Here is a 55,043-nt window from a genome sequence, read left to right as displayed (position 1 = left end):
CCTTGCTAACGCGCCAGCCTGGATCAATGCTTCCCTGAATGTGGAAATCGCCGTTTCGCCCACGACGGGGCCGACATATCTGAACAACACCGTCCCGTCAGAGCCGACAATGAATGTTTCAGGTACGCCCGAAAGGCCCCATTCAATCCCCACTCTGCCGCTCAGATCAGACCCGATCCTTTCGTAGGGATTGCCAAGCTCAGCAAGCCATTTAGTCGCATCCTCCGGCTTGTCCTTGTAATTGATCCCGAACAACGTCAGCCCGTCCTTTTCGACCATCTGGGTCAGAACCCCGTGTTCGGCCCGGCAGGGCACGCACCACGAGGCAAACACGTTCACGATGACCGGTCGCGGGTTCCCGACCAGATCGGCGCGGGAAAGCCCTGGCGTCTCCAACCCGTCGACAGCGGCCAGATCGAATTCGGGTGCCGGCTGCGAGATCAGAACCGAAGGAATGTTGTTCGGGTCCCGGTCCGGGTTCAAGCCCCACAGAAAAAACCCCCCGAAAATGGCCGCGATTGCCAGCGGAATGAATGCCAGTATACGTCCCATGCCTACTCCGCAGGAAGTGCTGCGGGCGCTGTCGCCTTGCGACGGGGTGCCCCGACGCGCAACCGCCGGTCAGACAGCGAAAGACCCCCACCAAGCACAAGCATCGCCGATCCGATCCAGATAAAGTTGACCAGAGGTTCATACAGGATGCGCAGGGTCCAAGCCCCTTGCGTGCTCTCGTCCTCGGCGGCCGGATTTGCGATGGACGCATAGAGATCACCGGCCATTGTCGATCTGATGGCGCTCTCTGTGGTGGTGGTTTGCGCGACCGGATAGGTACGCCGCTCCGGGAAGAGATCGGTGACATAGTTCCCCTCCCGGGCCACACGAAGCGTGCCACGATCCGCGAAGTAATTTGGCCCACGCACACGTTCGGCCCCCTCAAAGGTGACATCGAACCCACCAATGCTGACCTCTGTACCGGGCCGGACAAAGATGATTTCCTCGGATTTCCAGACCGTCGAGCCGATAAATCCGAACATCGCCATCGCGAGCCCCGCATGAGCCAGTGTCATCCCATGAGAGGATCTGGGCAGGTTGCGTGCACGGCGCACCGATTCCGGGAACGGTGCCTCAAACAGCTTTATGCGCATCGCCCATTCCCGCAGGGTTGAGAAAAACAGCCAGAATGCAAGCATCAGCGACAGATACCCCAACACCGGACCGCCCTCGGCGAGATACCAGGTCACCAATGTCGCGAGCACGGCCAGAACGACCACGAAACGCAACCGCTGCAGAACGCCCGCCAGATCGGCACGTTTCCAGGACAGGTAAGGCCCCAGCCCCATCGCAAAGACGAGCGGCAGCATCACGGGAATAAAGGACGCATTGAAGAAGGGCGGCCCCACCGACAGTTTTTCACCGCCCGTCGCGGCTTCGTAGAAGAGCGGGTACAAGGTGCCGAACAGCACAATGCCGGTGGCCGTGGCCAGCAGCAGGTTGTTCACCAATAGCCCCGCTTCCCGGCTGATCGGCTTAAACAGGCCGCCGGGCTCCATTGTCGGCGCGCGCCAGGCAAACAGAGCAAGGGAACCGCCGATCGAAACGGCCAGCAATCCAAGGATATAAAGTCCCCTTTCCGGGTCGACCGCGAATGCATGCACAGAGGTCAGCAGGCCCGATCGGACAATGAACGTGCCCAAGAGCGATAGGGAAAAAGTCAGGATCGCCAGAAGGATTGTCCAGCTTTTGAACGCATCCCGTTTCTCCGTCACGATTGCGGAATGCAGCAGTGCCGTGCCCATCAGCCATGGCATGAAACTGACGTTCTCAACGGGATCCCAGAACCACCAGCCGCCCCAGCCAAGCTCATAATAGGCCCACCAGGATCCCAGCGCGATGCCTGCGGTCAGGCTCATCCAGGCAGCCAGCGTCCACGGACGTACCCACCGTGCCCAGGCCGCGTCCACCCGCCCTTCGATCAGGGCGGCAACCGCGAACGAAAAGACAATCGAGAACCCGACATACCCGAAGTAGAGAAGCGGCGGGTGCATGGCGAGACCGACATCCTGCAATAATGGGTTGAGGTCCTGACCGTCGTCTGCCGGAGGGAAAACGCGGTCGAAGGGATTGGACGTCAGCAGCATGAAAGTCAGGAAACCGACACTGATCCAGGCCTGCACCGACAGCGTTCTTGCCTTCAGCGACAGAGGAATGTTCGATCCGAAGAGGGCGACCGCCGCACCAAACACCGTCAGGATAAGGGTCCACAGCAACAGGGATCCTTCGTGACTGCCCCAGGTGCCTGCCACCTTGAACAGCATCGGTTTGAGTGAATTGGAATTCTCCACCACGTTCTTGACCGTGAAGTCGCTTGTGACGAAGGCTTGCATCAGCGCCAGAAACGCGATGCCGACAAAGAAAACCTGACCGAACGAGGACCATCTGGCAGACTGCATCCACAGGATGTTTCCGCGCCCCGCACCGAGGATGGGCAGCACACTTTGAACAAGCGCCATGGCCAAGGCCAGTGCCAGCGCGAAATGACCGATTTCAGGTGTCAAAGGATCATCAGCCTCTTCAATGAATTCACTGGATCGACGTCTGTCTAGCAAATCGTCCGGCGAACTGTGAGTGGTTGCTTTGTCACCGTTTGTAACAGGATGCTGTGACAAATGATTACAAAACGGCCCGCGCTTGGCCTTTAATCAAAGCGCTATAACGCCAATGTATCTAGGGTAAGTCTGAAAGGAATGAGAAATGAAAAAACAAGAAATTATTGCGCTTGGCGTGGTGATCGCGGTTGGCATGGCGCAAACAGCATTTGCGGAATCCGACGGGGCTGCCGACAGCAAGCCTGACAGCGGGAATATGTCCGGCATGGCGATGGGCGATGGCGACAATCAGATGGGCATGATGGGCGGGGACATGATGCCGATGATGCGAAAAATGATGAAGATGCATGCCGCTATGATGGGTGGCCAGGGCAACATGATGGGAATGATGGATCGGGACATGATGTCGACAATGATGTCCGGTGGACAGCCTCATGAAATGGCCGCGCAGATGTCCGAAAAAATGCGGGAGTTCGATGCGAATTCCGATGGAGCGTTGACACTTGACGAGTTCGAAGCCTTGCATATGGACGCAATGCGCGCGCGCATGGTAGATCGCTTTCAGCATCTCGATGCGGACGGTAACGGCCAGATCTCTCAGGACGAGATGGAAGATGCCGGTACACGGATGAGCAAAATGAACGGTACTTCCACCGGAACGGACATGGAAGGTCATCATGACAGCGAATAAGGGTCAAGCCTGCGGCACTCAGCTTGATGGGGGCAAATTATGGCCTTCTTTCTGACGCGCCGCGGCGCAAGCCTTGCGATGTTGGCCAGTTCCGTTGCACCTTTCTCGGCTGTCGCCCAGACCGCCGAGGTCTGGTCGGCGGACATGGCAGCAGATGCGCTGCAACAGGACCTGATCCGGATGATCGACGTTCGGTCGCGACCGGAATGGACCGACACCGGCGTTGCCGACGGTACCTGGCCCATCAGCCTGCATGAGGGCCGTTTCGCCGAGCGGCTTTTTGCCGCCCGGGAACGGGCCGAAGGGCGGCCTGTCGCGCTCATCTGTGCGACAGGCGGGCGGTCTGGCCGCGTCATGCGAAGTCTTCGGCAGGCTGGCTACAGCGGCTTTCTTGACGTATCCGAAGGCATGCTCGGTTCTGCCGCCGGACCGGGCTGGATCGCGGGCGGTTATCCGGTCGTCAGTGTCGATATGGCTCTGGCGGCGCTGCCAGAGGAATTGAGTTGAAGTGAAACTGTTGAACCGTCGAGAACTGTTGGGCCATGCCGCAGGCTTTGGGGCTGCATTTGCCCTGCCATCGGCTGCATTCGCGGCATCGGACAAGAGGCTCGCGTATCCTCCCCTTCTCGATGCGACGACATCCCGGCTTTTTCAGCTGGAAGCCCGCACGGGCGAGACCCGTTTTGACGACGGTGCCGCCAGCGAAACGTTCGGCTACAACCAGGGATACCTTGGCCCGACGATCCGGGTGCAGGCCGGGGTCGAGACACGGGCAGAGGTGCACAACACGCTTGGCGAGCCGATGTCGGCGCATTGGCACGGGTTGGTTGTTGCCGGTGAGTTCGATGGCGGACCACATCAGGCCATCGCACCGGGAGACACCTGGAAGCCGGTGCTGGACCTTGACCAGCCCCCGGCAACGGCCTGGTATCACAGCCACATTCACGGCGCGACGGCACGGCAGGTCATGCTGGGGCTGGCGGGTGTTCTGCAGGTGACGGATGACGCGGATGACGCCCGTGGATTGCCATCCGCCTACGGGGTCGATGATCTGACCCTTGTATTGCAGGACCGTCAGTTCAACTGGCGCGGACGCCTGAAATACGATCCCGGCATGCACCAGTCCATGAACGGGTTTCAGGGCGACACAATGGTTGTGAACGGTCAAATCGGCGCGTCGGCAGCGGTTCCGAAGGGGATCGTGCGGTGCCGTGTCGTCAACGGCTCGAATGCGCGGGTTTACCGCCTGTCCATGTCTGACAGCCGGTCGCTTCATCTCATCGCGACAGATGCCGGATTTCTGGATCGACCGATTGCGCTGAACCGCCTGACCCTTGCACCAGGAGAGCGCGCAGAAGTGCTTGTGGATTTCACAAGCGGGCGGGACAGTGTTTTGAAGTCCGACGATATCATTAATTCGGCCATGGGCGGAATGATGGGCGGCGGCGGTTCCGGCAGTCCATTCACCGTGCTGCCTTTCGCTGTCGACACAACCCTTCCGGTTCGCATCGACGCCCTGCCCGGCTCTCTGGACGGGCAGTTGCCTGATCTTGCGGTCAAGGACGCGCCAGTCCGACGTCTGTCACTGGATATGTCGATGGGCATGGGGATGATGTTCTCGCGGTCCGGTAACCGATTTTCGATCAACGGCGCGTCATACGATTCGGGAACGCTCAATTTTTCCACCAAACTCAACAGCATCGAGCGTTGGATTGTGCGTGGGGCCATGATGATGCACCCGTTCCATGTTCACGGCGTCCGGTTTCAGGTCCTGTCGGAAAACGGTACGGCACCGCGTGCAGAGAACAGGGGTTGGAAGGATACGGTACTGGTGGATGGTGAAGTGGAGCTTGCGATGAAATTCGAAAAACCTGCCTCAGCGGCTGCGCCCTACATGTATCACTGCCACATTCTGGAACACGAAGACGGCGGCATGATGGGGCAATTCAGTGTTGCTTAGCGCAGAAATCCCTTTACCCTCCGCTGACAGGAACCTTTAGGGGAATCCTATTCCTCGATAGAGGTTTGAGATGAAAACCGAATTGCACATCAAGCGGCTGACCCTCGCCGGCGGGCTGTTGATCGTCATCTCTGCGCCTATGCATTTCATCTTGCCCGAGCAAAGGCCAATTGTCTTCGCAGCTCTCTTTCTTTTGGTGCTCCATGCCGCTTAGCAAACCGCGCCTGCATCGGGTTGGGCTATGGTTGGTGGTTGCGCTTGGCGTACTTTTGATAGCCATATGGGCAATGGGATATGGCCCGGCGATAGCCCGCGAGACTATCGAGGTCTGGATAGAGCGGGCCGGCGCTTTGGGACCGTTGCTCATCATCGTGCTCATGATGGTTTCGATCGTGGCAAGCCCCATTCCAAGTGCACCGGTCGCACTGGTGGCAGGCGCGGCGTATGGTCATGTTGCCGGAGCTGTCTATGTCGCCATCGGGTCGGAACTGGGTGCACTCGTGGCATTCATCATCGCCCGCTATATCGGGCGCGACCACGTTGAGCGCTGGCTTGGGGATAAGGCCGGTTTCGGGTTATTGGGCTCTCAAAATCTGTTGATGTTGACGGTGTTCGCGTCTCGCCTCTTGCCCTTCATCTCGTTTGACGCAATGAGCTACGCTGCCGGTCTCAGCCGCCTGCGCCTTTGGCGGTTCCTGATCGCAACTCTGGCAGGCATTCTTCCAGCCAGTTTCCTGCTCGCGCATTTCGGAGCAGAGGCCATGTCGGGAGATTTCGGCACTGCTGAGTGGATCATCATCGGTCTTGGATTGATGACTGCCGCACCGTTGCTGGTCGCAGCGCTCTGGCGAACAAATCGGTCAACCAACGCTTCCTAAGTCTGAGTATGTCAGCAAAAATGAAAACCGTGATTGCCTACTTTACCATTGACCTTCCCCCACAGGAAGCTGCGACCGTGAATCGCTATGGATACACAAACACCACAACTCCGCCGGGATTTCCTGTACTACGCCACCGCCGGAACGGGCGCGGTTGCCGTAGGGGCTGCGGTCTGGCCATTGCTCAATCAGATGAACCCATCCGCCGATGTCCGCGCGCTGTCCCAGATCCGCGTCGATATCTCCGGTGTGGAACCCGGAACGCAATTGACTGTCAGTTTTCTCGGCAAGCCGGTGTTCATCCGGCACAGGACCGACGCGGAAATCGCGCAGGCCCGTTCGGAAGATGTGCTTTCCCTTCCTGATACCGTCGCCAGAAATCCCAACATATCCGGAGATGACCTGGCCACCGATGCAAACAGGGCAGTGGCGGGAAATGAGAATTTCTTGGTCATGATAGGCGTTTGCACGCATCTGGGATGTGTACCACTTGGTGACGGAGCCGGCGATTTTGGTGGTTGGTTCTGTCCCTGTCATGGCTCCCATTATGATACAGCAGGACGCATTCGAAAGGGTCCGGCACCGGAGAACCTGCATATTCCCACGATGTCCGTTTCGGAAGACATGATACTGACCCTGGGCTGACAGGAGCTTCGCGCATCGCGAAGGCCCATAAAATTCATACGCAGCGTTGTCGGAAGAGTCTTGACCCTCCAGTAACTGGAAGGGTTATGTGTTCAATTGTCTTGAAAACGGGAATTAGAAGATGGCCACGGACCAAGAACATCATCACGACATGACGCGCACCTCGACCGCATCAGACCCAGATACAGCGACCGACCCGGTGTGCGGCATGACCGTCGAGATAGACGAAGACACGCGCAGTGCCGAGTATGATGGAGAGGTCTTTCATTTCTGCTCGGAAAACTGCGAAACCAAGTTTGGCAAAGACCCATTTTACTATGCGTCGGGAAACGCCCAAAAGACACCAGCACATGGCGAGGCCGGTACGCAATGGACCTGCCCGATGCATCCGCAAATCCTGAAGGATGAGCCCGGGTCCTGTCCGATCTGCGGCATGGCGCTTGAACCGATGCTTCCATCGGACGAGCCGTCAGAAGAGTTGTCCGATTTCACAACACGCATGTGGATCAGCGCGGCAGCCGCCGTTCCGCTGGTTATCCTGACGATGGGTGAACTGGTCGGCCTACCTGTGCGGGAATGGATCGGACATCAGACGGCTGTCTACATCGAATTCGTCCTCGCAACCCCGATCATTCTCTGGGCGGCTCTTCCCTTCTTCAAAAGGGGGTGGGAATCGATCAGGAATATATCGCCGAACATGTGGACCCTGATCGCGCTTGGCGTCGGGGCTGCCTATATCTATTCGCTTGCCGCAACATTCCTGCCCGGCATTTTCCCCGAAGCGTATCGAAACGGCCAAAGCGTCGGGACATATTACGAAGCTGCGGTTGTGATCGTTGCGCTGATCTTTGTCGGTCAGGTGCTCGAGTTGCGCGCCCGCGAACGGACGGGTGATGCCATCCGTGCATTGCTCGATCTCGCACCAAAAACGGCGCGGCGGATCCTGCCGGACGGGACGGAATATGACGCACCTCTCGAACACATTGTTGAGGGTGACAGGTTGCGGGTACGCCCCGGCGACAGCATACCCGTCGATGCCGAGGTCCTCGAAGGGCATTCATCTATCGACGAAAGTATGATCACCGGAGAGCCGTTGCCGGTCGAGAAAACACAAGGCGACCGGGTCACAGGCGGCACGATCAACAAGAACGGCACATTGGCGATCCGGGCCACACAGGTCGGTGCGGACACGGTCCTGTCCCAGATCGTGGACATGGTGGCAGGTGCAAAGCGGTCGCGCGCGCCGATTCAGGGTCTGGCGGACCGGGTATCGTCCGTCTTTGTTCCGACGGTTGTCGTCATTGCGATCATATCCTTCGTTGTCTGGCTGTTCTTAGGGCCCGATCCCGCGCTCGCCTTCGCTGTTACTGCAGCCGTATCCGTTCTTATCATTGCTTGCCCCTGTGCCTTGGGCCTTGCGACGCCCATTTCGATCACAACGGCGGCGGGCCGCGGGGCACAGGCTGGCGTTCTGATCAAAGACGCCGAAGCACTGGAACGCATGGCGCGTGTCGATACCGTCATCGTTGACAAGACCGGAACACTCACCGAAGGGCGCCCCAAGCTGACAGACGTGGTGCCCACGGGGGACAAGGCTGAAAATGACCTGCTGACAATGGCTGCGGCCCTCGAACGGGGCTCCGAACATCCGCTGGCCGAAGCAATAGTCGAGGGTGCGCTGGCACGGGGGCTGACGCTTCCGAACGCAACGGAATTCGAAGCCGTGACTGGCAAGGGCGTGAAAGGCATGGTCGATGGCCAGGTCGTGGCACTTGGGAATCCCGCCATGATGGCAGAGATCAACGTTGACGCTTCGATTGCGGAATTTGCTGCGGACGACCTTCGTGAATCTGGAAAGACAGCAATGCTTGTGGCGATAGATGGCACTTTTGCCGGCATTGTCGCTGTTGCCGATCCCATCAAGGAGTCCACGGCAGACGCCATCGATGACCTTCATCGCCTCGGTCTCAGGGTCATAATGGCAACCGGTGACAATCAGAAAACCGCCGAAGCCGTCGCCGCAAAGCTGGGTATTGATGAAGTCCACGCAGGCGTCTTGCCCGAAGACAAGAAGGCATTGGTGGACTCCCTCAGACAAGAAGGGGCCCGGATCGCCATGGCAGGAGACGGCGTGAACGATGCCCCTGCCCTGGCGGCGGCTGATGTGGGCATGGCGATGGGCACCGGTGCCGACGTTGCCGTGGAAAGCGCAGGCATCACCCTTCTGGGTGGTGATCTTGTCGGCATCGTGCGTGCGCGCCGATTGGCAAAGGCAACGGTGCGAAACATCAAGCAGAACCTGTTTTTTGCCTTCGCCTACAATACCGCAGGTGTGCCCATCGCGGCTGGTATTCTCTACCCGTTTTTCGGCCTTCTTCTGTCGCCGATGATCGCCGCCGCCGCGATGAGCCTGTCTTCGGTCTCCGTCATTAGCAATGCACTGCGGCTGCGACGGGTACGGCTTTAGTCGCAAACTAAGGAGATAGATGATGGCAGGCGGACATCAGGGGCATATGCCGTCCGGCGGCAAGGGGCTGGCGATATCAGCCTAGTTGACCGGCATCTATTTTGTGATTGAACTGGCGATTGGCCTATGGACAGGGTCAATCGCGGTCATCTCCGACGCGTTCCATACCTTTTCGGCCGTGGGCGGTGTGCTGGTCGCCATTGTCGCGGCGCGTATGGCGTTGCGTCCGGCGGATGAAGAGCGGAGCTTTGGCTGGGCGCGCGCCGAAATCATCGGCGCCCTTGTGAATGGCGGCTTCTTGCTGGCCATGGCGGTTGTTGTCATCGCGATGGCTGCCATGCGCATGTCTGCGCCAATTGATCTTCCAACGGGTCCGATGCTGATTGCGGCTGCCGGGGGGCTCTTTACGGAGTTCATTTCGCTTGCGCTGATCTGGAAGCAAAGCAAGGAAGATCTGAACACGAAGGGAGCGTTCTGGCATATCATCCAGACCTTTGTTGGCAGTCTGTTGATCATCGTGACCGCCCTCGCAATCGAATTCACCGGGTTTCTGCTGATCGACCCGCTGCTTGGCATGGCGTTCGGGTTTGTCCTGCTATGGGCGAGCTGGGGATTGCTGAAAGAAGCGGCGCATCTTTTGATGGAAGGCACGCCTCCCGAAGTGAGTCTGCCTGAAATCAAACGTACCCTTGAAGAACTGCACGAGGTTTCCGATGTTCACCATATTCATGCCTGGGCGCTGACAAGTGGCAAGCATGTCTTCTCCGCGCATCTGCGTGTCACAGATCAAGAAGAGGTCCTGCAAACCGCCTACGACATGCTGCGTAAGGACTTCGGGTTCTTTTTCGCAACCCTGCAGATCGAAACACGGTGCTTCGACGAAAGCGGCGCTGAGGCAATCGACCTTTCAGCGGCGAGCAGTAAGACAGGGCATAACGGCGATCTTTGAAAACAGGTCATCGTCGCGGGCAGCAATTCTCATTGTTATCGGGCAAGCGAAATACCCGCCAAGCTTTGCTACCGCACCTTTTGTTATCTCGAACCGGGCATGGTCCGGCTGATCCATTCAGGGGCGCAAATGATACGTTCCCCGGGTCGGATTTGCGATCCGGCCATCATTCACAAGCTTTCGCAAGGCCCGATAGGTGGCCTCGTGCGAAAGGTGCAGCGCGCTGGCAAAATCGACAACGGAGCTTTCAAGCAGGCCCGCCACCATACCGGCATAGACCCGTTCTTCTGCGCGGCGGATGCCTACGATCTCAAGCGCCTGACGTTGCGCTTGTATCTGCTGTGCCGCTTGCCGCGCATAGGCGCGTGCAAAATCCGGATCTGCAAAGGCAGACAAGACCGCCGCTTTGTCGATCTGTACAAACGCCCCAGCCTCCGCCACGACCGCATCGCAGTGGTATCTATCCGAAAACACCGATGCTTCGGCAAGGCTCATCCCGGGCTCGGCACGGTAGATGATAAATCGTTCGCCATCCGGGCCGACACGCTCAAGATGAACGCGCCCGCACTTAACAACATAAAGGCCGCAGGTCCGCGCGCCCTGACGAAAGACCGTATCCCCTGCGGCCCTCGTCAGCGGACGCAAGGCGGAGGGCGGTATGAGATTATAGGGTTCAGGCATCATATGATCCAAATCATATTTCAGGGTCCGATCAGGTACTAGGCTGAATCCGAATACACTCAGGAAAGGCTGGTCCATGCGACTGATACCCGTTCTCTTCGCTGTCTTGCTTGCGACACCCGTTACGCCGCAACAAATGCATTCATCCATGGGTCACGCGTCCGACGCCCCAGGAAACCGGCCAGTCCGCCTTCGCCGCATTGGCCGAAATAGTTGTGCTGCTCCAGGCCGATCCCGAAACCGATTGGGGCGCCGTCAATATCGACAAACTGAGGGACCATCTGGTCGATATGGACCTTTTGACACGAAAGGCAGAGGTCACCCGCATTCTGCGGCCCGACGGGGCACGGTTCGAAGTGCGTGGCAGCCCGCGTGTCCTGTCGGCCATCAACACAATGGTTCCCGCCCATGCACCGTTCCTTGCCGGTGAAACAGGCTGGAGTGTTGCGTCAGAAGAAATGGAGGATGGTGTCGCACTGATCGTGGGTGGCGATGGTGAACAAATACAGGGCCTTGGTTTCTTTGGTCTGATGACAATCGGTGTACATCATCAAGAGCACCATCTGATGATTGCGAAAGGACGCAAGCCGCATCATTGAGCACGCGCCCAAGGCTCATATGCGGACCCAGGCCGCAATGGTCACTTCGCCAACACTACGCTCGGATATTCACAAAGAATCTGATGTCGACACCAGATCCGCAGAATTAACCGTCACACGCCTGCGGGACCATACGATCAGGGCCGCGCCAAGGATAATCATCGGCAACGACAGCAGTTGGCCCATTGTCAGCCCATAGCCCGCCCAATGAACCGCATGTCCAATCGGGTTGTCCTGCGTGACGAACTGCATATCAGGCTGCCGGAAGAACTCGACAAGGAACCTTGCGCTTCCGTATCCCGCCAGGAACAGGCCAGTAAGGCTTCCGGGAAAGCGCAGCCAACCGCGTTTCCAGGCCAGAAAGATCAGGACCGAGCCAAGCAGGATACCCTCCAGAAGAGCCTCATAAAGCTGGGACGGATGGCGGCCACACAGGCCCACGACGCCCGCACAGGACTGGGCCGCCTCGCCGGGGAATGCCACCGCCCAGGGCACATCGGTCGGACGGCCCCAAAGCTCGTTATTGGTGAAGTTGGCCAGCCGACCGAGGAAAAGACCCGGTGGTGTTGCAACAGCGAGCAGATCCGCCGTTGATAGAACGGGTGCGCCGTTGCGATAGCAAAAAAGCAAGGTGGCCACGACCACGCCGAAAAAGCCGCCATGAAATGACATACCACCCTGCCAGACCATGAAGATTTCGACGGGGTTCTGAAAATAGTACTGAGGTTGATAGAAAAGCACGAACCCCAGCCTGCCCCCCACGATCACGCCCAGAATGATCCATGTCAGCAGGTCTTCCAGTTGCTTGGGTTGCAGCGGCGGCGCCCCGGCCCCCCAGACTGACGAAGAGCGGACCAATGCGACACAGATGCGCCAGCCGATAAGGAGGCCAACAATATAGGCCAGCGCATACCAACGCAGGGCAAAGCGGAACGATCCGATATCAACGGCAAAAATCTCTGTTCCGATGTCAGGAAATTGGATAATCGAAGTCAGCATTCTTTGTTACCTTTGCCTGTTTCACACAAGGCCACATTTTGTTTCCCGCAACGGACGTTGGCGCGTTCAACCCTGTTGTCCCCAGCCCAAAGCGCTGTGGTGAATGTGCCATCCTTGCGTGCGGGAGTCGGTTCCGTTGAACCAGAGATGACGCACATCGGCACCCGCGTCCATGTGTTCAGGCGCTTGTATCCCATGAGTTTTGTACTTGTTTGTAACGGTTGGAAGCTCCGCCGCCTACTGGATCCGTCCGTCGCGGGAAATCAGCCGATCAAGGTCGCGCTCCATGATCTGAATTCGCTCCCGCGTCCTGCAACGACCATTGCGCAACCACATCTATGATCACGGATATGTTCATTGAAGTTGCGCGCGCCCGGCACAATTCAACGGATCATGACGGCACATAATGGTGATAACCGGGATCAAAGCAGGACCAGCGGCATCGCAAAAGGAGTTCAGATGTTTATACGGTCCCTCGCAGCGACACTTTTCATCGCTTTTGTTGCATTAGCTGCAAACGCCCCGCCCCTCTATGCGCAAGGAAAGACAATTCCATTCGATGGAAGCTGGAAAGAACAGGGCCTCTTGCGGCTCTTTTCGAACGAGTACGGCCTGCAAGGTCGGCGGCTGGACGTGATTTCCGATGGCACGGTTTCGGTTCTCTGGCGTCCGGTCAGCGCAGCCCTTGGCACCGCAAAGGCAGCAATGTGGGAATGGTCCGTCACGCAGGGTGTTAAGGGAACCGACCTCACACGGCGCGGCGGCGATGATCGCAATCTTGCTTTGTACTTCATATTCGTCGATCCGCAGACCGCAAGCACGCTTGGCCGAACAACGGCGCGCAAATTGCTGCGTGATCCCAATACGCGGGCGCTGGTTTATGTCTGGGGTGGCAATCATGCGAAAGGCGCATTGCTGAACAGCCCCTACTCGACGGGTCTCAAATCGAAAATTCTGCAAACGGCACAAACCGGCAACTTCACCGAGAATGTGAACCTGGATCGCGATTTCGTGCGTGCGTTCGGGGACATGCCAAAGGTTCTGGTCGGTCTTGCGGTGACAGCCGACAGCGATGATACCGACGGAAAGATCCTTGCGGCCATTCAGGACCTGCAGATACGTTAGGTGCTCTCCGGTATTCCGCCAAACCTGGGCGCCGATCTGCAATGTATCAATATATCTCGCCGGGACGCCCTTCCGCAACGGTGGGGGATGTGGGTTGCAGGCCCCAGAAACGGAATACACGGAAACCCATGCTTAAGCGTCTTCAGATGATGGTTGCGCTTGGCGCAGCCACGCTCCCCCTGCCCCTGAGTGCGGCTTCGGTGCCTGTCACCCTGACGCCCGGCCTTCACCCGGATCGGGTCGCGGGACATTGCAATGCTTGGATTCAATGGCACCTGTCCCGGCCCCGAAATCAGACAGCGCCAGAACGATATTCTGCGGGCGCGGGTGGAAAACGGGCTGGAGGACGGGACCCTCGTACACTGGCATGGCATTCGGTTGCCCAACGCGATGGACGGCGTAAACGTGCTGACACAGGATGTCATCATCCCGAATGAGGGTTACGAGTACCGGTTTCCGGTTTCCGGTTCCCGATGCCGGAACCTACTGGTATCACTCCCACTACCTTTCCTACGAACAGGTCGCCCGCGGACTGTTCGGCCCCTGATCGTCGAAGAACCTGCCCCGCCAGACGTGGATCAGGACATCACGGCCATCCTCTTCGACATTCGGCTTGATGACACCGGCCAGTTCGACATGGAATTCGACCGCGCTGATTTCATAACAGCAGGTAGGCTGGGGAACTTGATGACCACCTTCCTGTCGTCTGAGCAGGCGCGGCTGGGGGATCACATCCGGTTGCGTCTGATCAATCCGACACCGGATCGCATTTTCGAGATACGTATCGACGGGCTGACGGGCTTTTGTGTGGCCTATGACGGGATGCCGCTGCCCGAGCTGGTTTCGCTGGGCAATCTAAAACTCGCACCGGCGCAGCGCATCGACATCATCGCAGATGTGACGGGTGATGTGATCCTAAGAGAAACCGTGCCTTCGGGTGGCGAGGAACTGGGGGGCATTATGTTGAACGGTCAGCGACAAATCCGGTCTGCGCCGATAGCTCCCCTCCCCGCGAACCTCGTGCCCGCGCCCGGAGAGATCACGCAAACGGCAGATCTCTTCATGCAAGGCGGTGCCGGGGACGGCGCGCACGGCGGGTTCGGGGGCTGGGCCTTCAACGACGTGAGCGGTCTGCCGAACAAACCGCTGATTTCGGCAAGACGTGATGAAGCAGTGCAGGTGCGGATGGTGAACGACACTGCTTTTCCGCACGGTATCCACCTGCATGGCCACCATTTCTGGGAAACCGATCAGAATGGTGCGCGAACCCACCTTCGCGACACGACCCTCGTAGCGCCGGGCGAGACGATGACGATTCAGACAGGCAGTTTGGGAGGGAATGGATCAAGCGACGGATTCGTGCCGAGTGAGATCAGAGGTTCGGCACCCCGGACGGCAGTACCAAAAGGCCTCGTGAGCCGCGCTGACGGCATCTTGGCAAGGAGGCCAGAAGTACCGCTGGAGGCGCAAGGAACAGGACACCCACCTTCACAGGCAGTGCCCTCAGCAAATCCGGTGGGATCGCACCCGCCGCAACGGCCATCCGCGCTTTCGGTGGGTTCCATCTGCGCCATAGCCGTGATTGACATACTGGCCGACGACATATCCGGCGCAGTCACTGCACCGAAGGTCAGCATGAGAATCAAAACAAGGCGAAAAACGCAGGTCATACAGTTACTGCTACAACCTTCCAGCAAGGGGAGGTCAAGTGACATTCTGTAACTTGGACGTGATACCCCTGTAGTGTATCCGCCTCAGACCTTCCCTACTGCCCTTCGCAGCCAGTTGCTCATGCAAAGGTTCATCAGTCCACTTGACGTTGGTCGACGTCAACTTGCCGTCGCAAATGAGGAAATGATATCCTCATGCTCGGTCAGCTTTTTTCGTGAGTATGAGTTTCCTCCCCATCTCTCGAATTACCGTGACCATAGAGATCGGCGTTCTGATGAGCGCGATCCTCGTGCTCGAATTCGAGGCTGGAATGGCTGATGCCGAATTCTCCCTTCAGCCGCTTCTTGATCGCGCTCTTGATCTCTTCAATCTTCGACCACCCCTCGGCTGCCACGACGACATGGCAGTCGAGCGCAGCCTCGTGCTCTTGCATTTGCCAGAGATGGACGTGGTGGACGTCGGCGACGCCTTCGACTTTCCGCATCGCTTCGACGACGGCCTCGTTGTCGATGTCCGGCGGGCTCCCGAGCATCAGGGTTCGGATTGGGCCGCCTATTTCAGTGAAAGACAGATACAGGATGTAGATGGCGATGCCGATGGTGATGGCAGGATCGACCCAACGCATGTCGTAAAGGATGATCAGCGACCCAGCGACGATAACCGCGACCGAAGCAAGCGCGTCCGACAGGTTATGCAGGAAAAGCGCGCGGATGTTCACGCTGCCCTTCTGCATCGAATAGGTCAGCATTGCGGTCAGCGTGTCGACCACAAGCGCAATTCCACCGAGAATGACGACGGTCCAACCCATGACTTCGGGTGGATCAATCATGCGCATGCCACCTTCGTAGATCAGTTGGAAGCCGATCAAAATCAGGGTGGTGTAGTTAACCAGGGCTGCGACGATTTCGACCCGACCATAGCCGAAGGTCATGCGCTCATCGGCTGGGCGGCGCGCGATCTTGCGTGCGGCGAAGGCAATGACAAGCGAAGCCATATCGGAAAAGTTGTGCAGCGCATCGGCGATCAGTGCCAGGCTGCCCGACAATATGCCCCCGACGATTTGCGCAACGGTAAGAAGCCCGTTCGCCCAGATCGCGATGGCAACCCGCCGATCGCCAGAATCCGGATCGATATGCGCGTGCCCGTGGTCATGTAGCATTGGCAGGCTCCTCATGCGCGTGTGTCGCGCGTCGGTCAGTCTTGAGGCGGTCGCTGCGGAAACCACGAACGCGCGCATTCATCCAGTGGCGTATGATATGACGGTAAAGGGCACCACGCAGCCATCCAAAGGATTGCTCATGGGAAAAATAGAAGGCGTCCGGCGTATCAAACACGCCGAAATCCTGCACGATGCCGGTTTTCTGAATGTAGGTATCTTCTCCGTTCCAGGCGACGGGAGGCGCGCCAAGGCAATCCGTGCCCGCGCCATAACCGCAGAGACTGTCCGTGTCCGAGAAAGACGTTTGCAGGACTTTGAGGAAAGCGTCATCCAGGATGAAGCCTTCAAGGTTGATCCAGGCACCTTGAAATTCGATCTCGACCCATGAGTGGAGAATTTCCTGCGGAGCAAGCGGATACACCAGCTCAGGTACAACACCGCGCTGCAAGCCTTTATGGATCGTAAACCCATGCAACCGGCAACGAATGCCGACACCACGCAGCAGCGCCATCAAGAGCGTGCCTTTGGTATTGCACTGCCCGTAGCCGTCGGAAAGCACTTCCGATGCGGGGATGTCGTCAGCTCGATTGTATCCGAACGCGATTTCATTCCGAACGAAATCATAGGCAGCTCCGATCCGATCGTATTCGGATAAGCCGCGCCAGCTGCGGTTCTCAATTAGATGCGCAAGAGGCGCGGCATCAAAATCCAGTAGTTTGGTGGGTACAAGTAGGGGGTCGGTCATATGCAACGGGTCGCTCCTCGAATGTAAGCGCTGTCTGCGCCCCACGCGGGATCAGCTTGACGTGGTGAAGTTCCAGGGCATCAGCTCGTCGATCCTGCTGGCGGGGTGACCGGCGGTGATCGCTTCGAGGGTCGCCTCGAGGTAGGCGAAGGGCTCCACGCCGTTGATCTTCGCGGTGGCGATCAGGGAGGCGATGCGGGCCCAGGTGCGGCCGCCCTCGTCGTGGCCGGCGAAGAGTGCGTTCTTTCTTGTCAGGGCGATCGGGCGGATCAGGTTTTCGACGGCGTTGGAGTCCATCTCGACGCGGCCGTCGTGGAGGAAGGTCTGCAGGCCGCCCCACTGGCGGTGGATGTAGGTCAGTTTCTCGCCGAGGCGCGACTTAACCGAGATACGCAGACGCTGTGCCTGCAGCCAATCACCGAACTCGGCCACGAGGGGCGCGCTGCGGGCCTGACGGGCCGACAGACGTTGGCCCGGGCCCATGCCCCGGATCTCGAGCTCGATGCGGTAGAGCTCAGCGATCCGGCGCAGGCCCTCGGCGGCGATTTCCGAGCCGTCGCGGTCGAAGACCTCCTTCAGCTTGCGCCGCGCATGCGCCCAGCAGTGGGCCACCGTGATCGGCGCGCCGCCCTTGCGGGAGGGGCGCGTCAGTCGATCGTAACCGGTATAGCCATCCAGTTGCAGGATGCCGTCGAAGCCCTGCAGGATCTGCTCGGCATGGGCGCCAGCACGGCTTGGACGATAGGTGAAGACCACGCCGGGCGGGTCATCGCCGCCCCATCCACGATCATCCCGGGCAAGCGCCCAGAGGTAGCCGGTCTTGGTTCGGCCACGGCCCGGATCCAACACCGGGGCGGTCGTCTCGTCCATGAACAACTTGCCGGAGGACTTGAGATGCTCGGTTAGCCTGTCGACCACGGGGCCGAGGTGGAAGGCCGCTGTGCCAGCCCAGTCCGCCAAGGTGCTGCGATCGATCTGGATGCCGGAGCGGGCAAGGATCTGGCTCTGTCTGTAAAACGGCAGGTGGTCCGCGAACTTGGACACCAGGACATGTGCGATGGACCCTTCGGTCGGCAGCCCGCCTTCAATCAGCCGGGGTGCGGCGACAGCCTGAATGACCCCATCCGAGCAGATGCCGCAGGCATACTTCGGCCGGATGTCGACCAGCACCCGAAGCTGCGCGGGCACGATGTCCAGCCGCTCGGTCCGATCCTCGCCGATCCGGTGCATGCGGCCGCACCCACACGGGCACTCAAGGCTCGCCGGTTCGATGACACGTTCGATGCGCGGCAGATCAGCGGGCAGATGGCCGAGATTGCGCTGCCGTCTCCGGCGCGGCGTCGTGGTGGATGGCGCGGCCTGCTCCTTGCGGGCCTCGACCTCCGTGACGGCGGTTTCCAGGTCTTCGAAGGCCAGCTGCCGGTCGTCTTCGCTCAGCTTCTCGGACCGTTTGCCATGCACGACATGGTTCAACTCGGCGACGAGATGCTCGAGGCGCCGGTTTGCGTCCTTCAGCGCACCATTCTCCTGCAGCAGCGCCAGAACGGCGGCGCGCTGGCTCTCGGGGATCGCGGACAGGTCGATGGGCGGGGCGTTGGACATGCGCAGATTATACCGCGCCAAATGCGTCGATGCCCTATCATTCCCTGGGGCGAGTCACTCTGCCACAGCTGGTCTGCGCACCTCCAGCGATCGCACACGGCGCCAGTCCAGGCCGGCAAACAGGGCCTCGAACTGTGCCCGGTTCAGCGTCATGGCCCCATCCCTGATCGCAGGCCAGGTGAAAGTGCTTTCTTCCAGCCGCTTGTAGGCCATCACGAGCCCGCTGCCGTCCCAGAATAGGATCTTCATTCGGTCGGCGCGCTTCGAGCGGAAGACGAAGACCGTTCCGGTAAACGGATCTTCCGCCAGAGTAGACTGGACCAGGGCCGCGAGGCCGTCATGGCTTTTGCGGAAGTCGACCGGCTTCGTCGCCACCAGAATCCGCACACCCTGCGAGGGCATCAGCATGGATGCGCCTCGAGCGCGTGGACGATCTCAGCGACCCGGGCGACGGGCATGTCATGCGCCAGTTCGATCACAACAGCCCCCGAATGATCCTGATCGGGGCCGCCTGCGATGTTACCTCCGGACGCGCTTCCTCCTCGGCGACCTCGCAGACGACGAGCGGCGCAAAGACAGGTTCCTCGACTTCGGCTGCAGGCAGCACCAGCTTGCCCTGTTTGGCCTCTCGTCGCCACGCCGAAAGTTGATTGGGCAGAATGCCAAACCGCTCCGCTACGGCATTTACAGTCGCTCCAGCTTCCAGGGTCATCGAGACGGCCAAGGCCTTTGCTTCATCCGGCCACCGACGATGACCCGACGCGTAGATCTCGACGCCCAGCGATTTGAGAAACGAATTTGTAGCGCACATTGCGAAACGCACTCCCCATCATGAGATGGAGATCACTTCGCAGCCGAAGCCATCAGCAGCAACGTGGGGTCGAGACGACGCTTACCCTCGAATCGTCTTGGAACAAAACTAATTTCTATAGTCACTGTAGCTTCAATCCTTTCTTTCAGAAAGAATCTCCCGCAACTATTTGTCCGTGTGAACCGCTTTGTGGTGTTCGCCGTGTGCGTCGCGCAGAATGTCGATACCTCCCCAGGCCGCGATCTCGGCGACAATCACGCCGACGACGAGGTCCGGCCAGTTGGTTCCTAGCCAGGCGACGAGGCCACCGGCCACGACGATCCCAAGGTTCGCGGCGAAATCGTTGTAACTGAAGGTGTTGGCCGCGCGGATGTTGACGTCCGGATTTTTGAGCTTAGCGAGCAGCCAGACGCAGACCGCGTTGATGGCTGCTGCGATCAGGGCCATGGCGATCATGATCGTCCCGAGCGGATCTGACCCACCGATGTAGCGGCGCCACGCATCGTAGAGGATGCCTGCAGCGAACAGGATCAGCAGCCCGCCGGAAACGTTCGCCGCCCCGCGTTTCCATTTGGCGGATCGGGACAAAGCGAAAAGGCTGATCGCGTAGACGAAGCTGTCGGAGAGGTTATCGAGCCCGTTGGCGATCAGGGCACTTGAGTCGCCGAAGGCGCCTGTTGCGAAAAAGGCCACGGCCAAACCAATATTGAGCGCCAGAACGATCCAAAGCGTCCGTCTCTCCATTGAATCTTGTCTAGCGGCCATTTTGTGGTTCCAGCTTGTGTTGTACGACACATTAACTTCTGCGGCTGATCTGCGTTCCAGCCGGATTGTTGGCTGAATTCCTTCAGGCCCCGATTTCCTCGTGTTCGGTCAAGCATTCCGAATGGTCCCGCAACACCTCAAGCACCTTGCAATCTCCCGTCCGCCCGCCGCTGCATTCGTGAACCATGCGTTTCAGTTCCGTGCGCAGCGCCTTCAGGCGGGCCATGCGCTGCTCCACCTGTTTGAGCTGGCGACGCGCGATGGCATCAGCCTCATCACAGGGCCGGTTGGGATGGTCGCTGAGGTCGAGCAGCTCGCGGATCGCATCGAGCGAGAAACCGAGTTGTCGCGAGTGGCGGATGAAGGACAGTCGATCAAGCTGTGCATTGTCGTAGCGCCTCTGTCCGCCTTCGGTCCTGCCAGGTTCGGGCATGAGTCCGATCTGTTCGTAGTACCGGATGGTCTGCACTTTTGTGCCAGTCTTCTTTGACAGAGTACCGATCGTGAGCATTTTCGCCTCCATGAAAAAGATACAGTCTGTGTAGGTTTTGCCGTCGGAATAAACAAGTGTCGGATTCACAGACGCGTGAGTTCAAGCTATACCATGATTTCGTGCTTGAACCTCTAGCGGCTAGAGGATGTATCCGCACAGGCAATAAGAATCAAAATCAGGCGAACAGGATTGTCCCTTACATCGGCACAGAAGTTTCTTTGGGTTTTGGCAGGCGTGGCAGCGCTTGCCTTCGTGTGGCTTCTGCTCTGGTCCGACTATCGTTCCGATAGCGCCCGAACCGACGCCGAACCGCCTTTTTTCGCTGAGTTCGAACTGACGGACCACCAGGGTATGGTTCGAACCGAGGAGGACTTTGCGGGGCGCTGGATGCTGGTTTTTTTCGGCTTTACCAACTGCCCCGACGTCTGCCCGACGACCCTATCCGAGGTCGCGGCGGTGATGGACGGTCTGGGCGACGATGCCGCCAAGGTCCAGCCGATTTTCATAACAATCGACCCTGAACGAGACACGCCCGCAGCACTCGCCGAATACGTCCCGCTGTTCGATGCGGGCATCATCGGGCTGACCGGCATGCCGGAACAGATCGCCGCCACATCCGAGACCTTTCCGATCTTCTTCGAACGCGTCGAAGAGGCTGCGGCGCCGGATGGTTACACGATGGGCCACACGTCGCATCTGTTCCTCTTCGATCCCGACGCGGGCTTCGCCGACTCGTGGCCCTACGGCACCTCCGCCGAAGAGATCCTCGCCGACCTGGAAGAGAGGATCTGACCGACATGAACCGTATGTCCGGAGAAACAGCCCTCGGGCTGGCGTGGATCATCGCGCTCGTCGCCTCGCTTGCCGTGCTTTTCATCGGCGAGGTGCTGGGGCAGACGCCCTGTGTGCTGTGCTGGTTCCAGCGCGCCTTCATGTTCCCCTTGGCCATTATCCTCGGGCTGGGCCTTTGGTGGCGGGACGGCCGCGTGGGGCGCTATGGCATCGCATTGGCGCTTGGCGGCGGCGCAGTCGCCCTGTGGCACATGGGACTGTACGTCGGTCTTGTTCCCGAACGCATCCAGCCCTGCACGGCGACCGGCCCCTCTTGCACCGATGACAACCAACTGGTCTTAGGCATCCCTATCCCGCTGATGGCGCTCGCCGCCTTCGCGCTGATCGGGGCGCTTTCGGCCCTTTCATTGAAGGACACACGAACATGAACCGACGCGGCCTGATCCTGTCCGTTCTCGCCCTCGGCGTCGCCGGTTTCGGCGGAGCCACCTGGTTTGCAACCCGCCCCGGCCCGGTGGCCGAAGCGGAGCCTGTTGCGCCGGAACTCGCGGACGCGATGATCCGCCCCTACTCGCCCATCCTCGGGCCTGCGGAAGCGCCCGTCACGATCGTCGAATTCTTCGATCCGGCCTGCGAGGCCTGTCGCGCCTTTCATCCCATCGTGAAGGACATCATGGCCGAGCATGGGGATGCTGTCCGCGTCGTGATCCGCTACACGCCCTTCCACGGCGCGGCATCCGAGGAAGCGATCCGCGTGCTCGAGGCGGCGCGCATGCAGGACATTTACGTGCCGGTGCTCGAGGCCGTTTTGCGGGAACAGCCGAGATGGGCGTCGCACGGTGCCCCGGAGCCTGGTCTGATCCTTCAAATCGCCGCCACGGCCGGACTCGATGCCGAGGCCGCGCGCACGCAAATGCTGGCACCCGATGTCGTGGCGATCCTGAACCAGGATCGTGCTGACGTCGAGACCGTGGGAATTCGCCAGACGCCCACATTCTTCGTGAACGGCAAGCCGCTCGATCCGTTCGGGGAGGCAGAACTGCGGCGATTGGTGGCTGCCGAAGTCGCTGCCGCGTAAAGCTGAATGGAAAGGGCAGGATCAGAACGATGAAAAAGTATATTTTGACCGGCACACTGGCCGTGCTTTTGACCTTTGGAGGGCTCTCAGTGCCCGCGCTGGCCGGACCAGAGGATGTTGTCGTCGAGAACGCGTGGTCCCGCGCCTCCATCGGGATGAACCGCCCCGGGGCCGCCTACATGGCGATCCGCAACACTGGCGACGAACCGGTGACGCTGATCGGCCTTACAACACCGCTCGCGATGATGCCCGAAATTCACGAGACGAAGACCAATGCCGAAGGTGTGAGTTCCATGAGCCCGGCGGGGGAGATCGCGATCGCCCCTGGCGAAAGCGTCGCGCTCGAGCCGGGCGGCCTGCACGCGATGCTGATGCGGCTGAAAGAACCGATGACGGAAGGGGACACCTTTCCGCTGACCCTGCTTTTCGACGACGGAGGCGAAGTGACGGTCCATGTGCCGATCCTCGGCATCGCCGCGCGAGGGCCGGAGGACTGATGCGGCGACGGGCGATCCTGGGGTACGGCGCGGCTGGTGTCGGGGCGGTCGCCCTGATGCTCTTCGTCGGTTGGTGGCAGGTCGATGGACCCGGTGGACCCGAACCTGTCGGGCAGCGGCCTATGGCCCTGACCGAGATGGATTTCCGTCTGACGGATCATGAGGGCAACGCGGTCGGGCCGGAAACCCTGATCGGTCGCCCGACGATGGTGTTCTTCGGCTTCACCTACTGTCCCGATGTCTGCCCGACCACGCTCTCGGACATTTCGGGATGGCTCGACGATCTGGGAGACGAGGCCGACGAGATGAACGTGGTCTTCATTACGGTCGACCCCGAGCGCGATACCGTCGAGGCGATGGCGGAATATGTCGGCTACTTCCATCCTGGGATACGTGGCTGGACGGGACCGGAAGAGCAGATAGCGCGCGTCGCGGACGGCTTCCGCGCCACCTACGAGCGAGTACCGGCGGAGAGCGGCGATTACACGATGAACCACACCGCGAGCGTCTTCCTGTTCGCAGCCTCTGGGCGATTCGTCACCATGATCGACTATCACGAGCCCAAAGAATTCGCGGTGCCGAAGATCCGCCGCGCGCTGGAAGAAGAAATGGAGGGGGCGACATGAGGCTCAGATCTTTGGCGGCTTGTGTCGCAATTGCGGGGACGGTTTCGGGAGCGGCTATCGCCATCTCTGATTCCATGTCGAAAGAACCCGTGCCGCCTGAACTTGCCCAGGCAGGTAGCTGGATGCCCCAAGGTCCTGAAGCCCCCCAGAACGTTGACATCCCCGTGACGTTGCCCGCGGCGGCATGGGCAGACGATGCACCCGACCTCAGCCCGCTGCCCCTTCTGCAGGCCGCGTTTGCCGACAGGCCGGTGCAAGCGATCGAGCCACCCCTGTCGACGTGGTCGCGCGACATTGCTCCGGGCGAAACGCTCGATTTCTTGCTGTCAGAGGCCGGTCTTGCGGCACCTGACAGAGCCGAAGTTGCCCTCGCGCTTGGTGCGGAATACGATCTGCGACGGCTGCGGCCGGGGCACTCGGTCACTGTCGCTTCGACCGTGGACGGCAGCCCCCGCACCGTCTCACTCGCCGTCGAGGACGGGGTTCGGATCGAGGTGGTTTTCGGCGAGCAGTTGTCCACACAGGTCGTGGCTCCGGATCCGGAGATCGTAACCCTTGCCGGCGAAGCCGTGATCGACAGCTCGATCTTCGCGGCACTCGACGAAGCCGGCATACCCGCCCGTTTTTCCGTGGACCTTGCGCAGATGCTGGGTGGGACCGTGGATTTCCGCCGCGAGATGGCCGGTGGCGAAACACTAAGGCTTCTCTGGCGTGAGGCGCGGGTCGGAGAGGACAGGATCGGACAGCCCGAACTCGCCTTCGCCGCACTGGAGGTCGGCGGTTCGCTTTACGAGATCGTATGGCCGGACGACGGCAGCGGTCAGGCGACGATCTACGTCGATGGCGAGGTGCTGCGCGTCTTCGCACAGCCGGTCGAGGGTGCGCGCCTCAGCTCGGTGTTCGGACGCCGCACGCATCCGGTCTTTGGCAACGTCCGGATGCACACCGGCGTCGATTTCGCAGCGGCACGTGGGACACCGGTTCAATCGACGGCACCGGGGCGGGTTAGTTTCATTGGCTGGCGCGGTGGCTATGGCCGTGTGGTCGAAATCTCGCACGGCTCCGACACCATGACGCGCTACGCGCATCTGAGCGCCGTGCCGGAAGACCTGGCACAAGGCCAACGCGTTGCGGCGGGAGATGTGATCGGCCGCGTCGGCGCGACTGGCACGGCGACAGGTCCGAACCTGCACTACGAAGTCCTCGTGGATGGGCGCCCGACTGACCCCCTCACTGACGACCGGCTCGCCGAAGCAGCCGAGAGCGAAGCGGATGATACCGCCGCGCTCTCGCGTCTGGCCGAGGCGCGCGCGCTTCTGAATGAAAACCTCGGCAGCGAGATTGCCAAAACGACAACCGAAAGGCTCTGACCCATGAAACGCATGACCCAAGCTCTCGCCATCACGCTCGCCCTGTTCCCAGCGGCCCAGGCCCTCGCAGAGGCAACGGCGATCGACGTCCGCAAGACCAACGGATGCGGCTGCTGCCTCTCGTGGATGAAACATCTCGAAGAGAACGGGTTTGTGCCGACCGGCCAGGACATGTTCGGCGGGCTTCTCGTGCGCTTCAAGCTAGACAACGGCGTGCCGCAGCGCATGGTCTCCTGCCACACCGCGCTCATTGACGGCTACGTGATCGAGGGCCATGTACCGGCCGCTGACATCCGCCGCCTTCTCGAGGAGCGCCCGGACGCCGTCGGCCTCGCTGTTCCGGGGATGCCCTATGGCTCGCCCGGCATGGGGCCAGAAGACGACCGTGAAGCCTATGATGTCTTCCTCATCCGCAAGGACGGGTCGACGGAAGTCTTTTCGAGCTACGCCGAAGGATAATCTGGCCCGCCCATGGGAAATCTGTCTCCGATAATGCTCGGCTTTCTCGGAAGTCTTGCCGCCGGATCGCTCACAGCAGTCGGAGCAGTTCCCGTGCTGTTCGGGCGCATCCCGTCTCGGGCCACACGCGCTCTGTCGCTCGGCTTCGCTGCCGGTGTGATGCTCGCCGCTTCTTTCTTTTCGCTGATCATCCCGGCATTGGATGCGGCGGAGCCGATGTTCGAAAACGGCGCGATGCCTGCGGCCATCGTATGCGTTTCGATTCTTCTGGGCATGGGGGCTGTCGCCCTGATGAACGAAAAGCTGCCGCACGAGCACTTCAAGATGGGACGCGAAGGGCCCGAAGCGGCGTCTTTGCGGCGGGTCTGGTTGTTCATCATTGCGATCACGATCCACAACTTCCCCGAAGGCCTTGCCGTGGGGGTCGGCTTCGGATCCGGAGGTATGGAGGGCGGTTTGCCGCTTGCTGTCGGCATCGGGCTTCAGAATGCGCCCGAAGGATTGGCCGTCGCTGTATCTCTGCTGGGCGAGGGATATCCGAAGCTGCGCGCCTGGGGCATCGCGGCGCTGACGGGCATGGTCGAGCCGATTGGCGGCCTGCTCGGGGCCGGGATCATCACACTGTCGGAACCGCTGCTGCCATGGGGACTGGCCTTTGCCGCGGGCGCAATGCTCTACGTCATCAGCCACGAAATCATCCCCGAAACCCATCGCAGCGGCCATCAGAACAGGGCGACGCTCGGTCTCGCAGTCGGGCTCGTTCTGATGCTGTTTCTCGATGTCTGGTTGGGATGAGGCAATGTCACTAAACAAGGTATCTCCGGTGATCGGCGTCTTCGCGGCGCTTGCTGCGTTCGCGATTGATCAGATCACCAAAGCCATTGTTGTTGCGGATGCCGCCACTTTAAGCGCCGGGATTTCCGTGTTTCCGGGATTCAACCTCGTCTTTTATCGTAATGACGGCGTGACTTTCGGGATGCTGGGCGGCGCTCCGTGGTGGAGCCTAATCGCTCTCGCTCTTGCCATCTGTGTTTGGCTAGGGGTTATGCTGTTTCGCGCCGACAATGCGGTGGAAATGCTTGCCTACGGTGCGATCATTGGCGGAGCCCTGGGCAATGTCATCGATCGTGTGCGGTATCGGGCTGTAACAGACTTTCTCGATTTCTACATTGGCACAACACATTGGCCTGCCTTCAACTTGGCCGATGTATTTGTCGTCAGTGGCGTGGGGCTCTTGCTCGCCGCGCCATGGATCAGCGCGCGGCGTTCGATCAAGTCGTGAAGCCGGAAATTCTGAACCGCATCGCTCTGCGCCACCGTTTTCTTTCGCGGATGACGCTTGGTTTCGCCGCCGGGGCGATGACCGTTCTGACTTTCCCGCCTCTTTCGATTCTCCTGCTTGTTCCCGTTGCCTATTCCGCGTTGTTTGTCGGGCTTCGCGATCTCTCCTTCGGGCGTGCTTTCCTCGTCGGCTGGGCGTTTGGTCTCGGCCAGTTCGGTTTCGGGATTTGGTGGATCGCGGAAAGTTTCTACGTCGAGGCCGAGCGGTTTGGGACGATGGCGATTCCGGCGGTCGCGGGATTGTCCGCAGGTCTCGCGATTTTCCCAGCCATTGCCGCTGCGCTTTTTGCCGAAATCGCGCGGCGCGGAGCCATGGGCAGTCTCTTGGCCTGCCTCCTGTTCGCGACCTCCTGGACCGTGGCCGAGTGGTTGCGTGGTCACGTTCTGACAGGGTTTCCCTGGAATCTGGCCGGTTACGCACTTGTAGACTACGCCGCCCTTCGCCAGACCGCCGCCTGGGTCGGAAGCTATGGGCTAAGCTTTCTCACCGTGTTCGTCGCGGTACTCCCTGGCGCGGCTGCTATGGCGTCCGGGCGGCAACGATTGACCGTTTCGCTCATGGCGCTGGCCGGAATCGCGACGATGTGGGCTGTCGGCACGCTGCGCCTCCAGTCGGATGCACAACAGCCACCCGGTGTCGACCTGCGCATCGTCCAGGGCAACATTCCACAAGAGGAGAAATGGGCGCCCGAGAACCGCGAGGCGACATTCGCGCGCTATCTTGAGCTTTCAACCCGGCGCGGCGATTTCGACGTGCTTCTCTGGCCGGAAACCGCCTTTCCGGGTTTCCTCGACGAGGATACGGAGGCGCAGGCCCGCATTGCCGCTGCGCTCACAGAGGGCAGGGTGCTGCTCACCGGTGTGCCGGACCGTGTACCGAGCGAGGATGGCACCCGATATTTCAACACGGTCCAGGCTTTTGGCGCGACCGGCAGAATCCTGACCGGATACGCGAAACACCATCTCGTACCCTTCGGCGAATATGTGCCATTCCGTGGCTGGTTGCCCATCGAGCGGCTCACGGCGGGTCTGGGCGACTTTACGCCCGGACCGGGCCCGCGAACGCTTGCGCTTCCGGGTGTGCCGCTGGTCGCCGTGGCGATCTGCTATGAGATCATCTTCCCAAGCCATGTGGTCGACGATCTGTTCCGGCCGGACTGGATTTTCAATGCGACCAACGATGCTTGGTTCGGAACCAGCATTGGACCGGAGCAGCACCTCGCGTCCGCACGCATGCGCGCTGTCGAGGAAGGGCTTCCCATCGTCCGGGCCGCAAACACAGGGATCTCCGCGATCATCGACGCAAACGGTGACCTCGTCGCGCGGCTCGGCAACGGAGAAACCGGTGTCATAGATGCGGCTCTGCCCTCTGCTCATCCGTCAACGCTCTATGCGCGCTTCGGTGACTGGGCGCTGCTGGCTCTCATCTTCACTACTTGGGCCGTCGGACTGGCTGCAGGTCTGGTCGGCACACACCGGTGCAACAAGAGAACAAGAACGGAGAAAAAGTCATGCTGGTAATCGCGGGCATTGTCGCGGGTGCGATCTGGGGTGGATATCTGGCGCGACGCCGAAAAGGAAACCGGCTGGATATCCTCCAGTATGCGGCGAGTTCGGCGATCGCCTTCGGTCTTCTCACCTATTTCATATCGGTGGTCCTCTTGCGCATCTTTTTTTAAGAAGGGTTTCGAAACAGCACCGACATGAGACGGCTTTTCAACATATTGCTGTACGGGTTTCTGGCAATCTGCATCACGGTATCGGTTGGTTCCGGGTTGGTCTATTTTCTGCTGAGCGCATCCGTTCCCGACTACGACGAGGACTTCACGGTCGCAGGCTTAGGCGGACCGGTCGACATTCTGCGAGATTCTTCGGCAGTCCCGCACATCTCCGCGACTTCCGCTGCAGATGTCTACTTCGCGATCGGCTTCGTTCACGCCCAAGACAGGCTCGGTCAACTGTTAAGGGCAAGGCGAAAAGCGGAAGCTTCGTGGCCAGCCGATGGGACATTGTCCGTTGCGCCAGCGGTCTCAGACGCGCTCGCGTCCTATGCCGCGGGCGTCAATGCGTGGCTCGAGCTTGTGTCGGAAGGCGGGCGTGGCAGAGGCTCTCCGGAGCTGCTGATCGCAGACGAACGGTCGATCGCGGCCTGGACACCCGGCGATAGCCTGAGGATTGCCCGGTCTTTCCTGAATGGCCTGCGACCGGGAAGCGCACGGGAAGGAATGCCGAGTATATCAGGTGCCATTATACCGACGGATCGCCCGAGAGCGCCCGAACTACTGGCGACTGATCCGCAGCAGCGCCTCAATGCGTGGGCGATGGACGGTGACCGAACCGCTACCGGGACGCCAATTCTCGCCGCCGAAATCAGCGGTTCCCTGTCGCTTCCCTCGGAATGGTATCTCGCTGATCTTCAATTTTCGACGGGGCCGGCCATAGGGGCCACAATGCCGGGCGTACCTTTCGTTATTGTTGGTCGCAACGCGCGCGTCGCCTGGGCCTTCCGGTCACTTCCCGTGCCAGACGAGGAGGCGCCAGGGGGGCCATCACCCATGCAGACGGCAGGTTTCCTGACGATGCTGGAGCTGTTTGCGCGTTCAGCCGACGCGAACGATGCCACTAGAGTTGCCGCAGACATGTTGCCGAAGGGCATGGAGGCATTGGTAATTGATCGAGAGACCGTTGACCGTTGGCCAAAAGAGGAAGCCGTACGGGCGTCGTCATTTCGCGACATTCGACTGGCGGAGCTTGAAACGCGGCAATCGATCTTCTCGACAGAAGGCGTCATGGGTGTTCAAAGGGACACCGTAAGTTCCGTGGCGCGAACCCTCCTGCCCCTAATGGCGAAAGAGCTTTGGTTCGTGCAGTCCAGAGACAGCATCGAAGGCACCGATACGGACGACCTTCGTCGTGAGCTACTGGACAGGCTTGCGTCGTGGAATGGCGAAATGGATCGATATGCGCCGGAACCTCTGCTGTTTTGGACCTGGGTCTGGGCTTTGCAGCAGCGCATTTTGAAAGACGAGTTTCCGACAGCGAAGCAACTCTGGACCCGTCCGAACCCGGACTTTCTTTATGCGGTACTCAGCGATCGTCGCGGCAGCGCGATCTGGTGCGACATCCGTCCATCGTCACCTCGAGAGACATGTGAGGAGCAGGTTCGCGTGGCCTTGGATGATGCCCTTGGCTGGCTGGTCGATCGATATGGGCGCGATCTTTCGACCTGGACCTGGGGGGAGGAGCATACATTGGACATGCAGTGGTCGCCGATCAGTTCACGTGGGTTGCTGACCGACCTGCTGTCCCTTCAAGCGCCGATCTCAGGCGATCCCTTTACGCAATTCTTGACGTCATTTGGTGTTGAAGAAGACCGTCCATTCCTTGTAAGTGCCGGAAGCAATTTTCAGGCGGTCATGTCGATATCGGGAGCAGCGGGATCATACTACATCTCGCCCGCCGGACAGTCGGGACATCCGCTATCTCGATTCTACGACAATCTTTTTCCCTCGTGGATACAAGGCGAATACCTCGCCATGTCGACCGATCTGTCACTAGCCCGTGGCGGCGCTTCCGGGATATCGCGGCTCACACCGGCTACCTCCGACAACCCTCGGATGAGCGAGGGCCAGAGCGAATGATCACGAACTTCTTCTTCCTTTACGACCCTTTCGGCTATGTGCTGTCACCGGTGTCGCTCATTGTTGTCGGTCTTACAGCATGGCTGTTTTTGCGTGGGCTCAAAATACACGCTCGCTGTCTCGGAAGGGTTTCTGGCTGGCGTCGAGCCGTCTTCTTTGTCGGCCTCGCGGCCGTCCTCGTCGCGACGAATGGGCCGCTCCCGCCATTGGGGCACAGTCTGTTTTCGGTACACCAGGCCGAGCATCTTCTTCTGCGACTGGCAGGACCCATTCTCATTGCGGTTTCTCAACCCTGGCTTGTCCTTCAAGCCGGATTGAAAAGGGAATGGCGCCGACGCCTTGCCGCGATTGGGCGTGCGCGCATCCCGCGATTCTTGGCGCTTCCTGCATCTGCCACCTCCTTGTTGATTGGTGCGCTTTTCGTCTGGCAGATCCCGATGATCTACGCCCTTACACAACGTATTGCGGCGATGGAAGCGCTAGCACATCTGTCTATGGTGCTGGCTGGGCTTTGGTACTTTGCTATGCTGTTCGATCTGCGTGATCCGCCTGAAGGAGCGCGGCGCGGTGCTCGGCTGATGTCAGGGTTCGTGGTGATCGTTTCCAACATCTTTCTGGGCTCCCTGACAACGCTCAAAGAGGTGCCTCTCTATGGATCAGAAATCATCGCAGCGAGCGGTGGCCGACTTCGCGCCCTGGCTGACGAGACAATCGGTGGCTACGTAATCTGGGTCCCGTCGTCGATGGTTCTCATCGCGGCAATCATTCTGGTGCTGAACGGCTGGAACGCGGCGGAGGAACGGCGCTGGACGTCCCGCTACGACCTGATGCGCCAATCGAATGCGGCGGCGCTCGAGTTTCCGGAAACCGCGGAGGAACTGCGTCTGAAAGTAGGGAAGCCGAACCGAGACATGGGCCGTACGCTCGCCCTTGGCGCATTCTCCATGTTCATGGTTGTCATGGTTACCGTCGTGACCATCGTCTATGCCCTCGGATAGATTGAATTCGACATGAGACCAGACGTATTCTTCTCCGCTAGGGCCCGCCTGTCTCGCCACTGCCACGGCTGGACACATATTGTAGTGTCCTTACGCGTACCGGGTGCTTGCGCTGGCCCACGGCGGCAAGTGTCACTTTGGCCGTGATCGCCATCGAAGCGATCAACGTGGCCCTGTGCCGACGATTTGCCTGATCTGACGGAAGATCATCTCCTCCCATCAGGCGTAGATGTCGATCGGTGTTCCGTCTTTCACCATTGCATAGATGTCCTCGATCTGCCGATCTGTGACCGCGATGCAGCCAGCTGTCCAGTCGCGGACGTCCGTTGGGTCGATGCCTGGGCGTGGACCACCATGGATGAAGATGTCGCCGCCGGGGGAAAGGCCCTGCGCTTCAGCAAAGGCGATGTCGGCCTCATTCGGATAGGAGATGCCAACCGAAAGATGATACGTACTGTCGGGGTTGCGCTTATCGACTACGTAAGCGCCCTCAGGGGTCCGGCCGTCTCCCTCGAATTGCTTGTGACCCTCAGGAGCGAAACCCAGCCCGACCGGATAGGTTTGCAATACGCGATCGGCTCCGTCCAGAACAAGCAAACGCTGCCCCTTGTAAAGCCGAACACGGGTCACTTCGGGTCCGCCATAGCTGCGGAACTTGCTGGCACAGCCAGACAAAAACGCTGCCAATCCGCCCAACAGGACGGCGCGGCGGGGAAATCGGATGGTTTTCACTGCTCGATGCCTCTTTCGTGAGGTCTGATATGGACATTACGTTACCTTGCAAATGCTGCGTGATCAATGTCCGTGGGCAAGCGCGGCCTTTGCCATCTCTGGACCAACCTGCTCACCGCTGAATGCCTTGCGGGCCTACCGCAGCGCCTTGAGGGCGACCGGCAGGGAGACCACGGCAAGCCTTAATCGAACAACTCGTGAAGCCAGGATTTGCGTCGATAGCCGTGCTTGCGGTCGCCGCCGCCGTGCTTTCCGCGCCGGTAGCCGCGATCATCGTCGTAGCCGCGCGGCTCAGGCACCCGCTGAGGCGCCACATCGGGTGCCGAACGCTCGATGATCTTGTCCAGTTCACCCCGGTCGAGCCAGACACCCCGGCAATCGGGACAGAAGTCGATCTCGATCCCCTGGCGGTCGGTCATGCTCAAGGGCACCTCGCAAACCGGACACATCATCCTGCCCTTCACGCTCATGTCTCGTCTCGGCTCCTTTCCGGGTTCTCCCAGTTCAATGACCATGTGCCAGCGCTCCTTTGGCCAAGCCTTCGCCAACCTGTTCACCGCCAGACGGCGGCGCCTTGGCCTCTTGGCTGTTCAGCAGGCGCAGGGCGTTGGCCACCACCAGCAATGACACTCCTACATCGGCTGCAATAGCGCCCCACATCGATGCCACTCCGAAAGCGGTAGCGACAACGAAAACGCCCTTGGTCGCCAAGGAAATACCGATGTTCTGATGGATAATCGACATTGTCCGGCGCGAATGACCGATCAGCCAAGGCACCTTCCCGAGGTCGTCTGTCATCAGGGCAATATCCGCCGTCTCGATTGCCGCGTCCGAACCAACGGCACCCATTGCGATGGCGTAATGCGCGCGCGCCATGGCCGGGGCGTCGTTGACCCCGTCGCCGATCATGGCCACCATGTCATGCGTTTCGACCAGTTCTTCGATAGCTGTCACCTTGTCTTCGGGCAGAAGCTCGGCACGGACCTCGTCGATGCCGACCTCGGCTGCAACAGCGCGCGCTGTCCGCTCGTTGTCGCCCGTCAGCATGACGATGGTCTTCACGCCCTGCGCGTGGAGCTGTGCCACGATGCCCTTGGCATCGGGGCGGATACGGTCGCGCAATTCCAGGATGCCGGTGACGCCGGTGTCGTCGCCCACGGCAACAAGGGTGCTGCCGGCCCCTTCGATGCGGTCGCGCAGATCCTTCGGAATGGCGTCGCCGAAACCCTTCTCCTCGGCAAACCGGTCGGACCCTAGCCAGATCGACCGGCCGTCTGTGCGTCCTTCAAGTCCCCTACCTGGAACGGTTCGGGTATCTTGCGCGGCGGACACATTGATGCCTTCGGCTTCTGCCCGCGCGAGAATGGCGCGCGCCAAGGGATGCGAGGAACGTGCCTCCAGCCCAGCGGCGAGGGTCATCAGATCTTGCGCCGATGCTTTGCCCAGCGGATGCACCGCCGCCACCTCCGGCTCGCCCATGGTGATCGTGCCGGTCTTGTCCATGGCCAGTGCAGTGGTCTTGCCCGGTGCCTCAACATATGCACCGCCCTTGATCAGCACCCCAGCCCGCGCTGAGGCGGTGAGTGCGGCGACGATGGAGACCGGTGTCGAGATGACCAGAGCACACGGGCAGGCGATCACCAGCAGCACGAGTGCATTGTAGAACCAATAATCCCAGGCCCCACCGAAAATGAGCGGCGGCAGCAGGGCAATTGCAATGGCGAGAGCCATGACGATAGGCGTGTAGATGCGGGCGAACTTCGCCACCCACTGCTCCACCGGCGCACGGCGGGCATGGGCGTCGCCGACCATGCGGATAATCTTGGCCAACACGGTGTCCGAGGCGGCCTTCGTGGCGCGCACCGTCAGTGTGCCTTCGCCGTTGATCGTACCGGCATAGACTTCGTCGCCCCGTTCCTTTGGGACCAGCGCACTCTCTCCGGTGATTGGCGCCTGATCGACGGCCCCTGCCCCATCGACAACCTCACCATCCAATGGGATGCGATCTCCGCCGCGCACGACGAAACGTGCGTTGATAGCAACCGCGGAAGCCGGTACGTCCGCTTCCGAACCGTCATCATAAAGAATTCTTGCCGTCGGCGGCGCCAGGTCCAGCAGAGCTGAAACCGCATTCCTCGCACGCCCGACGCTCCAGCTTTCGAGGAAAAGCGAGAGCGAGAAGAAGAACGCAACCGTCGCCGCCTCGAAAAATTCGCCGAGGCCAATTGCACCCGCGACTGCGACGACCATGAGCAGGTTCATGTCGGGCGACAGCCGCCGTGCGGACGACCATGCCTTGGGCGCCACGAGCCAAACACCGAACAGGATCGCGACCGCGAATAGCCCTGCCTCGACCAGTGGCATCGGCGCTTCGCCGTGCCCTGCGAAGAGGCCAAGTGCCCCCCCCATGCCGGTCTCGATGATGTGCCACAGAAATCCCGCGGCCCAGAAGCCACCACTGAGCGCCGTAAACAGCCGCTGGCGTGCAAGATGGGCCGCCTGGTCGACCGACGCGTTTTCGGCATCCCAGGGCTTGGCGGTCATGCCGGTGCTTGCGACCAGTTCTGCAATTTCGCCGTCCGATACACTCTTGGCGCTGTCGAGGATAGTCATCCGTCCATTGATCACGTCGAACGCAAGATGTTCGGCCCCGCCGATCTTCGGGCCGACCACCTTGTTCAGGATTGCTACCTCCTCGGCGCAATCGAGGCCGGACACCTGAAAACTGCGCCCGCCCGCTGGCGCGGGGGTCGCCGGAACGATGTCGCCGCACGTTCCGGCGCTCCCGCAGCAGCTGCCGCCGCTTGTCTGGGCATCTTCGGCGTGATCGTGGTCGTGACGATGGGTGTCGGACGGCATGAATGGACCTCTGGATTCGGGTGCTTTACCATGACATAGCCCCTACAGTGGCTAGAGCTTCAAGAGCAAAATACGGTGGTATTTCAGATTGTTTTATTGCTAGAGGATGCGGTGACTGGCTCTATCACGCCTTGAGGCATGAACAGCCGCTGCAAAGAAAAACAGTCACGAAAGGAAACTTAATGCGGGTTTTGATTCTGAAGCAAAAAATGATGGTTGCAGTGGCGCTGTCGCTCACGGCCGGGTGCGCAGTCCAGCCGACTGGACCGGGCGACGTGGCAAAACAGGGGGGCAACGTTCCCGAAGCCGTGATTGCAATGGCTGCCCCGGATCAGGATGTTGCAACTGCGCGCTTGGTACCGGAAGACGGGTGCTACTGGTACAAACACAGCGGCCCCGTAGAAACAACCTTGCTGCCGCTGCGCACGGCGAACGGCAATCGTATCTGCACCCCTCGCGAAACTTAATTGCGTTTGCCGTCCGCTGCTTGGCTTAGCTGCGGGCAGTCACGCTGTCCTCCGCCGAGTAAAGATAGGCCGTAGAGCCGGTCTCGACGTTCGGGTAAAGATCATTGATATGAGCCATGACCATCCGTACGCAGCCCGAACTTGCGCGGCCACCGATACTCCGTGGGCTCGGAGTGCCATGGATGCGCAAAAGGGTATCGCGATCCCCGACGTAGAGATACAGCGCCCTCGATCCAAGCGCGTTTTCCGGTCCCGGTTCCATGCCATCGGCAATGTCAGCATAAAGTTCGGGGTCGCGATTGATCATGCTCTGTGTCGGTTGCCAGTGCGGCCACCTGACCTTGCGCTTGATGGTATAGACACCCGGCTCGTAGAGGTTCCCCCGCGCGATGGCCACGCCGTAGCGCATCGCGGTTCCACCCTCTTCAATGTGGTAAAGATATCGTGCGACCGCGTCGACATGGATATCTCCCGGCACGAGACCGGCCTTCGCAAGGACTCGTTGCGGCAGGAACCGCGGGTGCAAATCCCAGGGATTGGAGGTTTCGGGGACATAATTTGGAGGCGTCACCTGTGCGTCCCATTCAGCCTTCTGCGCCTCGGTGGGCCAGCTATCGGCAAACGTCACGCCGGGAACGGTCGCAGAAAATAGCGCCGTTGTTGTTTGAATGAAGTGTCGTCTTGTCAGCATGTCGTACCCTTTCGGTTCCCACCGGCGATTGATGGCAAGAACGGTATGTGTTCTCCTTGAACAGATAGGACTTCTAGTGGCTAGAGGTTCAAGGGCAAATTTTCGTGAGTAAACATGCGATCCTTGCAGTTTCCAGTTTGCTTGGGAGGAGAAAACTGCTCGCACGATACCTGGTCCGAAGTTGCGCAGCGACAATTCGTTAGGGTCAGGATTCATAACCAGTAGATGACGGTTGCTGCGAGCGCGATGGCTGAGAGAAAGACCTTTGGACAGCGGTCATAGCGGGTTGCCACGCGCCTCCAGTCCTTGAGGCGCCCGAACATGATCTCGATGCGGTTTCGCCGCTTGTAGCGGCGCTTGTCGTATTTGACCTGGGTCTTGCGTTGCTTTCGGCCGGGAATGCAGGCGCGTATCCCCTTGTCTTGCAATGCTTCTCGGAACCAATCAGCGTCGTAGCCCCGATCCCCGAGCAGCCATTCGACATTTGGAAGGCTGCTGAGCAGCGCCCGTGCGCCGATGTAGTCGCTGACCTGTCCGGCGGTGACGAACAGGTTGAGCGGTCGTCCTTGGCTGTCGCAGATGGCATGCAGTTTTGTGTTCATGCCGCCCTTGGTTCGACCGATCAGGCGACCGCGCCCCCCTTTTTGGCGGCCATGCTGGTCGCGGTACGGTGTGCTTTCAGATAGGTCGCGTCGATCATCACGGTTTTTTCTTCGCGGTGTCCGGTAGCCAGGCCGACCATCATCCTGGCGAAGATGCCTTTCTCGCTCCAGCGCTTCCACCGGCTGTACAGCGTCTTATGCGGTCCATAGGCTTCAGGCGCGTCGCGCCAGCGCAAGCCATTGCGATTGATGAAGATTATCCCGCTCAAGACGCGTTTGTCGTCGACCCGAGGCTTGCCGTGGGACTTGGGAAAGAAAGGGGAAAGCTTGGCCATCTGCTCGTCGGTCAGCCAGAAAAGGTCGCTCATGTCACCGCTCCGTTTTCCGGGCCGTGAATCACGCAGCGCTTTGAAAATCAATGCATCCTGACCCTAGAAAGTTGCGGGGTACAGGATCACACGCGTGTCCAGCGGAACCATATCATACAACTGGACAATCTGATCGTTAACCAATCTGGCGCATCCGTTTGAAACGGCACTGCCAATAGTGCTTGGGTCATTTGTGCCATGCACACGTAAAAAGGTATCCCCGCGTCCCGGTTGAAAAAGGTAGAGGGCCCGCGCACCTAGAGGGTTGCTCAGACCGCCAGGCATTCCATTCCGAAACGGTCCATACTTTTTCGGTTCACGACGCAACATGCCCGGGGTCGGTGTCCAGCTGGGCCACTCCTTCTTTGCCCCCACATAGAATTCGCCTGCCTCGTAAAGGCCCGGGCGACCGATCCCGACAGCGTAGCGAATTGCAGTGTTATCGGGTTGGGTCCAGAACAGGGCAAACTGGCTTGGAACAACATGGATTTCGTATGGAGCGGAGCCCTCTGGAATGCTCACTACTTGAGGTAAATACTCCGGCGGTAAATCATACTTTGGCAGCACTACATGGGCTGAAACTGGCTGACTGGCCAAAGTGCCAACAGCCCCGGCGGCAAGGAGGAATTTTCTTCGATTCATGAAGCTGTGGCTTTCGAACGGTGAACGTTGAATGAACGCCGGTACACGAAAAAAGACTTTAACAAGTCATGCTAGGTGCGCGATCAGAACAATTTCACTTGTGTTCCTACCTCAGCCAAAGCGAACAGTTCTTTGATATGTTCGTTGTAAAGGCCGATGCATCCGTTCGACGATTGGCGGCCAATTTTCCGCGTGTCGCCCGTTCCGTGGACGCGGTAATATTGCCATGAAAGGTAGAGGGCGTGTGTACCCAAGGGGTTGTCTGGACCGGGTGGAAAATAGTCTGGCCAATCCGGATTGCGGATCTTCATCGAAGGCGTGGGGCGCCAGCTTGGTCCTTCCACTTTCTTGATAACGCTAGTGTATCCGCGTTTTGTCAGTTCTTCGGATTCCGGAACGCTCGACGGATACAGCTTATAAACACTTTCATCCTCTGACCAATATTGCACCGCTCGGGAATCAATGTCGCACAGGATTGCACCGTGGTTTAGATTATCGAAGTGATCCCGCCAGTTTGAGGTGCTGAAGGATGAAATATTGCGGCGCACTGGTGGCGTAGCAAGTGGTGCTGTGGTTTGCGCTGTTGCAACGCCTGCTCCTAGGAACACGCCACTTGCGGCCGCACCGAGCAGCGCTCCGCGACGTGAGATAAATGAGTCTTTAATTAGCTTCATGATCAATCCTTCGGTCGTGCCTCTTTCGCCTGGTTACAACCTTCACCCACTGGAGCTTCAAGCGATCAATTGTCACAAAAACGTGAGACGAATGGCTAACGAACGCTTTGGGCTGGAAAAGCCTTGTCGCATTCGAACGGAAAGTGGCTTAAACGATCATCTGGGGCGGCACTAAAGCGTGCCAGGTCAAGCCGGTGTCAGCCTCGACAAATGACCTATATTAGGTCAGCTTTCCACATGCGATACCTCCCGTGCCCCGTCACCTCGCGGATCAAACCGCTTGCCTCCATCCATGCGAGATTGCGCTGAACGGCGGCGCGGCTGGCTCCGGTCATGGCCTCAGCCATCGGGGCGGAGACCAAGGGCCATTCCGTGAAAACCTTTCGCAAGGCAACCGGCGTGCGGCCAGATAATTGCGCCATGACGTTTTCTGCCCGCCCGATCCACACTTCAATATCATCAAGTGTTCGCATCGCCGTTAGAATTGCGCTGTTCATCCCATCCAACCAGCGGGCCAAACGCTCGGGTGGCAAGCCCGAAACGCGCAGCCCCCCGGCCCCGGCCATAGCGAGCGGCGCGAAGATGGCACCGCTTCCATCGCTGGTCGCGATCCTGGACGCGGTGACGGCAGCTTCGATCTGGTCGCCGTGGCGTCCGAGGCCCGCCAAGCTCCACAGGTGATACCCCATGCACGCCCGCGTGATCGGGTGGAGACCCTTTGCGGCTGCCATGACGTCCAGCCACCCACCCGCGCGATCCTCGAAACGCTCAGCGCTGTCTTCAATGTTCTCGGGATCGCGGCGATCCAGGAAGGCGGCCAAGTCAGCTTTCGGTCCAGGACCGCCTGTTAGGCGCCGAACAGCCCATCCAACTCTTGCCAGTGCATTTGGGTCATCCTGTGCACCTGACAGCCGCATCGATATCCAGAGCGCCAGACGATCAGAACTCACGCGATCCCCTGCGAACCAGCTGAGATCCGCTGCCTCGATAAGAGCGAGGCGATGCCGCCAGCCTTCCGGGCCACGCAGCAGCCGGTCATCCAGAGCTCCCAGGCGTCCAGCCACTCTTGCCAGTCGCGCAGCGTGAACGCCTTCTGCTTTTGCCCAGTCTTCGACGACAGCAGTGTCGGGCGGTTCCGCCCGTGGCCCTGGAGGCAAATCATCCGGTTCTTCTTCAAGTGACCTAGGTAGAAACCAGAGATCGTCTTCGTGAGCCTCTTCATCCTCCTCGATGGTGATAAGGAGGTCGCCGTAATCATCAGTCAAAGAAGAGGCTTGCGTCATCTTGTGTGCAAAATACTGATTTTTTGCACATTGCCCAGGCGTTTTCGTGGCCGCTGCCTGCGCCATTTATATAGTACGCGCGCGCGACTGCAGGTGAAACCTCTCAGATCGCTTTCAGCGCAAGGAAACCAAAGGTTTTTGGACGAGCACGACGAGAGAGCACCTACTTGCATTTGGTTACAAACGGTCGTTTAGTAGTAATACCTAAAACTGCAAACGGCCAGATTTCATGCCCTTGATAGGCTATGCACGCGTATCCACAGAGGATCAGACCCCCCTGCCCCAGTCTGAGGCCCTGCAAACTGCGGGTTGCGTCGAGATCTTCGAAGAGCACGCCTCAGGCAGCAATCGCGCGCGTCCTGTGCTTGCGCGCGTTCTCGAACGCGTCCAGAGCGGCGACACACTGGTTGTCGTGCGAATTGATCGGCTTGCGCGGTCTCTGTCGCACTTGCTGGAGGTGATCGAACGTCTGGAGGCCAAGGGAGCTTTCTTCCGCTCGCTGCAGGATCCAATCGACACCGCCTCCCCTCAAGGAAAATTCACATTGCAGGTTCTGGGCGCCGCGGCCGAGTTCGAGCGCGCGCTGATACGTGAGCGCACAAAGGCTGGGCTTGCCTCTGCGCGCGCCAAGGGTCGCGTTGGTGGCAATCCTGGGCTACGCGCCAAGGATCCCGCCGCGCTGCGCAAGGTGCGGCTGGCGCGACAGGACGGCTACATGGAGCGCCTGAACGAAACCGCGCAGGATTGGGTGCCACATGTGCGCCGCCTGCGGCCGGATATGGCCTGGGAAGATGTTTTGCGAATCATTAATGGCCCCCTGCCCCACGACCGGCACTGGACCCAAAGCCGCCTACTCCGTGCTGTGAAAGCCTATGTCCGCGACGGGTTTCTACCAGATGCAGTGCTTAGCCGCGCCGGACGCCGCGAAACCGATGACCGCCTGCCGGCCATCGTGGCAGCGATCAAAGGCGCGGACCCCGAAATCACACTGCAGGCGATCTGCGACCGGCTGGAATCGATGCGTGAGCGCACCCCTCGGGGTCGTGCAAGCTGGCAGCCGTCTTCGGTCAAAATGCTGCTTAAGCGTGCGGAAAAGTTGGGGCTCCTTTGAACACGACACTTGTGTTGGCCTAACGGATTGCCACCAAATCTAGAAAGTGCTTGCACGAATCTGGCTGCTCGGGCAATAGTCTCGAAAAATAACGCGCGGTCACATAAAAAACGCGCCCACGGGTCGGGGCACACATGAGCGAAGCAGAACAGGATCTAGATATCGCCATCGGGCACTACGCGGAACTTCTCGCGTCGAACCTGCATGCTCAGCGCGCTGCACACTTCCCACCAGATGCAAAGAAGGTGATGCGCACTTTGACCAGCGGAGAAGCTGCTGAGCTCCTTGGCGTCGACCATACCTATCTTCGGAAGCTTCATCGAGAAGGAAAGATCGTCGATGTCGAGACGACGGCTGGAAGTCATCGTCGCTATACGCTCGACGATATCTGGGAAATCCGGCAGACGCTTGAAGGAAACGCAAAAAAGTCTGGAACTTACGTGCCTGGTCGTCGCGACAGTGACGAGCTTCAAGTCATTTCAGTGGTGAACTTTAAGGGCGGATCTGGCAAAACGACGACGTCCGCTCACCTCGCTCAGCGCTTGGCGCTCAAGGGGTACAGGGTTCTTGCGATCGATCTTGACCCCCAAGCATCTCTTTCGGCTCTTCACGGAATCCAGCCAGAACTCGACCTCATGGAGGGCGGAACCCTCTATGATGCCGTTCGCTATGACGATCCGGTTCCGATCGCCGAAGTGATCCGCAAGACCTACATCCGCGGCCTTGATCTGATCCCGGGCAACCTTGAACTCATGGAGTTCGAGCACGAGACGCCTGCTGCGATCCAGCGAGGCGGAGCGAAGGCGTTCTTCGCGAGAGTTCATGACGCACTCGATAGTGTTGAAGCGAACTACGACGTTGTTGTGATCGACTGTCCGCCGCAACTTGGTTTCTTGACGATGTCAGCACTTTCCGCGTCCTCGGGTGTGCTCGTGACGGTTCACCCGCAGATGCTTGACCTTATGTCGATGTCCCAATTCCTGCGAATGACTGCGGATCTCCTTGGAGTAATCAGGGATGCAGGCGCAAATCTGCGCTTCGATTGGCTTCGCTTCTTGCCAACGCGATACAAAGTCGGCGACGCACCACAGACCGAAGTCATCGCCTTCATTCGCGGGCTCTTTGGGAGGTCGGTCCTGACCAATCACATGGTTGAGTCGACCGCAATTTCTGATGCCGGCTTGACCAAGCAAACGCTCTACGAAGCTGACAAGAAGGACTTCACGCGTCAGACGTTTGATCGTGCGATCGAATCTATGAACGCAGTGAACGATGAAATCGCTGAAATCATCCAGAACACATGGGGGCGGAATGGCAAGAAAGCCTAAACTTGGCCTGCCGCTGCAGACCCTTCGCAACGCTCCTGACGCTCTTGAAGGGCGCAGACTGCGTGGCGGTGTTTTTGAGATCGATCCGGCGCAGATTGTTACCGAAGGACGGTTGGATGACAGACTACAGATTGAAGTTGAGGGCCTGAAGAACTCTATTTCCAAGAACGGTCAGCGTGTGCCTGTCTTGGTCCGCCCACTGGAAGCCGATCGCTACAACCTGATCTATGGCCGCAGACGCTTGGAAGCATGTCGCGAACTCGGTATCAAAGTTCGAGCCATCGTCACAGAGGTTGAAGGTGATCAAGCGCTTCGAGATCAGCTTCTCGAGAACCAAGAGCGTCGTGATCTGAGCTTTATTGAACGTGCGCTTGTAGCGACGGCGCTTCTAGACGGCGACCATTTGGAAGGGGCTGAGCGCACCAATCGTGGTGTCGCCGAAGTCCTTAACCTCCACGAAGCTGGAGTTTCACAGCTCTTGAGTGTCGTTCGGACGGTCGGCGAGGATCTCATCCAGGCGATTGGTGCAGCTCCTGGGATTGGTCGCCCGAGATGGGAAGAGCTCAAAAAGGCTTTGGGTGCCTACGACGGTGATCGGGACCAGCTGCTAGCCATAGCTCATGCAGCCAAGTCCGGAAGTTCCGGCTCGGTCGATGAGGTTTCTGAGCGTGCGTTTCTCGCAGTTCTGGCAGCTGCGAAGAGCACAGAGAGGAAAGCAAGCCCGTCTAGAAAGGGTGCGCCTGCTTTGGCCATCCCCGGTGTTGGAGCTGCGACGGTCAAAACCGGCCGCCAAGGCAAGCAGCTCAAACTTGATCTAACTACGGATGAACCTGATTTTATCAGCTGGTTGGAGGGCAACGCCCCAAAGCTGATTACCGAGCTTCATGAGCGCTGGAAGCGTTCAGGAGACTGAGGAAGAGCAACCAACAAGAAGGAGGCACGATACAGGCAAAAAGAAAAAGGCCCCGAGAAGCTAGCTTCACGAGACCTTTGTAAGGTTTCGCACCGGGATCAGACCGCTACAAAATCTCAGTTTTCGCACTTCTGAATGTAGCGTTCTGGCCCCTACCCCGCAAGCGCAAAGCGATTCGCGGGCCCTAGAATTTTTGTCTTCGTGGACATTTTCATGGAGTACACACCAATCTCGCCGTTTATGCGGCCGATATCGCACGCCCATTTGCGCGTCATTGAGCGACCCGAGGCATCTGTTCCAGCCAGACCCGTTAACAAGTGGGAACTCCTGCGCGAGCTCTCCAAGGCGCAAGCGGCCTTTGGGGTCTCGGAACGTGATCTGACGGTTTTGCAGGGGCTCCTCAGCTTCTTTCCGGACGATGCGCTTGGCGGGAACGCCGAGATGGTCGTCTTCCCCTCGAACAAGGCGATCTGTGAGCGCTTGAATGGTATGCCCTGCTCCACGATGCGTCGTCACCTCGCGCGTCTTGTCGAGGCTGGCTTGCTCCAGCGGCGCGATAGCCCCAATGGGAAGCGCTACGTCCGTAAGCACGGCGAAGACCGCGTTGCCTTTGGCTTCGATCTTTCCCCTCTCTACTGCCAGTCTGAGGAGATAGCACGGACCGCAGAGGCCGTACGTGAGGCTGAGGAGCGCGTCAGGCGCCTGAGAGAGGTCGTAAGCCTCATGCGCCGCGATCTCGCGGCCCTCGCCGAGTTCGGAGACGAGATGCAGCCAGGCCTAGGCTTCTGGGATCAGCTTCGCGACAAAGCTGCCCTCACGGCTCGCGCGCTCCGCCGCAAGCTTTCAGTTGAGGACCTCGCGGCCTATCGAGCCGACCTTGAAGCTCTCCTTGACCAGGCACGCAACGTCATTGATGGCCCTGAAACAGAAGAAATGAACACCAATGATGCCCAATCTGAGCGTCACCATCATAATTCAAAAAAAGAATCCATAGATCTTGAACCTGCTTTAGAAAAAAGCGGGGCAGCGGCGGGTGTGCCAGATGTGGATACGAATGAGCCGGTGGCTGACGTTGATGAACAGGACACAAGACACATGCCAAAGATCCCGCTGCACCTAGTGATCGCGGCATGTCCCTCGCTCAAGACCTTCTACCAAGGTGAGATCCGGCATTGGCATCAGCTCTTCGATGCGGCGTGCCATGTGCGGCCAGCCATGGGCATCAGTGCGTCTGCATGGGAAGAAGCACAGCGGTTCATGGGTCCGGAGCAAGCGTCGATCGTCGTTGCTGCCATGCTGGAACGCTTCGCGGACATAAGATCGCCTGGTGGATACTTGCGAGCTCTGACTGCTAAAGCTGCGGCAAACGAGTTTTCCTGCGGCCCAATGGTCATGGCATTGATTGGCGGGCGGAACGCGGCTTAACAGCTGTTAAACTCCGATCTGCTGCGGCTGGCTTGGCATAACTTAACAGCTGTTAAGTAGGCTCTCGGCACACAAACGGTGTTCGAGAGAGAAAAGTTGGGGGGTTGAGGTGTGGCGGTATTTGAAATCGTGAAAGTGGCTTTCGCCTTCGTCGCGGCGAAGATCTGATGACGAGGGCATCCCGATCATCATGGTAAAACCTCAGCTGGTGGCCACCGAGCGCCGCCGCGCAAGGGTAAAGAGCGCGCGGCACGATTGGCAGGCACGCCGTATGCCCGCCATGCGGTTGCAGCCAGAACGCCTTGTGTTCATTGACGAAACATCGGTCAAAACCAACCTGACCCGGATGCGGGGCCGCGCTCTGTGCGGACAGCGTCTCGAGATGGACGCGCCCTTCGGAAGTTGGGGAACACAGACGTTTATTGCCGGCCTTACCCGCGAGGCGCTGATCGCACCCTGGGTCATCAAGGGCGCAATGGACGGTCCGGCCTTCGCCGCGTATGTCCGAGAGGTGCTTGTGCCGGAACTGTCGCCCGGCACCGTCGTCATTCTCGACAATCTAGCCACGCACCGGAACGCCGAAGCGGCAGAGGCGCTCCGACAAGCAGGATGCTGGTTTCTATACTTGCCGCCATACTCACCGGACCTCAATCCCATCGAGCAGGCCTTTTCCAAGCTGAAATCCCACCTGTGCAAGATCGGTGCCCGGACCTTTACCGATCTTTTTCACGCGCTTGGCGATATTTGCCGGATGTTCACCCCGGACGAGTGCTGGAACTTCTTTCAGGCTGCAGGATATGTCTCAGGTTAAAACAGAACGGCTTTAATCTCTTGATTTCATGCCACCCGAACTCTTCAAAAGAGTGTTTTGATGTTGGCCGCGGACTGATCTGATCCGCCCGATAACGGAAAACAATTTAATAACAATAGGTTATTGCGTTCTGGTATTCGCGACGAGAAATCATGCCCATAATAGCCTTCATCGAAGTGGCTTCCCTTTCCAGGATGCCGATCCGCTACATCGACGGGAAGCCAAAGGATCAGCACGCTCTACGAAGAATCAGCACGCTCTACGCAGAAGTTGGCAGTTGCGGGCCGATTGAACGGTCTGGGCTATCTCGTGACGAAGAAACCGCCACAGGTCTAGCCGATAGGCCCTGTGGAAGTTCTGATCCCGTCGTGCCAGTACAGTTCGGTGGAGGTTGGGTGTTTAATGGGTTTGGTCCACGAAAAGTAAAAGTGTTCTTCGGGTTTTGTGACTGACGGATGAGGGCCTTTGGGGTGCCTCGGATGGGTCCGGGCCGAGTTCCGGTCTGCCATTCCGGATGAAGGGCATTCCCATGCAAACAGGTGTCTTGCGCGTGCTGCGCGCGACCGCTGCCTCTTGGTGGCGGCATAGAAAGCTGCGTCGAACCGGCGAGACGGAGCTGGCACGGCAGCTCGAGCGGAAAGCCGTTCTCCGCGATCTCGGCTATCTCAGGCAGTGCCAAACGCGCATGTGATCTGCGGGGATGGTGGGACGTTCATCCATCTCGGTTGGACCACCGTGTCGACTCTCGCGCCTATCGAGCGCTTCCCCCTGGCCGTGCTTGCGGTCGCACTAGGGACACCCGCCATCGACATTCGACCCGTCACCAATGTCATCGCCTTCGCGAACCTGCCGCAAGTTACGCGGGACGGTTCGGTCGACCCGGACCGTTCGGGTGCCGGCAGGTCCGTCTCGCTGACCACCTACATCGACATGGTCGAAAAGCTAGGTGCCAGCATCACCAACGATCCGCGGCCCCGTCGGTCAATCTGATCTCCATTCCCTCTCACCAAAACTCGAAAGGACGCCAGCCATGGCCCGATCCCGCACGCCCAAATTCGATGCCTCCGAGGTCATCACCAACGAAATCATCCGTATCATCGAGCGCGGCGTTCTGCCTTGGCGCAAGCCCTGGACGGCTGGCGGTAGCTCCAGACCCTTGCGCGTGGGCGGTGAACCCTACCGGGGAGTGAACAACTTCCTGCTGACGATGCGGACCGTGATGGCGGGCCACAGCTCTCCCTTCTGGATGACGCTGCCGCAAGCCAATGCGTTGGACGCAAAGGTCCGCAAGGGCGAAAAATCCTCTGTCGTCGTTTATTACGGTCAAAGCCGGAAAGACGCGGGCGCAGATGAGCATGACCGCAGTGACGAGGATGATCACTCCGAGGAAGCCCGTATATTCCGCTTCCAGAAATCCTACCGCGTGTTCAATGCCTGCCAGATCGAGGGTTTGCCGGATAGCTTCCATCCCGAGCCGGACCCGGTGCTTGAGCATCCTCCGTCCGAGCCCATCCCGCACATGCAGGCGTTTTTTGACGCCATCGACATCACGACCGTCTTCACAGGAACAGAAGCGTACTATTTGCCGCCCGTGGACAAGGTCTACATGCCGTCCATCACGCGGTTCCAGGATCCGCGCAATTTCTACGGGGTCTGGGCCCATGAGCTGGCCCATGCCACGAAAGCCCCCCATCGACTGAACCGTGATTTCGGGTTCTCGAAGTTTGGCAACACGTCCTATGCGCGCGAGGAGATCGTCGCGGAATTGACCTCGGTGTTCCTGGGTCAGGAACTTGGCTTTACGGCGCATACGCTCGAGATGAATGCTGCCTACCTTCACAACTGGTTGCGCGTTCTTCGGTCGGACAAGGGCGCGATCTTTAAGCACGCCGCTGATGCGCAGCGCGCCTGCGACTACCTGATCGCACGGTCGGAGGCCGGCAGGGCAGGGCGCAGCGCCGAGGCCGCCTGACCACACGGAGAACGGAGACTCGGATGTCTCGCAAGGAACCCAAGACGCTGCGGCTGGCCGGGCTCCGCCCGTTCTTGCCTCAAACTGTCCCCCGGACAGTTTGCCGTTTCGCGGACCGGCGCGAACTCAAAGACGGCCGTCGCAAGATCATCACCTTCAAACGCGGTGCCTATTGGTGGAGCGCGTCTGAGGGCGCTTATCCGCTCTCGGCGGCACTTGAGAGCATCAAGGACTAGGGCGGCTGGATCGAAACCATCCCCAACCCGAATTACAGACCCAAGGGGCTGTTCGGGTAAGGCACCTTCGGCTACGGACCTTCCGCCCGGCGGAAAAGAAAAAGCGGACTTCGTGAAGGGTGTTTCAACTTCTCAAAGGAGATCCCTATGTCCATGATCGTTCAACCCCAGCCAGACCGTCCAGATCCGACCGTGATCGCGGCGCAAAACGATGCGTTTCGCAAGCTCGCTTGCCTCGGGGTGCCGCCCGCGCAGCCCATACAGGGCCGCATGCATGTCACCCGCTCGATTATGGAGGCTGGTGACGGCTTCATAGCCGAGGCGGTAAAGGCTACGGGCATGTTCGACACGTTCGAACCCGAGAACGACCCGGAGGGCTGGCATGATTTCGGGCCGGTTGAGATCCGCGGCGAGACCGTGTTCTGGAAAATTGATCTCTATGAGGCGGATTCCGACTTCCGCTACGGGGCTGAGACCCCTGACAATCCCGCCACCACCATGCGCGTACTGACCATCATGATGGCGCGCGACTGGTAGAGGGGCAGGGGGACTCCTCCCCCAACAAGCCAACAAATGAAGGCCCGCTGGCCCTTTAAAGGGAGAGTGGGCCTTTCGTCGTGGTGATCCCCGATGCCGGGGATTGGTCACGCGCGTGAACGCGCGGGCCCCACATCATCCACCGAAAAGGATATCCCATGACCGCAAGTTTCAAACCCGTCTCCGTCGCCATCGGCGATCTGACAGCTCACCCCGCCAATGTGCGCAGCAACGCGCCGGAAACCTATGATCCTGAGAACATCGCTCATCTGAAGGCCAGCATCGCTGTGCTGGGCCTACTCCAGCCGCTCTTGGTCCAGAAGCTTGACGGCAAATATGCTGTCCTCGCCGGTGGCCGGCGCCATGCCGCGCTTAAGGAGCTGATCGCTGACAAGGCCAGCAAGGGGTTCACGGCGAAAACCAAGGTCGACTGCCGCCTTGTCCCTGAGGAGAGCGACGCCACCACGGCGCTGTCGCTCGCCGAGAACATCACCCAGGCACCGATGAATGCCATCGACGAGTTCGAGGCTTTCGCCCGTATGATGGAGGTCGACGGCCAGACGCCCGAGACGATCGCAAAGACATTCGGCACGACCGTCGCCGCTGTGAAAGGCCGGTTGCGCTACGGTCTGATCCACGCTGACATCCGCGCCGTGGCCCGGGCCAAGACGATCACGCTCGATACGATGAAGGCCTTTGCCGAGCATCCCAGCCAGGAGGTGCAGAAGGAGGTCTACGAGGCACTCACCAAGGAAGACAGCTACCTGCAGGCCTACTCCGTCCGTCAGGCGCTCAAATCCCGCGGGGTGCAGGTCAGCGATGATATCGGGGCTTTCGTGCGCGCGGACTACGAGGCGCGTGGCGGCGCAGTCGCGGCTGACCTTCTGGAAGAGCATTCCGTGCTCGAGGATGCGGCGCTGGTCGAGACCATCCTGCTCGAAAAGCTCGGTGCCGCTGCCGAAGAGGCCCGCATAAAGCTGGGCTTTGCCTGGGCCGATGCGATGGTCCGCTATGATTACGCGACCATGGCCGACTACGGCCGCGTCTATCCCGGCCCGATCGAGCCTGATGAGGCTGCGCAAAAGCGCATCGATGAGATCACCGCCGAACTCGAGAAACTGCAGCTCGAGATGGAGGATGAGGGGCTCGAGGACGGTGCCTACAACGCGCTTTACGAGCGCGTGGACGCCTTGGAAGAGGAAGCGCGCGATCTGCAGGAGGCCTACAGCGCCGAGGACCTAGCGCGGTCTGGGGTAATCGCGTCGTGGCAGGGTGGGCAGATCACGCTCCATGTTGGTCTCGTCCGCCCCGAGGACACCGTCAAAGAGGAGGGCGCGCGCGGCTCCTCGGCTAGCCCGACCGGGGAGGAGGCCCCGGACCCGGACGAAATCACCTATCCAGCCTCACTGGCTGAGGACCTCAAGACCGAGCGAGCCATGGCGCTTGGGGCCGCGATGGCGCTGCATCCGGAAGCCACGCTCGATCTGACGCTCTTCAAGCTGGTCAGTGACGTTCTGGCCAGCGGCATGAGTGTCACGCAGGCGATCAAGATCGATGCCCGCAAGGAATACCGCAGCCATGCCAAGATGGACGAGATCGACGAGACCTCGCTCGAGCAGGTGGCGGCGGCGCATGATGCACTTGATCTCTCCTGGCTCGATGACGCCCGCGCGCCCGCCGATCAGTTCGCGGCGTTTCGCGCGCTGGAGGCCGGCGAGAAGGCCAAGCTCGTGGCCTATGCCACGGCCAGCACCACGCAGTCCTGCTTCGCGCGAGACCGCCAGCGCGACAGCCTGATGCATGCGTTCGAGATCGAGATCATGCCCGACATCCGCGCCCACTGGACGCCGAATGCGGCGCTCTTCAACCGCTTCAAGAAGGCTTGGCTCCTGAAGATCCTCGGCGAGGATCTGGGTCTCGCCCAGGAGGCGGTGACGCTGGCCTCGTCGAGCAAGAAGGAGATCGTCGCCTTCTGCGACAAGCTCTTCGCCGAACCCTTCGCCACGCTGACGGACGCGCAGCGCGCTGCCGTGGCCGCCTGGTGCCCGCCGATGATGCAGACCAACGGTGTCGCCTCTGATGAGGCGGAGCCCGCTGCGGAAACCCCGGAGCCTGACAGCGAGGTCCCGCAAGCGGCCTGAGTCCTCACGCGACCCGCGCGTGGATCATGCCACCCGCGCGGGTCGACCCTTCCAAACCGAACAGAAAGACATCCCCATGGCTATTCTCAAGTTCTCTGCGTCCGCTGTCGCGGCGCAAATCGCCCATGCGCGCGCCTGCAAAACCTTCCTGCCCAACTGGAACGGACCCGTGGACAGGCCCGCCCTGATCCTCATCGTCGGCAATGGTGTGCATCTGCGCTCAAACGGCATCGATGGCACGACCACCCGCATCGTCACCACCGAACAGGCCGATCCGTCCTTCGCCTTCGCCGAAGGCATGAACCCGTTTCGGGACACCGACTGGATGGCGCAGCGCCGCATGGCGTTTCGCGATCTGACCGGCCAGTTCTACACCGACATCCTGGATGACGTGCAGGTGCTCATCGACCGGGGGCGGGGGGCCATCCGGCTCGCCACCGATGGCCACAGCATCCGCGTCTTCGTGCGCCGGGCTTCGGACTATCTCATCGGCGGGACCTACGAGGTGCCCTCGGGCCTCGGCGGCACCTTCCGGGTCATTCTCAAGGATGCCTGCGACACCTTCGCGATCGTGCAGAACTGCGGCAATTGCGAGGATTTCGACGCCATGCAGCCCTATCGCGTGCCACTCGATGCGCTGATGGAAATCGATGACCGGAGGGCGGCGTGATGGGATGGCTTTTCTACACCGACGGCCGCGTCAAATCCTACGCGGATGAGAAAGCGGAGATTGCTCGGCTGTGCACCTTCGAGGGCGACACGCGCAAAACTGAACTGGTCAAAGCCTGCAAGGTGGGTTCGACTTGGTACGCGGCGGCAAAGGTCATCAATCTCGACGGCACCCCTGTCGAAGACACGACCTATGTGACCGATGCGGACGGGTCGATCACTTTTGGCGCTGTCTTCCTCACCCGATACGATGACGGCTTCTGGGGCTACAAGGACATGGAGGAAAGCGCTGGCCCGAACGAGTCTCGTGCTCCCCTTGGGCTGATCGAGCTCCTCTCCGACCTGAAAGACCCGGACAGCTACGCCCAGGACTGGCGTCAGCGCTGCCGGGACTGGGCGTCGATCCCGGACTACGAGGAAGGCGACAAGATCAAGCTCGCAGCACCTGTGACGCTCTCCGATGGCAGTACCTGCCAGATTGTCATCGCGACCCACTACAGGCGCGGGCGGCAAAAACGCCGCTGCTACCGCATCGAGGAAACTGGTGGGCTCGTACGCCTGTCAAAGGCCTCGCTTGCGGGCTCGGAGCTGCTCAGCTCCGCGAAAGGTGCGGCTAGCCCGGTGCTGGCGGAGTTCCTGGCCGGGCGAGATTAGGTCCTGCGCCGGACGGTTCATCGGCCTGCCCGGCGACAGCAGATGCTGCGGCTTGTCTTGACAAGGCAATGCAAATGCATTACCCATCGCAGGTAGCAAATACCCCCTTTCTTTCAGGAGACTGCCATGACAGCGCTCGCACAAGATGTCTCGAAACTCACGGATCGGTATCAGACGACCGTGCCGGCGGGTGTGCGCAAACAGCTCAAGCTGGGCAAGGGCGACCAGATTCGTTACTGCACCGAGCCGAGTGGCAGGGTCTATATCGAGCCCGTGCGCAGCGACGAGGAAGATCCCGTGCTCGGAGCCTTTCTCGATTTTGTCGAGGCCGATATCAAGGCGCATCCGGACCGCATTCGGGCGTTCGATGGGGCTTTGCATGACCGTCTTGCAGCACTGGTCGGAGACGTTGACGTCGATCTCGATGCGCCGCTATCGCTCGAGGATGAATGAGCGGCGATAGCGTGCCCGCCCAATCGCCCCTTGTCGTAAACGGATGGTCGATTTATGCGCATCCGCTCTTTCTGGATCAGCTCGAAGGGCTGACTGAAGAGGTCGAGGCGCGTAAAGCACGTGATCCTAAGACCTGGCGCAAGAAAAACCCGACGAAACGGCTGGCCGCCATCTTCAAGCTGGTCACCGAAGCCATACCGGCAGATCCGGGTGCCGCGGCCTTCCGGCAAGGCGGCACACTCGGCGATCACCGCAAGCACTGGTTCCGGGCGAAATTCTTCCAGCAGTATCGGCTGTTCTATCGGTTCAACAGCGATGCGAAGGTCATCGTGGTGGCCTGGGTGAACGACGACAAGACCCTGCGCGCCTACGGCAGCAAGACGGATGCCTATGCGACGTTCAAAGGGATGTTGGAAGATGGCAATCCACCTGACAATTTCGACGCGCTCTTGAAAGAAGCTGCAGCGGCGGGCAAGCGGTTCGAAACTTCCCTTGAAGCGGTGCCCGATCGGTAAGTGGGCCAGCTTGCTGTGACCCTTTGGCATTATCGTTTACGACGCCCGCTGGAAGATGTAGCTCGGCTGATAATAGGGTCGGAGAAAGCACAATGATTGAGGCGGAAAAGGATAGGCAGCACCTCGGGCTAGAGGAGCAATGCGCGCCTGACCTGACGGGGCACCGTTTCCCAATTGCTGTGCAAGTTGCAGACATGCCCGATCACCTCGGCAAGCTGCTGGATATCGGGCTCGAGGAGCATTTCCGTGGCGGTTGATGTCAATTCGTATGACGCGTGGTTTCGCGCGAAGGTGCAGGCCGCGCTGGAGGAGGAATGCACGGGAACATCTCAAGTTCAGGTGATGCAGGCCGCACAGGCATTGATTGATGCGAAACGGGAGGTCGAACCCAAGTCCTGACCAAGCCTTGGAGGTCAGCGCGGTCTGACCTCCTTCACCCTGAAAAGCGAAAGCGGGCTTTTTGTCCTTTGGAACTCAGACCCTGATCCAAAGGAAAATCCCCATGACCAAGCCCAAAACGGCGAACCCGACTTCTTCAATCTCCGACGCTGATCTCGCCTCTGCGCTGGCGCAAATCGGCGCGGAGATCGACCACCAGCCCCTGCGCAGCTCGGCGCTCGCGCGCATCATGCGCGAGACGTTTCTTGGCAGCGATGCCAGCGGTGCCTGGGACTGGCGCATGGCATATGACCTGATGCAGGCCGCGGCCATCCAGATGCTGCTGCGTGGGGACAACGCAGCAGGTGATATCGCTACCGCAAAGCTCGTTGCCTCTCGGCTGCTGACGGAAACCCGCCGGTCAGAGCAGCAGATCAGGCTGCAGCAGTTTTCCACGCCGTTGCCTTTCGCGGCAATGGCCGTGCGGGCGGCAGCCATTCGCAAGGGCGAGACCGTTCTGGAGCCCTCGGCTGGCACCGGCGCTCTCGCTGCTTTCGCGGAACGGGCTGGTGCCACGCTTCTGCTCAACGAGATCGACCCCTTTCGCCAGGGCCTTTTGCGCGCGGTCTTTGGCGGCGATGTGACGGGCCATGACGGCGAGCATATCGACGATCTTCTGCAGACGCCGGTTCTGCCCGACGTCGTGGTGATGAACCCGCCCTTTGCCTCCTCGGTCGATCGGTCGCGAGACAAGCACATCGCTGCCAAACATCTCATTGCGGCTGCCAAGCGCCTGGCACCGGGTGGGCGGATGGTGGCGATCATGCCGCAGGGGTTCACATCTGAGCGCGATGCCGCGCATTGGTCCCGCGCCTGCGGCCTTCTGACGCCGCGCTTGGCGCTCACGATGCCGGGGCAGGTCTATCGCAAGCTCGGCACAACTGTGGAAACCCAGCTGATGGTCTTCGACAAGGTGCAGGAGGCTGGCGAGATGATCCGCGCCACTGTGTGCGATCTGGATGAAGCCCTTCCTTTTGTCGATGCCGTGGCCGCAACCCGTCCCGAGATGCGCCCCGCCCAATGGGCGGCAGCGATCCCCCATGGTCGGCCGACAGTTCCATCATCTGCCCGGCGCAAGACCGCCGCTGCGCCGGTCGCTGCCTCCAAAAGCGGCGCCAACGCTGCCATCCCGCTCACCTTCACGAGCTTCGATGTCCCGCGCGACAACAGGCCCGTCTCGGAAATCTATGCGCGATACCGCCCGCAGCGTATCGAGATCGCGGGGGCACAGGAGCATCCCACGCCGCTGGTCGAAAGCATCGCCATGGCCTCTGTGGCCCCGCCAGTGCCCTCAGACACGGCCAGTGCGGAACTGCGCCTGCCCGGCAAACTGATCGAGGAGGGACATCTCTCCGAGGCGCAGCTCGAGACCATCATCATGGCCCATGATGCCCATGGGCGCGACCTGCCAGGACGGTTTACCATCGATGACGACCAGACCAAGCTGACGCGCGCCGATGATGACCAGGATGCAAATGCCTACCGTCTCGGGTATTTCCTCGGCGACGGCACCGGTTGCGGCAAGGGCCGCGAATGCGCCGGGCTCATCCTAGTGAACTGGCTTGCGGGGCGCAGAAAGGCGATCTGGGTTTCCAAATCCGCCACGCTTATCGAGGACGCGATCCGCGACTGGACCGATCTCGGCGGCTCGCCCGCCGACATCCAGCCACTCTCCAAATGGAAACCGGACCAGCCCATTCCGATGGGCGACGGTATCCTGTTCGTGACCTACGCCACGCTGCGCTCGGCGGGCAAATGCGGCACCACGCGGCTGAGCCAGATCCTCGACTGGATGGGCGAGGGCTTCGAGGGCGTGCTGGCCTTTGACGAGGCCCACGCCATGCAGAACGCTGGAGGCTCCGAGCAGGGCAGGG

General features: G+C 59.9%; 60 protein-coding genes and 3 pseudogenes (1 of these 63 running past the window's edge). 44 read left to right on the top strand and 19 right to left on the bottom strand.

Annotated features, from left to right (window positions below):
• Both ACGYLO_RS20950 and ACGYLO_RS20945 read right to left on the bottom strand, forming a co-directional pair.
• A protein-coding gene (locus ACGYLO_RS20950) for a DsbE family thiol:disulfide interchange protein (RefSeq protein WP_009824474.1) crosses the window boundary here: on the bottom strand, positions 1-552 show its 5' portion. The gene continues 15 nt to the left of window position 1, outside the view; the window shows 552 of its 567 coding nt (coding positions 1-552); it begins with the start codon at positions 550-552; the stop codon falls past the left edge of the window.
• Between the two features lie 2 nt (positions 553-554).
• Entirely contained in the window at positions 555-2,555 is a 2,001-nt protein-coding gene (locus ACGYLO_RS20945) for a heme lyase CcmF/NrfE family subunit (protein ID WP_043847210.1), read from the bottom strand.
• A gap of 196 nt (positions 2,556-2,751) precedes the next feature.
• Here ACGYLO_RS20945 and ACGYLO_RS20940 point away from each other — a divergent pair, with 196 nt between their 5' ends.
• From ACGYLO_RS20940 to ACGYLO_RS20905, 8 genes are all read left to right on the top strand, one after another.
• The gene (locus tag ACGYLO_RS20940; protein WP_043847211.1) at positions 2,752-3,297 is read left to right on the top strand and encodes a calcium-binding protein; all 546 of its coding nucleotides are present in this window, start codon (positions 2,752-2,754) and stop codon (positions 3,295-3,297) included.
• Positions 3,298-3,336: 39 nt separating this feature from the next.
• Positions 3,337-3,804 carry a rhodanese-like domain-containing protein gene (locus ACGYLO_RS20935; RefSeq protein WP_317388892.1) on the top strand — a complete coding sequence of 156 codons (468 nt, stop codon included), beginning with the start codon at positions 3,337-3,339 and terminating at the stop codon, positions 3,802-3,804.
• 1 nt (position 3,805) lies between these two features.
• Positions 3,806-5,257 (top strand): multicopper oxidase family protein, encoded by a 1,452-nt coding sequence (locus ACGYLO_RS20930; RefSeq protein ID WP_043847217.1) that lies wholly within the window; start codon positions 3,806-3,808, stop codon positions 5,255-5,257.
• 70 nt (positions 5,258-5,327) lie between these two features.
• Positions 5,328-5,471, top strand: a complete 144-nt coding sequence (locus tag ACGYLO_RS20925) for a hypothetical protein (RefSeq protein WP_009824469.1) — start codon at positions 5,328-5,330, stop codon at positions 5,469-5,471.
• Positions 5,461-6,135 carry a TVP38/TMEM64 family protein gene (locus ACGYLO_RS20920; RefSeq protein ID WP_043847219.1) on the top strand — a complete coding sequence of 225 codons (675 nt, stop codon included), beginning with the start codon at positions 5,461-5,463 and terminating at the stop codon, positions 6,133-6,135. Before ACGYLO_RS20925 ends, ACGYLO_RS20920 begins: the two co-directional genes overlap by 11 nt.
• A gap of 87 nt (positions 6,136-6,222) precedes the next feature.
• On the top strand, positions 6,223-6,780 hold the full coding sequence (petA, locus tag ACGYLO_RS20915) for a ubiquinol-cytochrome c reductase iron-sulfur subunit (protein ID WP_009824465.1): 558 nt from the start codon (positions 6,223-6,225) through the stop codon (positions 6,778-6,780).
• Between the two features lie 121 nt (positions 6,781-6,901).
• A complete protein-coding gene (locus ACGYLO_RS20910) occupies positions 6,902-9,247 on the top strand; it encodes a heavy metal translocating P-type ATPase (RefSeq protein WP_394377331.1) in 2,346 nt (781 codons plus the stop codon).
• 85 nt (positions 9,248-9,332) lie between these two features.
• Entirely contained in the window at positions 9,333-10,196 is an 864-nt protein-coding gene (locus tag ACGYLO_RS20905; protein WP_227512169.1) for a cation diffusion facilitator family transporter, read from the top strand.
• A gap of 117 nt (positions 10,197-10,313) precedes the next feature.
• Here ACGYLO_RS20905 and ACGYLO_RS20900 read toward each other — a convergent pair whose 3' ends face one another.
• Positions 10,314-11,027, bottom strand: a complete 714-nt coding sequence (locus ACGYLO_RS20900; RefSeq protein ID WP_247744727.1) for a Crp/Fnr family transcriptional regulator — start codon at positions 11,025-11,027, stop codon at positions 10,314-10,316.
• Positions 11,028-11,092: 65 nt separating this feature from the next.
• Here ACGYLO_RS20900 and ACGYLO_RS20895 point away from each other — a divergent pair, with 65 nt between their 5' ends.
• Positions 11,093-11,476, top strand: a complete 384-nt coding sequence (locus ACGYLO_RS20895) for a hypothetical protein (protein ID WP_009824461.1) — start codon at positions 11,093-11,095, stop codon at positions 11,474-11,476.
• Between the two features lie 69 nt (positions 11,477-11,545).
• Here the strand turns inward: ACGYLO_RS20895 and lgt are convergent, their stop codons facing one another.
• Positions 11,546-12,475: a prolipoprotein diacylglyceryl transferase gene (gene lgt / locus ACGYLO_RS20890; RefSeq protein ID WP_050672452.1), complete on the bottom strand. Its 930-nt coding sequence runs from the start codon at positions 12,473-12,475 to the stop codon at positions 11,546-11,548.
• Between the two features lie 357 nt (positions 12,476-12,832).
• Between lgt and ACGYLO_RS20885 the strand changes: the two genes are divergently transcribed.
• From ACGYLO_RS20885 to ACGYLO_RS20870, 4 genes and pseudogenes are all read left to right on the top strand, one after another.
• Complete coding sequence (locus tag ACGYLO_RS20885; protein WP_231886351.1) at positions 12,833-13,600, top strand: DUF3047 domain-containing protein; 768 nt, start codon at positions 12,833-12,835, stop codon at positions 13,598-13,600.
• 255 nt (positions 13,601-13,855) lie between these two features.
• Positions 13,856-14,011 (top strand): annotated as a pseudogene (locus ACGYLO_RS20880) (multicopper oxidase domain-containing protein); the annotation flags it as partial.
• Positions 14,012-14,018: 7 nt separating this feature from the next.
• Positions 14,019-14,147, top strand: a complete 129-nt coding sequence (locus tag ACGYLO_RS20875) for a multicopper oxidase domain-containing protein (RefSeq protein ID WP_306419543.1) — start codon at positions 14,019-14,021, stop codon at positions 14,145-14,147.
• 89 nt (positions 14,148-14,236) lie between these two features.
• On the top strand, positions 14,237-15,322 hold the full coding sequence (locus tag ACGYLO_RS20870; RefSeq protein ID WP_317406871.1) for a multicopper oxidase domain-containing protein: 1,086 nt from the start codon (positions 14,237-14,239) through the stop codon (positions 15,320-15,322).
• A gap of 151 nt (positions 15,323-15,473) precedes the next feature.
• Here ACGYLO_RS20870 and ACGYLO_RS20865 read toward each other — a convergent pair whose 3' ends face one another.
• The 7 genes from ACGYLO_RS20865 to ACGYLO_RS20835 form a co-directional block, all read right to left on the bottom strand.
• Entirely contained in the window at positions 15,474-16,430 is a 957-nt protein-coding gene (locus ACGYLO_RS20865) for a cation diffusion facilitator family transporter (RefSeq protein ID WP_394377330.1), read from the bottom strand.
• Positions 16,420-17,175 carry a transglutaminase family protein gene (locus ACGYLO_RS20860; RefSeq protein WP_100161091.1) on the bottom strand — a complete coding sequence of 252 codons (756 nt, stop codon included), beginning with the start codon at positions 17,173-17,175 and terminating at the stop codon, positions 16,420-16,422. Before ACGYLO_RS20860 ends, ACGYLO_RS20865 begins: the two co-directional genes overlap by 11 nt.
• A 51-nt stretch (positions 17,176-17,226) precedes the next feature.
• On the bottom strand, positions 17,227-18,777 hold the full coding sequence (gene tnpC / locus ACGYLO_RS20855) for an IS66 family transposase (RefSeq protein ID WP_271690355.1): 1,551 nt from the start codon (positions 18,775-18,777) through the stop codon (positions 17,227-17,229).
• A 54-nt stretch (positions 18,778-18,831) separates the two neighbouring features.
• Positions 18,832-19,185, bottom strand: a complete 354-nt coding sequence (gene tnpB / locus ACGYLO_RS20850; RefSeq protein ID WP_271690354.1) for an IS66 family insertion sequence element accessory protein TnpB — start codon at positions 19,183-19,185, stop codon at positions 18,832-18,834.
• A 67-nt stretch (positions 19,186-19,252) separates the two neighbouring features.
• A complete protein-coding gene (locus tag ACGYLO_RS20845; RefSeq protein ID WP_271690353.1) occupies positions 19,253-19,600 on the bottom strand; it encodes a transposase in 348 nt (115 codons plus the stop codon).
• A gap of 153 nt (positions 19,601-19,753) precedes the next feature.
• Positions 19,754-20,332 carry a cation transporter gene (locus tag ACGYLO_RS20840; protein WP_271690428.1) on the bottom strand — a complete coding sequence of 193 codons (579 nt, stop codon included), beginning with the start codon at positions 20,330-20,332 and terminating at the stop codon, positions 19,754-19,756.
• A 103-nt stretch (positions 20,333-20,435) separates the two neighbouring features.
• Entirely contained in the window at positions 20,436-20,864 is a 429-nt protein-coding gene (locus ACGYLO_RS20835) for a helix-turn-helix domain-containing protein (RefSeq protein WP_013959865.1), read from the bottom strand.
• Between the two features lie 207 nt (positions 20,865-21,071).
• On the opposite strand from ACGYLO_RS20835, the gene ACGYLO_RS20830 reads away from it, so the two are divergent.
• From ACGYLO_RS20830 to ACGYLO_RS20770, 13 genes are read left to right on the top strand one after another with little or no spacing between them, the layout of a single operon-like run.
• Complete coding sequence (locus tag ACGYLO_RS20830) at positions 21,072-21,638, top strand: SCO family protein (protein WP_088635930.1); 567 nt, start codon at positions 21,072-21,074, stop codon at positions 21,636-21,638.
• A gap of 5 nt (positions 21,639-21,643) precedes the next feature.
• The gene (locus ACGYLO_RS20825) at positions 21,644-22,066 is read left to right on the top strand and encodes a disulfide bond formation protein B (protein WP_088635910.1); all 423 of its coding nucleotides are present in this window, start codon (positions 21,644-21,646) and stop codon (positions 22,064-22,066) included.
• A complete protein-coding gene (locus ACGYLO_RS20820) occupies positions 22,063-22,716 on the top strand; it encodes a thioredoxin domain-containing protein (protein ID WP_088635911.1) in 654 nt (217 codons plus the stop codon). The genes ACGYLO_RS20825 and ACGYLO_RS20820 overlap by 4 nt, the downstream gene beginning before the upstream one ends.
• 29 nt (positions 22,717-22,745) lie before the next feature.
• On the top strand, positions 22,746-23,213 hold the full coding sequence (locus tag ACGYLO_RS20815) for a copper chaperone PCu(A)C (RefSeq protein ID WP_088635912.1): 468 nt from the start codon (positions 22,746-22,748) through the stop codon (positions 23,211-23,213).
• A complete protein-coding gene (locus tag ACGYLO_RS20810) occupies positions 23,213-23,839 on the top strand; it encodes an SCO family protein (RefSeq protein WP_088635913.1) in 627 nt (208 codons plus the stop codon). The genes ACGYLO_RS20815 and ACGYLO_RS20810 overlap by 1 nt, the downstream gene beginning before the upstream one ends.
• Positions 23,836-25,209 carry a M23 family metallopeptidase gene (locus ACGYLO_RS20805; RefSeq protein WP_271690352.1) on the top strand — a complete coding sequence of 458 codons (1,374 nt, stop codon included), beginning with the start codon at positions 23,836-23,838 and terminating at the stop codon, positions 25,207-25,209. Before ACGYLO_RS20810 ends, ACGYLO_RS20805 begins: the two co-directional genes overlap by 4 nt.
• 3 nt (positions 25,210-25,212) lie before the next feature.
• The gene (locus ACGYLO_RS20800; RefSeq protein WP_043772538.1) at positions 25,213-25,668 is read left to right on the top strand and encodes a DUF411 domain-containing protein; all 456 of its coding nucleotides are present in this window, start codon (positions 25,213-25,215) and stop codon (positions 25,666-25,668) included.
• 12 nt (positions 25,669-25,680) lie between these two features.
• Entirely contained in the window at positions 25,681-26,463 is a 783-nt protein-coding gene (locus ACGYLO_RS20795; protein WP_088635914.1) for a ZIP family metal transporter, read from the top strand.
• Positions 26,447-26,950: a signal peptidase II gene (gene lspA, locus ACGYLO_RS20790; protein WP_369824853.1), complete on the top strand. Its 504-nt coding sequence runs from the start codon at positions 26,447-26,449 to the stop codon at positions 26,948-26,950. Before ACGYLO_RS20795 ends, lspA begins: the two co-directional genes overlap by 17 nt.
• A complete protein-coding gene (lnt, locus tag ACGYLO_RS20785) occupies positions 26,917-28,530 on the top strand; it encodes an apolipoprotein N-acyltransferase (protein ID WP_088635916.1) in 1,614 nt (537 codons plus the stop codon). The genes lspA and lnt overlap by 34 nt, the downstream gene beginning before the upstream one ends.
• A complete protein-coding gene (locus ACGYLO_RS20780; RefSeq protein ID WP_009815492.1) occupies positions 28,521-28,688 on the top strand; it encodes a hypothetical protein in 168 nt (55 codons plus the stop codon). Before lnt ends, ACGYLO_RS20780 begins: the two co-directional genes overlap by 10 nt.
• A 24-nt stretch (positions 28,689-28,712) precedes the next feature.
• Positions 28,713-30,650, top strand: a complete 1,938-nt coding sequence (locus ACGYLO_RS20775) for a penicillin acylase family protein (RefSeq protein ID WP_088635917.1) — start codon at positions 28,713-28,715, stop codon at positions 30,648-30,650.
• Positions 30,647-31,648, top strand: a complete 1,002-nt coding sequence (locus ACGYLO_RS20770; protein WP_088635918.1) for a cytochrome c oxidase assembly protein — start codon at positions 30,647-30,649, stop codon at positions 31,646-31,648. The genes ACGYLO_RS20775 and ACGYLO_RS20770 overlap by 4 nt, the downstream gene beginning before the upstream one ends.
• Positions 31,649-31,867: 219 nt before the next feature.
• On the opposite strand, the gene ACGYLO_RS20765 is transcribed toward ACGYLO_RS20770, so the two are convergent.
• The 3 genes from ACGYLO_RS20765 to ACGYLO_RS20755 form a co-directional block, all read right to left on the bottom strand.
• Entirely contained in the window at positions 31,868-32,380 is a 513-nt protein-coding gene (locus ACGYLO_RS20765) for a murein L,D-transpeptidase family protein (RefSeq protein WP_035367119.1), read from the bottom strand.
• A gap of 182 nt (positions 32,381-32,562) precedes the next feature.
• Positions 32,563-32,850 (bottom strand): zf-TFIIB domain-containing protein, encoded by a 288-nt coding sequence (locus ACGYLO_RS20760; protein ID WP_071974146.1) that lies wholly within the window; start codon positions 32,848-32,850, stop codon positions 32,563-32,565.
• 34 nt (positions 32,851-32,884) lie between these two features.
• Complete coding sequence (locus ACGYLO_RS20755; RefSeq protein WP_271690351.1) at positions 32,885-35,239, bottom strand: cation-translocating P-type ATPase; 2,355 nt, start codon at positions 35,237-35,239, stop codon at positions 32,885-32,887.
• A gap of 182 nt (positions 35,240-35,421) precedes the next feature.
• Here ACGYLO_RS20755 and ACGYLO_RS20750 point away from each other — a divergent pair, with 182 nt between their 5' ends.
• Positions 35,422-35,706 carry a hypothetical protein gene (locus tag ACGYLO_RS20750; protein WP_088635920.1) on the top strand — a complete coding sequence of 95 codons (285 nt, stop codon included), beginning with the start codon at positions 35,422-35,424 and terminating at the stop codon, positions 35,704-35,706.
• Positions 35,707-35,731: 25 nt separating this feature from the next.
• Here ACGYLO_RS20750 and ACGYLO_RS20745 read toward each other — a convergent pair whose 3' ends face one another.
• The 5 genes from ACGYLO_RS20745 to ACGYLO_RS20725 all read right to left on the bottom strand — a co-directional run bounded on the left by ACGYLO_RS20745 (position 35,732) and on the right by ACGYLO_RS20725 (position 39,966).
• Positions 35,732-36,397: a L,D-transpeptidase gene (locus ACGYLO_RS20745; protein WP_088635921.1), complete on the bottom strand. Its 666-nt coding sequence runs from the start codon at positions 36,395-36,397 to the stop codon at positions 35,732-35,734.
• Positions 36,398-36,609: 212 nt separating this feature from the next.
• Positions 36,610-37,367, bottom strand: a protein-coding gene (locus ACGYLO_RS20740; RefSeq protein WP_088635922.1) for an IS5 family transposase whose coding sequence is annotated in 2 segments (ribosomal slippage) — positions 36,610-37,043 and positions 37,043-37,367 — 759 coding nt in all. Because the reading frame shifts where the segments join, the coding sequence is not laid out codon by codon here.
• Positions 37,368-37,430: 63 nt separating this feature from the next.
• Complete coding sequence (locus ACGYLO_RS20735; RefSeq protein ID WP_009815505.1) at positions 37,431-38,009, bottom strand: L,D-transpeptidase; 579 nt, start codon at positions 38,007-38,009, stop codon at positions 37,431-37,433.
• Between the two features lie 83 nt (positions 38,010-38,092).
• Entirely contained in the window at positions 38,093-38,683 is a 591-nt protein-coding gene (locus ACGYLO_RS20730; protein ID WP_088635923.1) for a L,D-transpeptidase, read from the bottom strand.
• A gap of 215 nt (positions 38,684-38,898) precedes the next feature.
• Positions 38,899-39,966 carry a hypothetical protein gene (locus ACGYLO_RS20725; protein ID WP_088635931.1) on the bottom strand — a complete coding sequence of 356 codons (1,068 nt, stop codon included), beginning with the start codon at positions 39,964-39,966 and terminating at the stop codon, positions 38,899-38,901.
• 229 nt (positions 39,967-40,195) lie between these two features.
• Between ACGYLO_RS20725 and ACGYLO_RS20720 the strand changes: the two genes are divergently transcribed.
• From ACGYLO_RS20720 to ACGYLO_RS20640, 17 genes and pseudogenes are all read left to right on the top strand, one after another.
• Positions 40,196-41,077 (top strand): recombinase family protein, encoded by an 882-nt coding sequence (locus tag ACGYLO_RS20720; RefSeq protein ID WP_276154159.1) that lies wholly within the window; start codon positions 40,196-40,198, stop codon positions 41,075-41,077.
• A 134-nt stretch (positions 41,078-41,211) separates the two neighbouring features.
• A complete protein-coding gene (gene repA, locus ACGYLO_RS20715; RefSeq protein ID WP_058243484.1) occupies positions 41,212-42,405 on the top strand; it encodes a plasmid partitioning protein RepA in 1,194 nt (397 codons plus the stop codon).
• A complete protein-coding gene (gene repB, locus ACGYLO_RS20710; protein WP_276154158.1) occupies positions 42,389-43,318 on the top strand; it encodes a plasmid partitioning protein RepB in 930 nt (309 codons plus the stop codon). The genes repA and repB overlap by 17 nt, the downstream gene beginning before the upstream one ends.
• Before the next feature lie 213 nt (positions 43,319-43,531).
• Complete coding sequence (gene repC / locus ACGYLO_RS20705; RefSeq protein WP_276154157.1) at positions 43,532-44,743, top strand: plasmid replication protein RepC; 1,212 nt, start codon at positions 43,532-43,534, stop codon at positions 44,741-44,743.
• A gap of 190 nt (positions 44,744-44,933) precedes the next feature.
• Positions 44,934-45,554, top strand: coding sequence for an IS630 family transposase (locus tag ACGYLO_RS20700; RefSeq protein ID WP_276154500.1), 621 nt, complete (start codon positions 44,934-44,936; stop codon positions 45,552-45,554).
• A 514-nt stretch (positions 45,555-46,068) separates the two neighbouring features.
• Positions 46,069-46,544: pseudogene (locus ACGYLO_RS20695) on the top strand (hypothetical protein).
• Positions 46,545-46,584: 40 nt separating this feature from the next.
• The gene (locus ACGYLO_RS20690) at positions 46,585-47,526 is read left to right on the top strand and encodes an ArdC family protein (RefSeq protein WP_276154501.1); all 942 of its coding nucleotides are present in this window, start codon (positions 46,585-46,587) and stop codon (positions 47,524-47,526) included.
• A 23-nt stretch (positions 47,527-47,549) separates the two neighbouring features.
• A pseudogene (locus tag ACGYLO_RS20685) lies at positions 47,550-47,822 on the top strand (DUF6330 family protein).
• Positions 47,823-47,909: 87 nt separating this feature from the next.
• Entirely contained in the window at positions 47,910-48,299 is a 390-nt protein-coding gene (locus ACGYLO_RS20680; protein ID WP_276154155.1) for a DUF3768 domain-containing protein, read from the top strand.
• A 158-nt stretch (positions 48,300-48,457) separates the two neighbouring features.
• Positions 48,458-50,440: a ParB/RepB/Spo0J family partition protein gene (locus tag ACGYLO_RS20675; RefSeq protein WP_276154502.1), complete on the top strand. Its 1,983-nt coding sequence runs from the start codon at positions 48,458-48,460 to the stop codon at positions 50,438-50,440.
• A 76-nt stretch (positions 50,441-50,516) separates the two neighbouring features.
• The gene (locus tag ACGYLO_RS20670) at positions 50,517-51,110 is read left to right on the top strand and encodes a regulator (RefSeq protein ID WP_276154153.1); all 594 of its coding nucleotides are present in this window, start codon (positions 50,517-50,519) and stop codon (positions 51,108-51,110) included.
• On the top strand, positions 51,110-51,763 hold the full coding sequence (locus ACGYLO_RS20665) for a DUF6927 domain-containing protein (RefSeq protein WP_276154503.1): 654 nt from the start codon (positions 51,110-51,112) through the stop codon (positions 51,761-51,763). The genes ACGYLO_RS20670 and ACGYLO_RS20665 overlap by 1 nt, the downstream gene beginning before the upstream one ends.
• Positions 51,764-51,889: 126 nt before the next feature.
• Positions 51,890-52,216, top strand: a complete 327-nt coding sequence (locus ACGYLO_RS20660) for a type II toxin-antitoxin system PrlF family antitoxin (protein ID WP_005668772.1) — start codon at positions 51,890-51,892, stop codon at positions 52,214-52,216.
• Positions 52,213-52,731 (top strand): type II toxin-antitoxin system YhaV family toxin, encoded by a 519-nt coding sequence (locus tag ACGYLO_RS20655; protein ID WP_276154504.1) that lies wholly within the window; start codon positions 52,213-52,215, stop codon positions 52,729-52,731. The genes ACGYLO_RS20660 and ACGYLO_RS20655 overlap by 4 nt, the downstream gene beginning before the upstream one ends.
• A gap of 92 nt (positions 52,732-52,823) precedes the next feature.
• Complete coding sequence (locus ACGYLO_RS20650; protein ID WP_276154505.1) at positions 52,824-52,988, top strand: hypothetical protein; 165 nt, start codon at positions 52,824-52,826, stop codon at positions 52,986-52,988.
• Positions 52,978-53,130 carry a StaA gene (locus ACGYLO_RS20645; RefSeq protein ID WP_248411066.1) on the top strand — a complete coding sequence of 51 codons (153 nt, stop codon included), beginning with the start codon at positions 52,978-52,980 and terminating at the stop codon, positions 53,128-53,130. The genes ACGYLO_RS20650 and ACGYLO_RS20645 overlap by 11 nt, the downstream gene beginning before the upstream one ends.
• A 103-nt stretch (positions 53,131-53,233) precedes the next feature.
• On the top strand, positions 53,234-55,043 hold a 1,810-nt coding region (locus ACGYLO_RS20640; protein ID WP_394377329.1), incomplete at its 3' end, for a strawberry notch-like NTP hydrolase domain-containing protein.

This window comes from Sulfitobacter sp. 1A13353 (assembly GCF_043557255.1).
Taxonomy (GTDB): Bacteria; Pseudomonadota; Alphaproteobacteria; order Rhodobacterales; family Rhodobacteraceae; genus Sulfitobacter; species Sulfitobacter faviae.
This window is presented reverse-complemented; position numbering and strand designations above follow the sequence as displayed.

What these genes read in the sequence shown, in the direction of transcription:
- ACGYLO_RS20825 (WP_088635910.1), top strand. Translation starts at nt 21,644, where the DNA reads ATGAACCGTATGTCCGGAGAAACAGCCCTCGGGCTGGCGTGGATCATC.
- tnpB (WP_271690354.1), bottom strand. Translation starts at nt 19,185, where the DNA reads ATGCTGATGCCCTCGCAGGGTGTGCGGATTCTGGTGGCGACGAAGCCG.
- ACGYLO_RS20650 (WP_276154505.1), top strand. Translation starts at nt 52,824, where the DNA reads ATGATTGAGGCGGAAAAGGATAGGCAGCACCTCGGGCTAGAGGAGCAA.
- ACGYLO_RS20920 (WP_043847219.1), top strand. Translation starts at nt 5,461, where the DNA reads ATGCCGCTTAGCAAACCGCGCCTGCATCGGGTTGGGCTATGGTTGGTG.
- ACGYLO_RS20800 (WP_043772538.1), top strand. Translation starts at nt 25,213, where the DNA reads ATGAAACGCATGACCCAAGCTCTCGCCATCACGCTCGCCCTGTTCCCA.
- ACGYLO_RS20750 (WP_088635920.1), top strand. Translation starts at nt 35,422, where the DNA reads ATGCGGGTTTTGATTCTGAAGCAAAAAATGATGGTTGCAGTGGCGCTG.
- ACGYLO_RS20670 (WP_276154153.1), top strand. Translation starts at nt 50,517, where the DNA reads ATGGCTATTCTCAAGTTCTCTGCGTCCGCTGTCGCGGCGCAAATCGCC.
- ACGYLO_RS20810 (WP_088635913.1), top strand. Translation starts at nt 23,213, where the DNA reads ATGCGGCGACGGGCGATCCTGGGGTACGGCGCGGCTGGTGTCGGGGCG.
- ACGYLO_RS20655 (WP_276154504.1), top strand. Translation starts at nt 52,213, where the DNA reads ATGAGCGGCGATAGCGTGCCCGCCCAATCGCCCCTTGTCGTAAACGGA.
- ACGYLO_RS20720 (WP_276154159.1), top strand. Translation starts at nt 40,196, where the DNA reads ATGCCCTTGATAGGCTATGCACGCGTATCCACAGAGGATCAGACCCCC.
- ACGYLO_RS20865 (WP_394377330.1), bottom strand. Translation starts at nt 16,430, where the DNA reads ATGCTACATGACCACGGGCACGCGCATATCGATCCGGATTCTGGCGAT.
- ACGYLO_RS20660 (WP_005668772.1), top strand. Translation starts at nt 51,890, where the DNA reads ATGACAGCGCTCGCACAAGATGTCTCGAAACTCACGGATCGGTATCAG.
- ACGYLO_RS20665 (WP_276154503.1), top strand. Translation starts at nt 51,110, where the DNA reads ATGGGATGGCTTTTCTACACCGACGGCCGCGTCAAATCCTACGCGGAT.
- ACGYLO_RS20875 (WP_306419543.1), top strand. Translation starts at nt 14,019, where the DNA reads ATGTCATCATCCCGAATGAGGGTTACGAGTACCGGTTTCCGGTTTCCG.
- ACGYLO_RS20815 (WP_088635912.1), top strand. Translation starts at nt 22,746, where the DNA reads ATGAAAAAGTATATTTTGACCGGCACACTGGCCGTGCTTTTGACCTTT.
- ACGYLO_RS20680 (WP_276154155.1), top strand. Translation starts at nt 47,910, where the DNA reads ATGTCCATGATCGTTCAACCCCAGCCAGACCGTCCAGATCCGACCGTG.
- ACGYLO_RS20840 (WP_271690428.1), bottom strand. Translation starts at nt 20,332, where the DNA reads ATGGAGAGACGGACGCTTTGGATCGTTCTGGCGCTCAATATTGGTTTG.
- ACGYLO_RS20675 (WP_276154502.1), top strand. Translation starts at nt 48,458, where the DNA reads ATGACCGCAAGTTTCAAACCCGTCTCCGTCGCCATCGGCGATCTGACA.
- lgt (WP_050672452.1), bottom strand. Translation starts at nt 12,475, where the DNA reads ATGCTGACTTCGATTATCCAATTTCCTGACATCGGAACAGAGATTTTT.
- ACGYLO_RS20775 (WP_088635917.1), top strand. Translation starts at nt 28,713, where the DNA reads ATGAGACGGCTTTTCAACATATTGCTGTACGGGTTTCTGGCAATCTGC.
- ACGYLO_RS20870 (WP_317406871.1), top strand. Translation starts at nt 14,237, where the DNA reads ATGGAATTCGACCGCGCTGATTTCATAACAGCAGGTAGGCTGGGGAAC.
- lspA (WP_369824853.1), top strand. Translation starts at nt 26,447, where the DNA reads ATGTCTGGTTGGGATGAGGCAATGTCACTAAACAAGGTATCTCCGGTG.
- ACGYLO_RS20925 (WP_009824469.1), top strand. Translation starts at nt 5,328, where the DNA reads ATGAAAACCGAATTGCACATCAAGCGGCTGACCCTCGCCGGCGGGCTG.
- repC (WP_276154157.1), top strand. Translation starts at nt 43,532, where the DNA reads ATGGAGTACACACCAATCTCGCCGTTTATGCGGCCGATATCGCACGCC.
- ACGYLO_RS20820 (WP_088635911.1), top strand. Translation starts at nt 22,063, where the DNA reads ATGAACCGACGCGGCCTGATCCTGTCCGTTCTCGCCCTCGGCGTCGCC.
- ACGYLO_RS20735 (WP_009815505.1), bottom strand. Translation starts at nt 38,009, where the DNA reads ATGAATCGAAGAAAATTCCTCCTTGCCGCCGGGGCTGTTGGCACTTTG.
- ACGYLO_RS20940 (WP_043847211.1), top strand. Translation starts at nt 2,752, where the DNA reads ATGAAAAAACAAGAAATTATTGCGCTTGGCGTGGTGATCGCGGTTGGC.
- ACGYLO_RS20795 (WP_088635914.1), top strand. Translation starts at nt 25,681, where the DNA reads ATGGGAAATCTGTCTCCGATAATGCTCGGCTTTCTCGGAAGTCTTGCC.
- ACGYLO_RS20755 (WP_271690351.1), bottom strand. Translation starts at nt 35,239, where the DNA reads ATGCCGTCCGACACCCATCGTCACGACCACGATCACGCCGAAGATGCC.
- ACGYLO_RS20835 (WP_013959865.1), bottom strand. Translation starts at nt 20,864, where the DNA reads ATGCTCACGATCGGTACTCTGTCAAAGAAGACTGGCACAAAAGTGCAG.
- ACGYLO_RS20725 (WP_088635931.1), bottom strand. Translation starts at nt 39,966, where the DNA reads ATGACGCAAGCCTCTTCTTTGACTGATGATTACGGCGACCTCCTTATC.
- repA (WP_058243484.1), top strand. Translation starts at nt 41,212, where the DNA reads ATGAGCGAAGCAGAACAGGATCTAGATATCGCCATCGGGCACTACGCG.
- ACGYLO_RS20780 (WP_009815492.1), top strand. Translation starts at nt 28,521, where the DNA reads ATGCTGGTAATCGCGGGCATTGTCGCGGGTGCGATCTGGGGTGGATAT.
- ACGYLO_RS20690 (WP_276154501.1), top strand. Translation starts at nt 46,585, where the DNA reads ATGGCCCGATCCCGCACGCCCAAATTCGATGCCTCCGAGGTCATCACC.
- ACGYLO_RS20760 (WP_071974146.1), bottom strand. Translation starts at nt 32,850, where the DNA reads ATGAGCGTGAAGGGCAGGATGATGTGTCCGGTTTGCGAGGTGCCCTTG.
- ACGYLO_RS20745 (WP_088635921.1), bottom strand. Translation starts at nt 36,397, where the DNA reads ATGCTGACAAGACGACACTTCATTCAAACAACAACGGCGCTATTTTCT.
- tnpC (WP_271690355.1), bottom strand. Translation starts at nt 18,777, where the DNA reads ATGTCCAACGCCCCGCCCATCGACCTGTCCGCGATCCCCGAGAGCCAG.
- lnt (WP_088635916.1), top strand. Translation starts at nt 26,917, where the DNA reads ATGGATCAGCGCGCGGCGTTCGATCAAGTCGTGAAGCCGGAAATTCTG.
- ACGYLO_RS20805 (WP_271690352.1), top strand. Translation starts at nt 23,836, where the DNA reads ATGAGGCTCAGATCTTTGGCGGCTTGTGTCGCAATTGCGGGGACGGTT.
- ACGYLO_RS20935 (WP_317388892.1), top strand. Translation starts at nt 3,337, where the DNA reads ATGGCCTTCTTTCTGACGCGCCGCGGCGCAAGCCTTGCGATGTTGGCC.
- ACGYLO_RS20910 (WP_394377331.1), top strand. Translation starts at nt 6,902, where the DNA reads ATGGCCACGGACCAAGAACATCATCACGACATGACGCGCACCTCGACC.
- ACGYLO_RS20900 (WP_247744727.1), bottom strand. Translation starts at nt 11,027, where the DNA reads ATGGATGAATGCATTTGTTGCGGCGTAACGGGTGTCGCAAGCAAGACA.
- ACGYLO_RS20730 (WP_088635923.1), bottom strand. Translation starts at nt 38,683, where the DNA reads ATGAAGCTAATTAAAGACTCATTTATCTCACGTCGCGGAGCGCTGCTC.
- petA (WP_009824465.1), top strand. Translation starts at nt 6,223, where the DNA reads ATGGATACACAAACACCACAACTCCGCCGGGATTTCCTGTACTACGCC.
- ACGYLO_RS20860 (WP_100161091.1), bottom strand. Translation starts at nt 17,175, where the DNA reads ATGACCGACCCCCTACTTGTACCCACCAAACTACTGGATTTTGATGCC.
- repB (WP_276154158.1), top strand. Translation starts at nt 42,389, where the DNA reads ATGGCAAGAAAGCCTAAACTTGGCCTGCCGCTGCAGACCCTTCGCAAC.
- ACGYLO_RS20700 (WP_276154500.1), top strand. Translation starts at nt 44,934, where the DNA reads ATGGTAAAACCTCAGCTGGTGGCCACCGAGCGCCGCCGCGCAAGGGTA.
- ACGYLO_RS20770 (WP_088635918.1), top strand. Translation starts at nt 30,647, where the DNA reads ATGATCACGAACTTCTTCTTCCTTTACGACCCTTTCGGCTATGTGCTG.